The 57,671-nt window shown below is 70.4% G+C and carries 46 protein-coding genes and 2 tRNA genes (2 of these 48 running past the window's edge); 18 read left to right on the top strand and 30 right to left on the bottom strand.

The genetic code is table 11. From position 1 onward, the window contains the following. From IEY79_RS10760 to IEY79_RS10750, 3 genes are all read right to left on the bottom strand, one after another. A protein-coding gene (locus IEY79_RS10760; RefSeq protein WP_189107140.1) for an Rne/Rng family ribonuclease crosses the window boundary here: on the bottom strand, positions 1-3,636 show its 5' portion. Its footprint begins 477 nt before the window's first position; 3,636 of the gene's 4,113 nt are visible here — the first part of the coding sequence; the start codon lies at positions 3,634-3,636; the stop codon falls past the left edge of the window. A gap of 237 nt (positions 3,637-3,873) precedes the next feature. Continuing rightward, positions 3,874-4,656, bottom strand: a complete 783-nt coding sequence (locus IEY79_RS10755; protein ID WP_189107139.1) for a TIGR03936 family radical SAM-associated protein — start codon at positions 4,654-4,656, stop codon at positions 3,874-3,876. A 129-nt stretch (positions 4,657-4,785) separates the two neighbouring features. Further along, a complete protein-coding gene (locus tag IEY79_RS10750; RefSeq protein ID WP_189107138.1) occupies positions 4,786-5,952 on the bottom strand; it encodes a hypothetical protein in 1,167 nt (388 codons plus the stop codon). 349 nt (positions 5,953-6,301) lie between these two features. Between IEY79_RS10750 and IEY79_RS10745 the strand changes: the two genes are divergently transcribed. After that, on the top strand, positions 6,302-7,276 hold the full coding sequence (locus IEY79_RS10745; RefSeq protein WP_189107137.1) for an SGNH/GDSL hydrolase family protein: 975 nt from the start codon (positions 6,302-6,304) through the stop codon (positions 7,274-7,276). Between the two features lie 77 nt (positions 7,277-7,353). Here the strand turns inward: IEY79_RS10745 and IEY79_RS10740 are convergent, their stop codons facing one another. The 11 genes from IEY79_RS10740 to IEY79_RS10690 all read right to left on the bottom strand — a co-directional run bounded on the left by IEY79_RS10740 (position 7,354) and on the right by IEY79_RS10690 (position 22,990). Further along, on the bottom strand, positions 7,354-9,300 hold the full coding sequence (locus tag IEY79_RS10740) for a TIGR03960 family B12-binding radical SAM protein (RefSeq protein WP_189107136.1): 1,947 nt from the start codon (positions 9,298-9,300) through the stop codon (positions 7,354-7,356). Positions 9,301-9,406: 106 nt separating this feature from the next. Then, a complete protein-coding gene (locus IEY79_RS10735; RefSeq protein WP_189107135.1) occupies positions 9,407-11,020 on the bottom strand; it encodes a CYTH and CHAD domain-containing protein in 1,614 nt (537 codons plus the stop codon). A gap of 61 nt (positions 11,021-11,081) precedes the next feature. Next, on the bottom strand, positions 11,082-12,281 hold the full coding sequence (gene rodA, locus IEY79_RS10730; protein ID WP_189107134.1) for a rod shape-determining protein RodA: 1,200 nt from the start codon (positions 12,279-12,281) through the stop codon (positions 11,082-11,084). Positions 12,282-12,284: 3 nt separating this feature from the next. Then, positions 12,285-14,642 (bottom strand): penicillin-binding protein 2, encoded by a 2,358-nt coding sequence (gene mrdA, locus IEY79_RS10725; RefSeq protein ID WP_189107133.1) that lies wholly within the window; start codon positions 14,640-14,642, stop codon positions 12,285-12,287. Continuing rightward, a complete protein-coding gene (mreD, locus tag IEY79_RS10720; RefSeq protein WP_189107132.1) occupies positions 14,639-15,304 on the bottom strand; it encodes a rod shape-determining protein MreD in 666 nt (221 codons plus the stop codon). The genes mrdA and mreD overlap by 4 nt, the downstream gene beginning before the upstream one ends. An 11-nt stretch (positions 15,305-15,315) precedes the next feature. Next, complete coding sequence (gene mreC, locus IEY79_RS10715; protein WP_189107131.1) at positions 15,316-16,275, bottom strand: rod shape-determining protein MreC; 960 nt, start codon at positions 16,273-16,275, stop codon at positions 15,316-15,318. Between the two features lie 290 nt (positions 16,276-16,565). Beyond that, complete coding sequence (locus IEY79_RS10710; RefSeq protein WP_031231655.1) at positions 16,566-17,585, bottom strand: rod shape-determining protein; 1,020 nt, start codon at positions 17,583-17,585, stop codon at positions 16,566-16,568. Positions 17,586-17,882: 297 nt separating this feature from the next. Further along, positions 17,883-18,293: a nucleoside-diphosphate kinase gene (ndk, locus tag IEY79_RS10705; RefSeq protein ID WP_078077347.1), complete on the bottom strand. Its 411-nt coding sequence runs from the start codon at positions 18,291-18,293 to the stop codon at positions 17,883-17,885. A gap of 106 nt (positions 18,294-18,399) precedes the next feature. Continuing rightward, a complete protein-coding gene (locus tag IEY79_RS10700; protein WP_189107130.1) occupies positions 18,400-18,762 on the bottom strand; it encodes a DUF4233 domain-containing protein in 363 nt (120 codons plus the stop codon). A gap of 4 nt (positions 18,763-18,766) precedes the next feature. Beyond that, positions 18,767-20,290, bottom strand: coding sequence for a bifunctional tetrahydrofolate synthase/dihydrofolate synthase (gene folC, locus IEY79_RS10695; RefSeq protein WP_189107129.1), 1,524 nt, complete (start codon positions 20,288-20,290; stop codon positions 18,767-18,769). Positions 20,291-20,368: 78 nt separating this feature from the next. Beyond that, positions 20,369-22,990 carry a valine--tRNA ligase gene (locus IEY79_RS10690; RefSeq protein ID WP_189107128.1) on the bottom strand — a complete coding sequence of 874 codons (2,622 nt, stop codon included), beginning with the start codon at positions 22,988-22,990 and terminating at the stop codon, positions 20,369-20,371. Positions 22,991-23,126: 136 nt separating this feature from the next. Between IEY79_RS10690 and IEY79_RS10685 the strand changes: the two genes are divergently transcribed. Beyond that, positions 23,127-24,074, top strand: a complete 948-nt coding sequence (locus IEY79_RS10685; protein WP_189107127.1) for a flagellar basal body-associated FliL family protein — start codon at positions 23,127-23,129, stop codon at positions 24,072-24,074. Between the two features lie 83 nt (positions 24,075-24,157). Here IEY79_RS10685 and clpX read toward each other — a convergent pair whose 3' ends face one another. The 5 genes from clpX to IEY79_RS10660 form a co-directional block, all read right to left on the bottom strand. Then, positions 24,158-25,450: an ATP-dependent Clp protease ATP-binding subunit ClpX gene (gene clpX / locus IEY79_RS10680; protein ID WP_189107126.1), complete on the bottom strand. Its 1,293-nt coding sequence runs from the start codon at positions 25,448-25,450 to the stop codon at positions 24,158-24,160. Positions 25,451-25,594: 144 nt separating this feature from the next. Further along, positions 25,595-26,278, bottom strand: coding sequence for an ATP-dependent Clp protease proteolytic subunit (locus IEY79_RS10675; protein WP_308426659.1), 684 nt, complete (start codon positions 26,276-26,278; stop codon positions 25,595-25,597). 53 nt (positions 26,279-26,331) lie between these two features. Then, positions 26,332-26,937, bottom strand: a complete 606-nt coding sequence (locus IEY79_RS10670; RefSeq protein ID WP_031231653.1) for an ATP-dependent Clp protease proteolytic subunit — start codon at positions 26,935-26,937, stop codon at positions 26,332-26,334. Between the two features lie 254 nt (positions 26,938-27,191). Beyond that, positions 27,192-28,619 carry a trigger factor gene (gene tig, locus IEY79_RS10665; protein ID WP_189107124.1) on the bottom strand — a complete coding sequence of 476 codons (1,428 nt, stop codon included), beginning with the start codon at positions 28,617-28,619 and terminating at the stop codon, positions 27,192-27,194. Between the two features lie 178 nt (positions 28,620-28,797). Then, a tRNA-Pro gene (locus IEY79_RS10660) sits at positions 28,798-28,874 on the bottom strand. 146 nt (positions 28,875-29,020) lie between these two features. Between IEY79_RS10660 and IEY79_RS10655 the strand changes: the two genes are divergently transcribed. After that, positions 29,021-29,094 (top strand) — tRNA-Gly (locus tag IEY79_RS10655). 116 nt (positions 29,095-29,210) lie between these two features. On the opposite strand, the gene IEY79_RS10650 is transcribed toward IEY79_RS10655, so the two are convergent. Continuing rightward, positions 29,211-29,405, bottom strand: coding sequence for a hypothetical protein (locus IEY79_RS10650; protein ID WP_189107123.1), 195 nt, complete (start codon positions 29,403-29,405; stop codon positions 29,211-29,213). 447 nt (positions 29,406-29,852) lie between these two features. On the opposite strand from IEY79_RS10650, the gene IEY79_RS10645 reads away from it, so the two are divergent. Then, entirely contained in the window at positions 29,853-31,073 is a 1,221-nt protein-coding gene (locus tag IEY79_RS10645; protein ID WP_189107122.1) for an acyltransferase family protein, read from the top strand. Here the strand turns inward: IEY79_RS10645 and IEY79_RS10640 are convergent. After that, on the bottom strand, positions 31,053-31,499 hold the full coding sequence (locus IEY79_RS10640) for an HD domain-containing protein (RefSeq protein ID WP_189107121.1): 447 nt from the start codon (positions 31,497-31,499) through the stop codon (positions 31,053-31,055). The two genes, IEY79_RS10645 and IEY79_RS10640, sit on opposite strands and share 21 nt — an antisense overlap. A gap of 142 nt (positions 31,500-31,641) precedes the next feature. Between IEY79_RS10640 and IEY79_RS10635 the strand changes: the two genes are divergently transcribed. Beyond that, on the top strand, positions 31,642-32,856 hold the full coding sequence (locus IEY79_RS10635; protein WP_189107120.1) for a cation:proton antiporter: 1,215 nt from the start codon (positions 31,642-31,644) through the stop codon (positions 32,854-32,856). 51 nt (positions 32,857-32,907) lie between these two features. On the opposite strand, the gene IEY79_RS10630 is transcribed toward IEY79_RS10635, so the two are convergent. Then, complete coding sequence (locus IEY79_RS10630; protein ID WP_189107119.1) at positions 32,908-34,053, bottom strand: PP2C family protein-serine/threonine phosphatase; 1,146 nt, start codon at positions 34,051-34,053, stop codon at positions 32,908-32,910. A gap of 108 nt (positions 34,054-34,161) precedes the next feature. Between IEY79_RS10630 and IEY79_RS10625 the strand changes: the two genes are divergently transcribed. Beyond that, the gene (locus IEY79_RS10625) at positions 34,162-35,415 is read left to right on the top strand and encodes a GNAT family N-acetyltransferase (protein ID WP_189107118.1); all 1,254 of its coding nucleotides are present in this window, start codon (positions 34,162-34,164) and stop codon (positions 35,413-35,415) included. A gap of 32 nt (positions 35,416-35,447) precedes the next feature. On the opposite strand, the gene IEY79_RS10620 is transcribed toward IEY79_RS10625, so the two are convergent. The 6 genes from IEY79_RS10620 to IEY79_RS10595 all read right to left on the bottom strand — a co-directional run bounded on the left by IEY79_RS10620 (position 35,448) and on the right by IEY79_RS10595 (position 40,943). After that, positions 35,448-36,269 carry an Fpg/Nei family DNA glycosylase gene (locus tag IEY79_RS10620; RefSeq protein ID WP_189107117.1) on the bottom strand — a complete coding sequence of 274 codons (822 nt, stop codon included), beginning with the start codon at positions 36,267-36,269 and terminating at the stop codon, positions 35,448-35,450. Between the two features lie 61 nt (positions 36,270-36,330). Then, positions 36,331-36,819, bottom strand: coding sequence for a ribose-5-phosphate isomerase (locus tag IEY79_RS10615; protein WP_189107116.1), 489 nt, complete (start codon positions 36,817-36,819; stop codon positions 36,331-36,333). A 61-nt stretch (positions 36,820-36,880) separates the two neighbouring features. Further along, positions 36,881-37,474 carry a biotin transporter BioY gene (locus tag IEY79_RS10610; protein ID WP_189107115.1) on the bottom strand — a complete coding sequence of 198 codons (594 nt, stop codon included), beginning with the start codon at positions 37,472-37,474 and terminating at the stop codon, positions 36,881-36,883. Positions 37,475-37,744: 270 nt separating this feature from the next. Next, a complete protein-coding gene (locus IEY79_RS10605; RefSeq protein ID WP_189107114.1) occupies positions 37,745-38,719 on the bottom strand; it encodes an erythromycin esterase family protein in 975 nt (324 codons plus the stop codon). Positions 38,720-38,883: 164 nt separating this feature from the next. Beyond that, the gene (locus tag IEY79_RS10600) at positions 38,884-39,501 is read right to left on the bottom strand and encodes a histidine phosphatase family protein (protein WP_189107113.1); all 618 of its coding nucleotides are present in this window, start codon (positions 39,499-39,501) and stop codon (positions 38,884-38,886) included. Further along, positions 39,498-40,943, bottom strand: a complete 1,446-nt coding sequence (locus IEY79_RS10595) for an FGGY-family carbohydrate kinase (RefSeq protein ID WP_373292514.1) — start codon at positions 40,941-40,943, stop codon at positions 39,498-39,500. Before IEY79_RS10595 ends, IEY79_RS10600 begins: the two co-directional genes overlap by 4 nt. Before the next feature lie 173 nt (positions 40,944-41,116). On the opposite strand from IEY79_RS10595, the gene IEY79_RS10590 reads away from it, so the two are divergent. The 10 genes from IEY79_RS10590 (at position 41,117) to IEY79_RS10545 (ending at position 52,354) form a co-directional block, all read left to right on the top strand. Further along, positions 41,117-42,547 carry an ABC transporter substrate-binding protein gene (locus IEY79_RS10590; protein ID WP_189107111.1) on the top strand — a complete coding sequence of 477 codons (1,431 nt, stop codon included), beginning with the start codon at positions 41,117-41,119 and terminating at the stop codon, positions 42,545-42,547. A 6-nt stretch (positions 42,548-42,553) separates the two neighbouring features. Next, positions 42,554-43,612, top strand: a complete 1,059-nt coding sequence (locus IEY79_RS10585; protein ID WP_268240586.1) for a carbohydrate ABC transporter permease — start codon at positions 42,554-42,556, stop codon at positions 43,610-43,612. Beyond that, on the top strand, positions 43,609-44,490 hold the full coding sequence (locus IEY79_RS10580; protein WP_229700788.1) for a carbohydrate ABC transporter permease: 882 nt from the start codon (positions 43,609-43,611) through the stop codon (positions 44,488-44,490). Before IEY79_RS10585 ends, IEY79_RS10580 begins: the two co-directional genes overlap by 4 nt. Beyond that, on the top strand, positions 44,487-45,602 hold the full coding sequence (locus IEY79_RS10575) for an ABC transporter ATP-binding protein (RefSeq protein ID WP_189107110.1): 1,116 nt from the start codon (positions 44,487-44,489) through the stop codon (positions 45,600-45,602). The genes IEY79_RS10580 and IEY79_RS10575 overlap by 4 nt, the downstream gene beginning before the upstream one ends. Continuing rightward, positions 45,599-46,390, top strand: a complete 792-nt coding sequence (locus IEY79_RS10570; protein ID WP_189107109.1) for a DeoR/GlpR family DNA-binding transcription regulator — start codon at positions 45,599-45,601, stop codon at positions 46,388-46,390. The genes IEY79_RS10575 and IEY79_RS10570 overlap by 4 nt, the downstream gene beginning before the upstream one ends. Further along, positions 46,383-47,585, top strand: coding sequence for an ABC transporter ATP-binding protein (locus tag IEY79_RS10565; RefSeq protein ID WP_189107108.1), 1,203 nt, complete (start codon positions 46,383-46,385; stop codon positions 47,583-47,585). The genes IEY79_RS10570 and IEY79_RS10565 overlap by 8 nt, the downstream gene beginning before the upstream one ends. Next, positions 47,582-48,592: a 2-hydroxyacid dehydrogenase gene (locus IEY79_RS10560; protein WP_189107107.1), complete on the top strand. Its 1,011-nt coding sequence runs from the start codon at positions 47,582-47,584 to the stop codon at positions 48,590-48,592. Before IEY79_RS10565 ends, IEY79_RS10560 begins: the two co-directional genes overlap by 4 nt. Positions 48,593-48,619: 27 nt before the next feature. Then, complete coding sequence (locus IEY79_RS10555) at positions 48,620-50,026, top strand: FGGY-family carbohydrate kinase (RefSeq protein WP_189107106.1); 1,407 nt, start codon at positions 48,620-48,622, stop codon at positions 50,024-50,026. A 503-nt stretch (positions 50,027-50,529) separates the two neighbouring features. Beyond that, entirely contained in the window at positions 50,530-51,609 is a 1,080-nt protein-coding gene (locus tag IEY79_RS10550) for a glycerophosphodiester phosphodiesterase family protein (RefSeq protein WP_189107105.1), read from the top strand. A 100-nt stretch (positions 51,610-51,709) separates the two neighbouring features. Further along, positions 51,710-52,354 carry a superoxide dismutase gene (locus IEY79_RS10545; RefSeq protein WP_189107104.1) on the top strand — a complete coding sequence of 215 codons (645 nt, stop codon included), beginning with the start codon at positions 51,710-51,712 and terminating at the stop codon, positions 52,352-52,354. Between the two features lie 374 nt (positions 52,355-52,728). Here IEY79_RS10545 and IEY79_RS10540 read toward each other — a convergent pair whose 3' ends face one another. Beyond that, complete coding sequence (locus tag IEY79_RS10540) at positions 52,729-53,367, bottom strand: mycothiol-dependent nitroreductase Rv2466c family protein (protein WP_189107103.1); 639 nt, start codon at positions 53,365-53,367, stop codon at positions 52,729-52,731. A 159-nt stretch (positions 53,368-53,526) separates the two neighbouring features. On the opposite strand from IEY79_RS10540, the gene pepN reads away from it, so the two are divergent. Further along, complete coding sequence (pepN, locus tag IEY79_RS10535) at positions 53,527-56,169, top strand: aminopeptidase N (RefSeq protein ID WP_189107102.1); 2,643 nt, start codon at positions 53,527-53,529, stop codon at positions 56,167-56,169. 426 nt (positions 56,170-56,595) lie between these two features. Here pepN and IEY79_RS10530 read toward each other — a convergent pair whose 3' ends face one another. Beyond that, a complete protein-coding gene (locus IEY79_RS10530; protein WP_189107101.1) occupies positions 56,596-56,751 on the bottom strand; it encodes a hypothetical protein in 156 nt (51 codons plus the stop codon). A 220-nt stretch (positions 56,752-56,971) separates the two neighbouring features. On the opposite strand from IEY79_RS10530, the gene IEY79_RS10525 reads away from it, so the two are divergent. After that, a protein-coding gene (locus IEY79_RS10525) for a hypothetical protein (RefSeq protein WP_189107100.1) crosses the window boundary here: on the top strand, positions 56,972-57,671 show its 5' portion. Its footprint extends 395 nt past the window's final position; the window shows 700 of its 1,095 coding nt (coding positions 1-700); the start codon lies at positions 56,972-56,974; its stop codon lies off the right edge, out of view.

The raw sequence follows: 57,671 nt of genomic DNA, 5'->3' as shown, positions 1-57,671 counted from the left end.
CGGCGCCGACGGCTCGACGACGACCTCGGCCGTCTGCTCCGACGCCTCGTCCGGTCCGGCCGTCCGCGGCGAACCGGCCGGAGCCGACGCCTTCCGGGTGGCCCTGCGACGGGTACGGCCCTGCGGAGCGGCCTCCTCCACGACGGGCTCGGGCTCGGCCACCGGCACGGACGACGCGACCGGGGCCGGCACCTCCGCCGGCTCCTCGGCCCTGGCCTTCGGCTCGGGCTCCGTCGACCTCGGCGAACCGGCCGGAGCCGACGCCTTGCGCGACGCCCGGCGTCGCGAACGCCCGCCACGCGCGGCCGTCTCGGCCTCCGCGACGCTGCTGTACAGCTCCTCGTCGGGCACGAACTCCGGCGCGGGCAGCGCGACCGGGGCGGCGACCTCCGCCGCCACCTCGGCCTCGGACTCGGTCTCCGCATCCGTCAGGACATCGGCCGCCGTCTCGTGCTCGTGGTCATGGCTCTGGTCGTGGTCCGCGCCGGACCCGCCGCGGCGCTTCTTCGCGCGCTTGCCGTTGCCGCCACCGCCCGCGTTGCCACCGCCACCGGAGCTGGTCGGCTGCTCCATGTGGACGATCACGCCACGCCCGTTGCAGTGGACGCAGGTCTCGGAGAACGACTCCAGCAGGCCCTGGCCCACCCGCTTACGGGTCATCTGGACCAGGCCGAGCGAGGTGACCTCGGCGACCTGGTGCTTCGTACGGTCCCGGCCCAGGCACTCCAGCAGCCGCCGCAGCACCAGGTCCCGGTTCGATTCGAGGACCATGTCGATGAAGTCGATGACGACGATGCCGCCGAGGTCGCGCAGCCGCAGCTGACGCACGATCTCCTCGGCCGCCTCCAGGTTGTTCCTGGTGACGGTCTCTTCGAGATTGCCGCCCTGGCCGGTGAACTTCCCGGTGTTGACGTCGACCACGATCATGGCCTCGGTCTTGTCGATCACCAGCGACCCGCCGCTCGGCAGCCAGACCTTGCGGTCCAGTGCCTTCATCAGCTGCTCGTCGATCCGGTACGAGGCGAAGACGTCGACCTCGCTGGTCCACCGGTTCAGCCGGTCGGCCAGGTCGGGCGCCACATGCTCCACGTAACCGTGGATGGTCTGCCACGCCTCGTCGCCGCTGACGATGACCTTGGTGAAGTCCTCGTTGAAGATGTCGCGCACGACCCGGACGGTCATGTCCGGCTCACCGTAGAGAAGGGTCGGGGCGTTGCCGCTCTTCGCCTTCTTCTGGATGGACTCCCACTGCGACTGGAGGCGCTCGACGTCGCGGCGCAGCTCGTCCTCGCTCGCGCCCTCGGCGGCGGTACGGACGATGACGCCCGCGTCCTCGGGGACGATCTTCTTCAGGATGGTCTTCAGCCGCGCCCGCTCGGTGTCGGGGAGCTTGCGGCTGATGCCGGTCATCGAGCCCTCGGGGACGTACACGAGGTAACGGCCGGGGAGCGAGACCTGGCTGGTGAGGCGCGCGCCCTTGTGGCCGATCGGGTCCTTCGTCACCTGGACGAGGACCGACTGGCCGGACTTGAGCGCGGTCTCGATCCGGCGGGGGCCGTTGGCCATGCCCAGCGCCTCGAAGTTGACCTCACCGGCGTACAGGACGGCGTTGCGGCCCTTGCCGATGTCGACGAACGCGGCCTCCATGGACGGCAGTACGTTCTGCACCTTGCCCAGGTAGACGTTGCCGACGTAGCTGGTGGCCTGCTCCTTGTTGACGTAGTGCTCGACGAGCACGTTGTCCTCAAGAACGCCGATCTGGGTGCGCTCACCGTTCTGCCGGACGACCATCACGCGCTCGACGGCCTCGCGGCGCGCCAGGAACTCCGCCTCGGTGATGATCGGCACGCGGCGGCGGCCCTGCTCGCGGCCCTCGCGGCGGCGCTGCTTCTTCGCTTCGAGACGGGTCGAGCCCTTGATGGACTGGACCTCGTCCACGCCCGTACCGGGCTCGGTCTCCTTCGTACGGCGCTCGCGCGGCTCGCGGACCTTGACGACCGTGCGCTCCGGGTCGTCCACACCGTTGTTCTCGGTGTCGGAACCACCGTCGGCGCTGCGACGGCGCCTGCGGCGACGCCGCCGGCTGCTGCTGCTTCCGCCGCCCGACTGGCCGGCGGAGTCGTCGTCGCCGTCGTGCTCGTCGGAGTCGGCGGTGCCGGCGGTGTCCGCGGTGTCGCCGGTGCTCGCCTCGGAGCCGTCCTCGTCGTCGGTGTGCTCGTCCGACTGCTCGTCGGCCTCGGCGGACTCGCCGCGGCGACGGCGACGGCCGCCCCTGCGGCGGCGCCGCGAGGGACGGTCGAACTCGTCGGAGTCCTCGGCCTCGGAGTCGGCCTCGTCACCCTCGGCGGACTGCTCGGTGTCGCGCTCGTCGTCGGTGTCCCGCTCGGGGGCGGAGGCCGGGGCGGGCGCGTGCTCGGCCGGCTCCGCGGACTCGCCGCGGCGACGGCGACGGCGACGGCCCGAGGGCTCGGGGGCGGGCGCGGGCGCCTCGGCCACCGTCTCTTCCTCGATCTCGTCGAGATCGTCGTCGTCCTCGATGTCGATGGCGGCGGCCATCGCGGCTGCCGTCTCGGGGGTCTGGAACATCGGCTCGGCGAAGACAGGCGCCTGGAAGACCGCCACGGCGGGCCGGGTGGCGCGCCGACGCGACCGGTCGGGCGCCTCGGTCTCGGTGTCCTTCGCGGCGGACGGCCCGGAGCCGTTGCGCTGCTCGGCCTTCCTGGCTGCCCTGGACTCGGCCTTCGGCTCCGCCTTGGGCTCGGCCGCGGCCTCCTGCGAACCGCCGGACCTGCGGCGCGAACGGCCACGGGTGGCGGCCTTCTCGGCGGCCGCGACCTGTGCCTCGTCGGCGGTGATCTGGGTGACGGCGTTCGCGGGGAGCGTCTCGCCCTGCGTGATCCCGTCGTCCTCGGCGTCCGCGTCGGCGACCGTCTCGGCGGGAGCGGCGACCTTACGGGTCGCACGGCGGCGGGTGCGCGGCGGCGCCGCTTCCTCGGCGACCGGCTCGGCGACGGGCGCGGGCTCGGCGGCCACCTCGGCCACGGGCTCGACAACCGGCTCGGGAGCGGTCTCGGCGGGAGCCGCGACCTTACGGGTCGCACGACGCCGGGCACGCGGCGGAGCAGGCTCGTCGGCGACGGCGACAGGCTCGGCGACGGCCTCCGCGGCAGCGGGCTCGACAACAGGTTCGATCACCGGCTCGGCGACCGTCTCGGCGGGAGCGGCGACCTTGCGGGTGGCGCGACGGCGCGTACGGGGCGGAGCGGGCTCCTCGGCGACCGGCTCGGCGACGGGCGCGGGCTCGGCGGCCACCTCGGCCACGGGCTCGACAACCGGCTCGGGAGCGGTCTCGGCGGGAGCCGCGACCTTACGGGTCGCACGACGCCGGGCACGCGGCGGAGCAGGCTCGTCGGCTACGGCCTTGACCGCGTCCGTGCCGCTGTCGGCTCCGGCGGCCGACGGGTCGTCCGTCACGTTCGCCGTGGCCTTCGCCCCCTCGGCGGCCTCGGCCGCCGAGGACGGCGGCCCCGCCGGACGCGACGCGGCGCGGCGCCTGCGGCGCGGCGGCAGTGTGTCGCTGGGGCTGTTCAGTTCTTCTTCGGTCTCCCGGGTCGTACCCGGTTCGTTCTGGGACATGCGGGCGGTTCTCCCGTCACGCTCCCGGGCGCCACGCCTGATCCGGTCCGGCCGCGGCCCGCGCAAAGGCGCGATTGCCGCCGTCCGGGGCGCGGGCGCCGCACAGGAGCTGTTATGTCTGGGTCGCCGGTTCCGTACGTACGCGTTGCACGTACGGCCTGGCGAAAGTCTTCGTGGTCGGCACGCCGCCCGACCCAGGTGGCTCCCGAGTCCAAGGGCTGCGCTACAACAACCGTCCTAGGCGGAAACTGCACCTTCAGGCGCCTTCGCGGCGGCGGGTCCGGCGGCCGTGGATGGGCCTGCCGTGACTGCCTCGCGGTCGGGCGCGAGCGGGTCGGTCACCGTTCCGGACTCCTCGTCGAAGAGCCCCTGCGCCAGCCTGGTCACCGCTGCGGGGACCGGCGGCGCCAGGTCGGCCACAGCTCGGAGACCGGAAAGGACGTCGTCGGGTCGAACGGCGGGTGTCACGTGCCGAACAACCAGCCGCAGTATCGCACAGCGCTCGCCCTGCGGCCTATCGGCCTGTGGAGGAAGTGTCCGCAGGCCGACGACGGGCTCCCGGGCGTCGAAGGTCCGCATGCCGTTCTTCGCACGCCGTTCGACCTCCACCACCTCGGCGGCCAGGAAGGCGGCCACCGCGCGCTCGGCCTCTTCGTACTCCACCCCGTCGAGCCGCAGCTCCCACTCGGAGGCGGTGAGCCGGTCGGCGAGTCCCGAGGTACGGGCCTCGACGGCGTCGATGATGTCGAGCCCGGTGGGCAGTGAGTCGTCGAGCAGATCGCGCAGTGTGTGGGGGTCGCGCGGCGCCGCGAGGGCGATCTCCAGATATTCGGCCTCGCTGCCCGTGCCGGTGGGTGCGGCATTGGCGTAGGAGACCTTGGGGTGCGGGGTGAAGCCCGCCGAGTACGCCATGGGGACGTCGGCGCGGCGCAGTGCCCGCTCGAAGGCGCGCTGGAAATCGCGGTGGCTGGTGAACCGGAGGCGGCCACGCTTGGTGTAACGCAGTCGGATGCGCTGCACCGCCGGCGCGGGCGGGGGGCCTTCGGGCTGTCGCTTGCCCAGTGGTTCTTCTCCTCGGTGCGGGGTGCGCGCTGTGGCGCACACCCTCGGACGCGCGGCCGACCGGGCGGTCGGCCCCGGAAACCCGGCTCACACCTGCTTGCGCAGGGAGATCTCGGGTGCGGGTACCGCGCCGGGGACGGTTGTTGTACTTCCCAGCGTACGCGCCCCGTCGAGCGACGCCTCCACAGGCTCGGCCGGGCGCGGAGACCCGACCAGAGCGCGCCAGGCGTCGCGGCGGGCCTGCCTGACCGTCTGCCCCGCGGAGCGCAGCGCACTCCTGACCGCCCGGCCGGTCTCGACGGCGGCCTTCTTGGCCGGCGCCCAGACGTAGTCGCGCACCGCGTGCCCGACGGGCGTGCAGGCGGCGCGGTAGAACCAGCCGGCCGGCTGCCCGACCAGGACCCAGGCCAGCCATCTCAGCCCCCGGCCGATCGCGCGCGAGATCTGTCCGGCGATCCGCCAGGCGACGCCGATGGCGTCGACGATCTCGCGGCCGACGGGGGTGAGGACCGCGCGGTAGAACCAGCTGACCGGGGTGACCAGCAGGGTGACGACGAGCCACACGAGCGCCGTCCAGACACCGACGGCGGCCAGCGCGATGCCCTTGCCGATGCCGGTGAGCAGCCAGACGGTGCCGTGGCCGATCGGGGTGAGAACCGTCCGGTAGAGCCACCCCACGGGCACCACGAGGCCGTAGCGCACCACCGGCACCAGCACATACCGCCACAGCGCCACCCACGGCCAGACGAACAACGCCTTGCCCAGGAACACCAGCACGGCGCCCAGCACATGCCCGGTCGGCGTGAGCAACGTCTCGTACACCCAGGAGCAGACGAAGGCGATGCCATGCCCGATGGGGGTGAGGACGCTCTCGTACAGCCACACCACCGGCACCACGAGGCCGTACCGCCCCACGGGCGCCAGTACATACCGCCACAGCGCCACCCACGGCCAGACGAACAACGCCTTGCCGAGCCACACCAGCGCCACGGCCAGGGCCCGTCCGACCGGGGCGAGCAACGTCTCGTACACCCACGAGCAGGCCACCGCGATCCCCCGCCCGAGCGGCCTCAGCACCGAGCGGTGGACGGCCCTCGCGCCGACGGCGAGCAGATCCCAGACCAGCCGCACCGGGACGACGAGAACGAGCACCACGATCCGGACCGGAATCCGGATCGCCGTGGTCAGACAGCCCTCACCCGGCTCGAATCGCTCGGGTGTCCGCGGCCCGTCCGGTGTCTTGTCCAGATCCATGCCTCAGATGACGCGACCGGCGCCTGCCCGGATCCCGGATCGGCGGCACGGGCCGCGTTCGTACCCGATTCGAGATCCGGACGGGGGACCTCAAGATCGAGAACAGGACAGTGGCCCAGAGCCGCGCACCGAGCCGGGACCGGCACAGTTGATCAAGGGTCTGCCTCGTGTCGCGCACATACCGCCAGGCGCCTGTCAGTTGCCGCATGCGAATCATCAGCACACCGAAACAAACCGCTCGAAAGTAGCTTCTCGCGATCACGCGTGACTGTCCGTAATGGATCTAGTGCTGTGGGTCACGGACTCCGTACGTTCATGGCGGCACCAACGCCGTACACATGGAGGATTCGTGATCCGTATCCGCAAGCGCCTGACACTGCTGGGCTCGACCGCCGCTCTCGTCGCGGGTGCCCTCGTGCCCACGCAACTCGCGGGAGCCGCCCCGGCGACAGCGGCGGCGGCGTACGAGTGGGTAGCCCTGGGAGACTCGTACACCGCCGGGGTGATTCAGGCCGCGGGCGAGACCTTCGAAGTCCCCCGTGACGGCTGCGAGCGCACCGACCAGTCCTACCCGCAGGTCATCGACCGCGATCTCGGGCCGCTCATCGAGCTGACCAACGTCAGCTGCGGGGCCGCCACGATCGACGACATCACCTTCAACGCCCAGGAACCGATCGGGCGCCATCTGCCGCCCTTCTCCGAGGACCCGGACTACCCGTTCCCCCCGGTGCCGCCCCAGTCCGAGGCAGTCAGTCCCGGGACCGATGTGATCACCGTCGGCGTGGGCGGGAACAGCCTCGGCTTCGGCGACATTCTCTTCACCTGTCTCCAACTGGGCTCGGGCACCGGTGGCGTGGGCACACCGTGCCGGGACGACCTCGCCGACAACGTCCCCGAACGGCTGACCCAGGTGAGTCAGAAGTACGACGAGATGCTCGCCACCCTCCAGGAGAGGGCCCCGCACGCCAGGATCGTGACCGTCGGCTATCCGACGATCGTCCCCGACGACACGTCCAAGTGCCGGTACAACGACTGGGAGCAGTTCGCCTCGATCACCCCGGGCGACCTGGACTGGCTCCGCGACGACGTGCTGGAGCCCCTCAACAAGGTCGTGGAGAAGTCCGCCGGCGACCACGACGCGTCCTTCGTCAACCTCTACGACTCCTCGCGGAACCACAGCGTCTGCGACGCGGGCAGGTGGGTGGAGGGCATCTTCACGCGGTTCCCGGACCAGACGGCCTTCGTCCACCCAAACGCCAAGGGCCACCGGAACGCGGCCGACCACGTCACGTCGGCCCTGCTGAACGCACTGAACGTCGGCTGACCCCCCAGCCGTAGGCCCCCCCGGGCCACCCCCAGCCAGCTGCCTCCGGTCCGACAGCCGGAGGCAGCTTCGGGCGTCTACTTCCCCTGAGCGGCCGGCTGCGCCACCGACAGCGGCAGCAGCTTCTTGCCCGTCGGGCCGATCTGGATGTCGAGGTCGAGCTGGGGGCACACCCCGCAGTCGAAGCACGGCGTCCAGCGGCAGTCCTCGACCTCGGTCTCGTCGAGCGCGTCCTGCCAGTCCTCCCAGAGCCAGTCCTTGTCGAGACCGGAGTCCAGGTGGTCCCAGGGCAGGACCTCCTCGTAGGTGCGCTCGCGGGTGGTGTACCAGTCGACGTCCAGGCCGAACTCGGGCAGCGTCTTCTCGGCGCTCGCCATCCAGCGGTCGTAGCTGAAGTGCTCGCGCCAGCCGTCGAACCGGCCGCCGTCCTCGTAGACCGCGCGGATCACCGCGCCCACCCGGCGGTCGCCGCGCGAGAGCAGGCCCTCGACGATGCCCGGCTTGCCGTCGTGGTAGCGGAAGCCGATCGAGCGGCCGTACTTCTTGTCCGCGCGGATCTTGTCGCGGAGCTTCAGCAGCCGCTCGTCGGTCTCCTCGACGCTCAGCTGCGGCGCCCACTGGAACGGGGTGTGCGGCTTGGGCACGAACCCGCCGATGGAGACGGTGCAGCGGATGTCGTTCTGGCCGGAGACCTTGCGGCCCTCGGCGATGACCTTGACCGCCATGTCGCCGATCTGCAGGACGTCCTCGTCGGTCTCGGTCGGCAGCCCGCACATGAAGTAGAGCTTCACCTGGCGCCAGCCGTTGCCGTACGCGGTGGAGACCGTACGGATCAGGTCCTCCTCCGAGACCATCTTGTTGATGACCTTGCGCAGCCGCTCGGAGCCGCCCTCGGGGGCGAAGGTGAGGCCGGAGCGGCGGCCGTTGCGGGTGAGTTCGTTGGCGAGGTCGACGTTGAAGGCGTCGACGCGGGTGGACGGGAGGGAGAGGCCGATCTTCTCCTCCTCGTACCGGTCGGCGAGGCCCTTGGCGACGTCCGCGATCTCGCTGTGGTCGGCGGAGGAGAGCGACAGCAGCCCGACCTCCTCGAAGCCCGTCGCCTTGAGGCCCTTCTCGACCATCTCGCCGATGCCGGTGATGCTGCGCTCCCGGACGGGCCGGGTGATCATGCCGGCCTGGCAGAAGCGGCAGCCGCGCGTACAGCCGCGGAAGATCTCGACGGACATCCGCTCGTGCACGGTCTCGGCCAGCGGCACCAGGGGCTGCTTCGGGTACGGCCACTCGTCCAGGTCCATCACGGTGTGCTTGGAGACCCGCCACGGGACTCCGGACCTGTTGGGGACGGTACGTGCGATACGGCCGTCCGGCAGGTACTCGACGTCGTAGAAGCCGGGGACGTACACCCCGCCGGTCTTCGCAAGCCGCAGCAGCAGTTCCTCGCGCCCACCGGTCCGGCCCTCGGCCTTCCAGGCCCGGATGATCTCGGTGATCTGCAGGACGGCCTGCTCGCCGTCGCCGATGACGGCGCAGTCGATGAACTCGGCGATCGGCTCGGGGTTGAACGCCGCGTGCCCGCCCGCCAGCACGATCGGGTGGTCGACGGTGCGGTCCGCCGCGTTGAGCGGGATCCCGGCCAGGTCGAGCGCCGTGAGCATGTTGGTGTAGCCGAGCTCGGTGGAGAAGGAGAGCCCGAACACGTCGAAGGCGGAGACGGGGCGGTGCGCGTCCACGGTGAACTGCGGGACGTGGTGCTCACGCATCAGCGCTTCGAGGTCGGGCCAGACGCTGTACGTACGCTCCGCGAGCACGCCCTCGCGCTCGTTGAGGACCTCGTAGAGGATCATGACGCCCTGGTTGGGCAGTCCGACCTCGTACGCGTCGGGGTACATCAGCGCCCAGCGGACGTCGCACTCGTCCCAGTCCTTGACGGTGGAGTTGAGTTCACCGCCGACGTATTGGATCGGCTTCTGCACATGCGGGAGCAGAGCTTCGAGCTGTGGGAAGACCGACTCAACAGCAGACATCACGGCGACTTTCGTGGGCTGACGGGGTGACCATTCAGGCTACCCCGAGCGCCACCCGCCCCTCACCGCCCGAGTGCCCGCTCCGGCCCGAGCGGTGGCCCCGCGCTCAGTTCGTCAGTGCCGTCCGCAGCTTCCGCTTCGCCGACTTCCGCCAGATCCGCGGCAGTTCGCGCTCCCGGTCGGCCGCCCGTGCCTCCTCCTCGCCGTACAGCAGTCCCCAGGTGAAGGCGGACTCCCCGGCCGTGTGGGCCTGGATCGCGAGGTCGCGCAGGGCGTCGCGGGCCACCACGCTGTCCTGGTGGTCGCCGAGCACGCTCTGCACGGCCTTCATCCGCTTGGAGAAGCGCTTGGCGGGCTTGCCGAGGGCGGGCTCGGCCGCGTCGGCGGCGTACCGCGCGCGCTTGGCGGCCTTACGGGCGTCGTGCAGCGCCAGGTCGCGCTCCTCCCCCGGTGTGAGCGCGAGCGCGTGCTCGACGCGGCCCGCGAGCCGTTCGTAGTCCTTGACGATCGCCCGGGGCAGTACCTTGACGGGTTTCCTCTCCGCGCGGTTCGCGAGCAGCGGCGGGTCGGCGAGCAGTGCCTCCACGGAGTCCAGCAGGCGCAGGTAGCGCGCGCTGTCGAGTACGCCGAGGGTCTTGGCCCGTGCGTCGGTGCGGCCCTCGGCGTCCCAGATCTGGAGCCGGGCGTGCACAGGGCCGAGCAGCAGGGTCGTGTCGTGGGCGTCCACGCGTTCGATGAGCCGCTCGGCGAGGACCTCCTGGTCGCGGTCGACGCCCAGCTCGCCCGCGAGCCACTTCAGCTCGGCGCCGATGGGCCGGGTGGCGTCCCGGTCGAGCACCTTCTTGTACGTACGGAACGCGGAGCGCATCCGGCGGGTGGCCACCCGCAGCTGGTGCACCGAGTCCGGCAGGTCACGGCGGACGGCGGGGTCGTACGAGATGATCGCGTCGGCCTGCTCGCGCAGATAGGCCAGGACGTGGTCCCCGGCGGTGACCGGCGTGCGCACGGTCGCGCGGGCGGGCCTGCCCGGCCTCCGGTCCGCCTTCCCCCGGGGCGCGGTGCCGGCGGGCGCGGTGTCGAGGGGCGCGGTGTCGGCGAGGGCCCTGGCGAGCTTCGACTTGGCCGACGCCGGGCGCACTCCCGCCTTGCGGAAGACCTTCGCCACGGCGTCGAGCAGCGCCGGATCGCCGTCGTCGGCCAGCTCCACCTCGACCTCGGTCCAGTCGGCGCTGCCGCCCCCGGCGGACAGGCGTTCGGCGCGGACGGTGTCCACGGCCACTTCGGCGAGTGTCCGGCCGGCCTCGTCGACCAGCAGGCTGATGTCGCGCGAGGTCCGCAGCCGTACGACGGGGGCCAGCTCCGCGCCGCGCACCCGCGAGCGCACCAGCGAGGCGAGCTCGTCGGGGAGGGTGTCGGAGAGCGGCGCCTGGAGCTCGTCGCGGACACCGTCGCCGACGGGGAACTTCAGGTGCCATCCCGCGTCGTCGCCGCCGGTGCGGCGACGGAGCGTCAGGGTGTCGGCGATCAGCCGCAGGTCAGGGGTGTCGTAGTAGACGGCGTCCAGCTCGGTGACGCCCCGCACGGTGACGGCTGAGACCGCCGGCACCTTGGTGAGATCCGGCAGGAGCGAACGGCCACGTGGTTCCGAGCCGCTGCCGCCGGCCTCCGGCGGCGTCGGGAGTTCGTACTTACGCTCGATCTCTCGCTTTGTGTCCACCATCTTCACAAACGTAGTCGCAGGGGCCGCCGAGTGGCAGCCCCTGCGACACCGACCCGCCGGATCAAGCCGTTATCGGCCGCTGGACCCTGATCGACTCAAGCAGGCCGACCGCGATCCAGACCGCGAACATCGACGTGCCTCCGTACGACACGAAGGGCAGCGGCAGACCCGCCACGGGCATGATCCCGAGCGTCATCCCGACGTTCTCGAAGGACTGGAAGGCGAACCAGGCGATGATCCCGGCCGCCACGACCGTCCCGTACAGCTCGGTCGTCTCCCGGGCGATCCGGCAGGCGCGCCACAGCACCACACCGAGCAGCAGCAGGATCAGCCCGGCGCCGACGAAGCCCAGTTCCTCGCCGGCGACCGTGAAGACGAAGTCGGTCTGCTGCTCGGGGACGAACTGCCCGGTGGTCTGGGACCCCTTGAAGAGCCCGGTGCCGGTGAGCCCGCCCGAACCGATCGCGATCCGCGCCTGGTTGGTGTTGTAACCGACGCCGGCCGGATCGAGCTCCGGGTTGGCGAAGGCGGCGAAGCGGTTGATCTGGTACTCGTCGAGCACGCCGAGTGCGGCGACCGCGACGGCGCCCACGACACCGGCGCCGACGAGCCCGAAGATCCACCGGTTGGACGCCCCGGAGGCGAGCAGGACGCCGAGCACTATCACCGCCATGACCATGACCGAGCCGAGGTCCGGCATCATCATGACGATCACGATCGGGACGACCGCGAGCCCGAGGGACTTGGCGACCGTCCGGTGGTCCGGATGGACCTGATCACCGGCGTCGACTCTGGCCGCGAGCATCATCGCCATCCCCAGGATGATCGTGATCTTCACGAATTCCGAGGGCTGGAGGGTGAAGCCGCCGCCGAGCACGATCCAGGCGTGCGCGCCGTTGATGGTGGCGCCGAGCGGGGTGAGGACCAGCAGCACGAGGACGACGGAGATGCCGTAGAGCACCGGCACCGCGCCGCGCAGGGTGCGGTGGCCGAGCCAGATCGTGCCGATCATCAGGGCCAGCCCGATGCTCGTGTTCAGTATGTGGCGGAAGAGGAAGTGGTACGGGTCGCCCGAGTTGAGATCCGTACGGTTGCGGGTCGCCGACCAGACGAGCACCGACCCGACCGCCGAGAGCGCGAGCGCGGAGAACAGCAGCGGCCAGTCCAGCCTGCGCGCCAGGGAGTCGCGGGCCGCGATCGTGGCCCACAGCCCGCGCTCGGGACCGTATCCGGAGACGGAGAAGCCGCTCGTGCCGGCCATGCGTCAGTCCCTCCGCGCGGGTGCGCCCGCGAGCTGTCCGTTGTCGTTCGGTGACCGCCCGGGACCCGCCGGTGGCTGCCCGGCGTCGGGCTCCTGGCCGTTGTCCGGTGCCTGGCCCGCGTCGGGCGCCTGCCCGGTGTCGCCGGGGGCCTGTCCGGTGCCCGGTGCCTGGCCCGTGTCGCCCGGGGCCTGCGGCACCAGGCCGTTGTTGTCCCCGGCCGGCGCGATCTCGTTGCCGTCCAGCGGCCTCTTGTCCGGTACGAACGGCTTGATGGTCGGCGCGTCGATCGTGCCGTCAGGCTCGATCCTGGGCAGTGCCTTGCGCGGCTTGGGCATCAGGGCCTTCTTGAGGTTCTGGCCGCCCTTGGCGTCGAGGCCGTACATCGCCTCGTAGATCTTGCGCACGGCGGGACCCGAGGCTCCGGAGCCCGTACCACCCTGGGAGATCGTCATGACGATCGTGTAGTCCTTGGTGTACGAGGCGAACCAGGAGGTCGTCTGCTTGCCGTAGACCTCGGCCGTACCCGTCTTGGCGTGCATCGGGATCTTGTCCTGCGGCCAGCCGCCGAACCGCCAGGCGGCCGAACCGGTGGTCGCCACTCCCGCGAGGGCCTTGTCCAGCTGGTCGCGGAGCTTGTCGTCGACCGGCAGCTTGCCGTGCGACTTGGGCTTGATCTCCGTGACCTTCTTGCCGTCGGGGCTGACGATCGCCTTGCCGACGCTCGGGTCGTACATCGTGCCGCCGTTGGCGATCGCCGCGTAGATCGTGGCCATCTGGATCGGGGTGACGAGCGTGTCGCCCTGGCCGATCGAGTAGTTGACCGCGTCACCGGCGCGCATCTGGTTGCCTTCGAGGCAGCCCTCGTACGCGAGTTGCTCGACGTACGTGCCGCCCTTCTTGCCCTGCTTGCACCAGCCGGCCTTGTTGGCCTCCCAGAAGTTCTGCTTCCACTGGCGGTCCGGGATACGGCCGGCGACCTCGTTGGGGAGGTCGATGCCGGTCTCCTTGGCGAGGCCGAACTCCTTGGCGGTCTTGTAGAAGTAGTCGTTGGCGCCCTTCTTGGGCTTGTTGCCGCCGTCCTTCTGCCACTCCTTGTGCGCGAGACCGTAGAAGACGGTGTCGCAGGAGACCTCCAGCGCGCGCCCGAGGTCGATGCTGCCGTAGCCCTGGGACTCGAAGTTCTTGAAGACCTGGCTGCCGATGGAGTACGAACTGGGGCACGGGTAGCTGCCGTCGAAGTCGTAACCGGCCTTGACCGCCGCCGTCGAGGAGATGACCTTGAAGATCGAGCCGGGGGCCGCCTGCGACTGGATCCCCCGGTTCAGCAGCGGGAAGTTGGACTTCTTGCTGGTGAGCTTGGCGTAGTCCTTCGCGGAGATCCCGCCGACCCAGGCGTTGGGGTCGTACGTCGGCTGGGACGCCATGGAGACGACCCGGCCGGTCTTGGACTCCAGCACCACCACGGCGCCCGCGTCGGCCTTGTAGTTCTGGTTGGTGTTGCGGTCGTGCTCCTTGCGCGCGGCCTTCATCGCCTCGCTGAGCTCGTACTCCGCGACCGCCTGCACGCGCGCGTCGATGGAGGTGATGATGTTGGAGCCCGGCTCGGCCTGGTCGCTCTTGGCCTGACCGATGACCCGGCCGAGGTTGTCGACCTCGTAGCGGGTGACACCCGCGTCTCCGCGCAGGTACTTGTCGTACGTGCGCTCCAGACCGGAGCGGCCGACCTGGTCGGAGCGGAGGAACGGCGAGTCGGTGTCCTGCGCCTCGGTGATCTCCTCGTCGGTGACCGGCGAGAGATAGCCGAGCACCTGGGCCGTGTTGGCCTTGCCCGGCGCGGCGTAGCGGCGCACGGCGGTCGGTTCGGCGGTGATGCCGGGGAAGTCCTCGGCGCGCTCGCGGATCTGGAGGGCCTGCTGGGTGTTGGCCTCGTCGGTGACGGGGATGGGCTGGTACGGCGAACCGTTCCAGCAGGGCTGCGGCGTCTTGTTGTCGCAGAGCCTGACCTTGTCCCCGACCTCCTTGGGCGTCATGCCGAGGACGCCGGCGAGGCGGATGAGGACGGCCTTCCCCTTGTCCTGCATCTTCATCAGTTCGGTGCGGCTGGCGGAGACGACGAGCCGGGTCTCGTTGTCGGCGAGCGGCACGCCCTGCGAGTCGAGGATCGAGCCGCGGACGGCGGGCTGGACGACCTGCTGCACATGGTTGTTCTTGGCCTCGTCCGTGTACTCCGCGCCGTTGCGGACCTGGAGGTACCAGAGCCGTCCGCCGAGGGTGAGCAGGAGCGAGAAGACAAGGATCTGGATGACGACGAGCCGGATCTGGACCCTGGGCGTCCGTCCGGTCTCCGGAATGTTGCTCACAGTCGTTTGACCCCCTTGATCCGTCCGGCACGGGCCGCGCGCGACCTCGCCGTCTTCATGCGCAGCCCCCCGCGCTGGTTCCCGATCTTCAGTCCGGTCCCCGCCGCCAGCCAGCCGGAGGCGACGTCACTGCCGCCGCTCGACTTGTCGGCGAGCGGGTCGTTCTCCGCGCGTCTGGCCAGTGCCATGATCAGCGGAACGGTGAACGGTGCGAGCAGCAGGTCGTAGATGGCCGACGTGACGACCAGGTTGGTGAGGCCGACATGGCGGGCGGCGGTGTCACCGACGAGGGCGCCGACCCCCGCGTACAGCAGCGTGGTGGTGACGGCGGCGCCGACCACCACGACCATCGGGCCCAGCGCGGTGCGCGGTTGGCCGTGGTCGGGCTTGGCGAGTCCGGCGAGATAGCCGATCACGCAGAGCACCAGTGCGTACCGTCCCGCGGCGTGGTCGGCGGGCGGGGCGATGTCGGCGAGGAGTCCGGCGCCGAAGCCGATGAGCGCGCCGCTGGTGTGGCCGTAGACCAGGGCGAGCGCGACGACGACGAGGAGCAGCAGATCGGGTACGGCTCCGGGGAGTTGGAGCCGGGCGAGTACGGACACCTGGACGACCAGCGCGACCACGACCAGGGTGACGGAGAGCAGCATCCGGTTGAAGCGCATGGGGATCAGCTCTACTCCTGCTCGTTGACCTGACCGTCGCCCGGCACTTGCTGGCCGTTGGGCGACGGGGTGGCCGTGACAGTGACGGTCGGGGTGGGCTTGGGCTTGGCGGGCTTCTTCGGCAGGACCATGTCGCGCGGGTCCTCGCGGGGTGCCTGGACGACGACGCCGACGATGTCGAGCTTGGTGAAGCCGACGTACGGGCGGACGAAGATGTCGCGCGTGAGGTCGCCGCCGGAGGGGTCGACGCGTACGACCTGACCGACCGGCACTCCGGGGACGAAGGGCCGGTCCTTGCTGGATCCGAAGGTGACCAGCCGGTCGCCGCTCTTCACCTTGGCCTTGCCGTTGAGGAGCTGCACGTTGAAGGGCTGGTCGCCCTGACCGGTGGCGAAGCCGAGCTCGTCGGAGTTCTCCATCCGGGTGCCGACGGTGAAGTCCGGGTCGTTGGCGAGGAGTACGGTCGCGGTGCCGGGGCCCACGGTGGTGATACGGCCGACGAGCCCGTCCCCGTTCAGTACGGTCATGTCGCGCTTGAGGCCGTCGGCGGCGCCCGCGTCGATGGTCACGGTCCAGGAGAAGCCCTGGGCCGCTCCTATGGCGATGACCTCGGCGGCCTTGATGCCGTACTGGCCGGCGCCGGCGGTCTTCAGGAGCTTGTCCAGCTCCTTCACGCGGCTGCGGTTGCGGTCGTCGCTGCCGAGCCGCTGCTTGAGTGCCGCGTTCTCCCGCTCCAGAAGACTGACGCGGTCGTGCCGCTCACCGGAGTCCCGTACGGCCCCGATGGCGTTGCCGACCGGGTCGACGGCCTTGGAGACCCCCTCCTGGACGGGTCCGAAGACCGAGGCCGCGGCTCCCCGGGCACCGTCGACGGGTGACGCCTCTCCCCCGCGGATATCCACCGTGATCAGTGCGAACGCGATGGCGATCAGCAGCACCAGGAGCAGCCGGCTCTCTCGTGTGTCCCTCACGTGCGGCGGCCGTGCCTTCCTCGTTGGAATGCCTCGTCGGATATTTTCGTGCGAATCGACGGAATCCCCCGTAAGGGATTCGTCTCAATTGGCGCATCGGATTGGTCTTGTCTGTATATCAACGATCCACCGGCGAGGACGTCAGCGTTCCATATGGGGTGTCCCCCGGGCCTGTTGGGCCCGGGGGGTATTCGCCCTTTTCATGATCTGCGCGGAGTCGGATGTATCCCGGCGGCGCGGTCGGGCGGGTCGTTCGTCGGTCGGTCAGTGGGCGGTCGGTCGGCGATACGTCATCTGCGCGGCGAGGCGTCGAGCACCTGCTGAAGGGCTTCGAACTCCTCGACGCACTTGCCGGAGCCGAGAGCCACCGAATCCAGCGGGTCCTCGGCGATGTGGATGGGCATGCCGGTCTCACGGCGCAGCCGCTCGTCGAGGCCGCGCAGCAGGGCGCCGCCGCCGGTGAGGACGATGCCGCGGTCCATCACGTCGCCGGAGAGCTCCGGCGGGCACTTGTCGAGCGTGGTCTTCACCGCGTCGACGATGGCGTTGACCGGCTCCTCGATGGCCTTGCGGACCTCGGCGGCCGAGATGACGACGGTCTTCGGCAGCCCCGACACCAGGTCGCGGCCGCGGATCTCGGTGTGCTCGTCCTTGTCGAGGTCGTAGGCCGAACCGATGGTGATCTTGATCTGTTCGGCGGTGCGCTCACCGAGGAGGAGCGAGTACTCCTTCTTGATGTGCTGGATGATCGCGTTGTCCAACTCGTCGCCGGCGACCCGGATCGACTGAGCCGTAACGATTCCGCCGAGCGAGATCACCGCGACCTCTGTGGTGCCGCCGCCGATGTCCACGACCATGTTGCCGGTCGCCTCATGGACGGGAAGACCCGAGCCGATGGCGGCGGCCATGGGCTCTTCGATGATGTGCACCTGACGGGCGCCCGCCTGGGTGGACGCCTCGATGACGGCGCGTCGCTCGACTCCCGTGATGCCGGAGGGCACACAGACGACGACCCGCGGGCGGGCCAGATAGCGACGCTTGTGGATCTTGAGAATGAAGTAGCGCAACATGCGTTCGGTGATCTCGAAGTCGGCGATCACGCCGTCCTTCAGTGGCCGGACGGCAACGATGTTGCCCGGTGTCCGGCCGATCATCTTCTTCGCTTCGGCGCCGACCGCGAGGATGCCGCCCGTGTTGGTGTTGATGGCGACGACGGACGGCTCGTTGAGCACGATCCCCCGACCCCTGACGTACACCAGCGTGTTGGCGGTCCCGAGGTCGACAGCCATGTCACGGCCGATGAACGACATCTTGTTCCCCATGAGGATGCGTCTGGCCTTCCCAAATCGAGCATTGACGGCTTTTCAGGATGGCGAGGTGGATGCTGTGGCGTGGAGGCTTCCATCGTAGTGCCGCCCGTACTGAAGCGGCGCGGTAGATCTACCTGTTGATCCACCTCTAATAGAGGTGACGAGGTGTCGCAGCCATGCGTTCCCGATCTGGCTCCGCATATGCCGGGGGTGGCCGAATTCCGTCGGTCGCCGCAGGCGCCCTCAGCGCTGTCTGGCTGACATCTGATCAGAAAAGACCAGGGTAAGGGGTGTCTTTCAGTGCTCGGGAAAGAAAAGTTTCAGTTCCCGAATGGCGGACTCCTCGGAGTCCGAGGCGTGGATGAGGTTCTCCCGGACAATCGTGCCGAAGTCCCCCCGAATGGACCCCGGTGCTGCGGCGATCGGGTCAGTGGGACCCGCCAGGGCGCGTACGCCCTCGATGACGCGCTCGCCCTCGACGACCAGCGCGACGACCGGACCCGACGCCATGAACTCGATCAGCGGCTCGTAGAACGGACGGCCCTTGTGCTCCCCGTAGTGCTGCTCCAGCGTGCCCTCGTCGAGCGTACGCAGCTCCAGCGCGGTGATGCTCCAGCCGGCCTTGCGCTCGATGCGGCCGATGATCTCTCCCACCAAAGCGCGACGGACGGCGTCCGGCTTGAGGAGGACGAGAGTGCGCTGGGTCATGGTGTGCGGCTCCTTGTGGGCATTCGCTGCTGGCAAACGGGTGAAGTGGTGTGAGGCTACAGGTGCGCGTGGGGCGAGCCGTACCCGGTCCGGGTACGGCACGCCCCTAGGTCCCCGGCTCCGCCGACGTCTGCGCGGCGGCCTGCTCGGCCCATCGCGCCTTCGCCGTGTCGATCTTGCGTCCGAAGTGCACCGAGGCCCACCACAGCGCGCCGAAGAGCACCCCGAGGAAGAACATCACCGGCACGATGAAACCGCCCGCGACCAGCGCGACCTGGAACGCCCAGCCGAGCTGGACCCCGCCCGGCCTGGTGATCACTCCGCACAGCAGCAGGGACAGCAGCATCGCGATGCCGCAGACCGTCCACACGGTGGCCATCGACAGGTCGTCGGACTTCATGGCGACGAGCCCGGCGAAGCCGATCACGAAGAACTCGCCGATCAGCGTCGACGCGCAGAGCGTACGCATGCGATTAGCCCCTTCCCAGAAGCAGCCGGGCCTCGCCGACCGTGATCACCGAACCGGTCACCAGCACCCCGGCGCCCGCGTACTCCTCTTCCTCCTCGGCGAGCGTGATCGCCGCCTCCAGCGCGTCGTCGAGCCGCGGCTCGACCTGCACACGGTCGTCGCCGAACAGTTCCACCGCGACGGTCGCCAGATCGTCCGCGCTCATCGCCCGGTCGCTGGAGTTCTCCGTGACGACGATCTCCGCGAAGACCGGCTCCAGGGCTTCGAGGAACCCCCGGACATCCTTGCCGGCGCTGGCACCGACGACCCCGATCAGTCTGCTGAAGCCGAACGACTCACCGACGGCCGACGCCACGGCCCGCGCGCCCGCCGGATTGTGCGCCGCGTCCAGGACCACCGTCGGCGAGCGCCGTACGACCTCCAGCCGGCCCGGCGAGACCACGGAGGCGAACGCCGAGCGCACCGTGTCCAGGTCCATGGGCCGGGCCTGTTCCGCGCCGATCCCGAAGAACGCCTCGACCGCCGCCAGGGCCACCGCGGCGTTGTGCGCCTGATGCGCGCCGTACAGCGGGAGGAAGATCTGCTCGTACTCGCCGCCCAGGCCCCGCAGCGTCAGCATCTGGCCGCCGACCGCGACCTCGCGGGAGACGACGCCGAACTCGATGCCCTCGCGGGCCACCGTCGCGTCCACGTCGACGGACCTCTTCAGCATCACCTGAGACGCGTCCACCGGCTGCTGCGCCAGGACGACCGTGGCGCCCTGCTTGATGATCCCGGCCTTCTCCACGGCGATCTCGCCCGGCGTGGAGCCCAGCCTGTCGGTGTGGTCCAGGTCGATGGGGGTGACGACGGCGACGGAGGCGTCGATGACGTTCGTCGCGTCCCAGCTCCCGCCCATGCCGACCTCGACGACCGCCGCGTCCACCGGGGCGTCCGCGAAGGCCGCGTACGCCATACCGGTGAGCACCTCGAAGAAGGAGAGCCGGTAGTCCTGCGAGCCGTCCACCATGTCGACGTACGGCTTGATGTCCTCGTACGTCTCGATGAACCGCTCCGCGGAGATCGGCTCGCCGTCGAGGCTGATCCGCTCGGTGACGGAGGAGACGTGCGGGCTGGTGTAGCGGCCGGTGCGCAGGTCGAAGGCGCCGAGCAGCGCCTCGATCATGCGGGCCGTGGACGTCTTGCCGTTGGTGCCGGTGATGTGGATCGACGGATACGCCCGCTGGGGGTCGCCGAGCACGTTCATCAGCGCCTCGATGCGGGTGACCGAAGGCTCCAGCTTGGTCTCGCCCCAGCGGCCGGCCAGCTCCTGCTCGACGGCGCGCAGCGCCTTGTCGACCTCCGGGTCGGCGGGCCGGGACGGGACGCCGTCGCTCTGCGGGGCGCCCGTCCGGGCGCGCAGCGTACGGCTTCCGGCCTCGATCACGGCCAGGTCGGGGTCGCGGGTGGTCTCGGCGTGGACGATGTCGTCGAAGTCGTCGTCGTACTCGCCGGGCTGGTCAGGCTGGTCGGGCTGGTGCTCGCTCACGGGACCAGTCTACGGAGCGGGTACGGCACAGACGCCGCCCCGCCCCGTCAACCGGTTCCGGTGCTTCTCCGGCCGCCGTCAGCTCTCCGGGAGAGCCGCCAGCTGCGCGGTGATCCGCTCGATGTCGGACTCGGCCTTGACCAGCCGGCCGCGGATCTTGTCGACCACGTTGTCCGGGGCCTTCGCGAGGAACGCCTCGTTGCCGAGCTTGGCCGTGGCCTGCTGCTTCTCCTTCTCGGCCGCGTCCCGGTCCTTCGTCAGGCGCTTGCGCTCCGCCTCGACGTCGATCGTCCCGGACAGGTCCAGCTCCACCGTGGCACCCGCGACGGGCAGGGTCGCGGTCGGATGGAAGCCGTCGCCCGCCGCCTGGAGCCGCAGCACCTGCCTGATCGCCGCCTCGTGCGGGGCGAGCGGGGTCGCGGACAGGTCGAGCCGGCCGGGGACCTTCTGGGCCGACTGCAGACCCTGGTCGGCACGGAACCGGCGGACCTCGGTGACGACCTGCTGGACCTGCTCGATCTCCCGCTCGGCGGCCGGGTCGCGGAAGCCCGAGTCGGCCGGCCAGTCGGCGATGACCACCGACTCCTTGCCGGTCAGGGTGGTCCACAGCGTCTCGGTGACGAATGGGACGACCGGGTGCAGCAGACGCAGGGTGACGTCCAGGACCTCACCGAGGACGCGCCCGGAGACCTTGGCCTGGTCGCCGCCCGCGAAGAACGTCGTCTTGGACAGCTCGACGTACCAGTCGAAGACCTCGTCCCACGCGAAGTGGAAGAGGGCGTCGCTGAGTTTCGCGAACTGGTAGTCCTCGTAGTACGCGTCGACCTGCGCGACGGTCTGGTTCAGCCGGGAGAGGATCCACCGGTCGGTGGCGGACGTCTCCGACGCGTCGGGCAGCGGGCCCTCGACCGTGGCGCCGTTCATCATGGCGAAACGGGTCGCGTTCCAGATCTTGTTGGCGAAGTTGCGGGAGCCCTGGACCCAGTCCTCGCCGATGGGGACGTCGACCCCGGGGTTGGCGCCCCGGGCGAGCGTGAAGCGGACGGCGTCGGATCCGTACGTGTCCATCCAGTCCAGCGGGTTGACCGCGTTGCCGAAGGACTTCGACATCTTCTTGCCGAACTGGTCACGGACCATGCCGTGCAGCGCGATGGTGTGGAACGGCGGGGTGCCGTCCATCGCGTACAGGCCGAACATCATCATCCGGGCGACCCAGAAGAAGAGGATGTCGTAGCCGGTGACCAGGACCGAGTTCGGATAGAACTTCTCCAGGCTCGGGGTCTGTTCGGGCCAGCCCAGCGTGGAGAACGGCCACAGCCCGGACGAGAACCAGGTGTCCAGGACGTCGGTGTCCTGGCTCCAGCCCTCGCCGGTCGGCGGCTCGTCGTTCGGACCGACACAGACGGTCTCGCCGTCCGGGCCGTGCCAGACGGGAATGCGGTGCCCCCACCACAACTGCCGTGAGATGCACCAGTCGTTGAGGTTGTCGACCCACGCGAAGTAGCGGGACTCCATCTCCTTGGGGTGGATCGCGACCCGGCCGTCCCGGACCGCGTCGCCCGCCGCCTTGGCGAGCGGGCCGACCTTGACCCACCACTGGAGAGAGAGACGGGGCTCGACGGTCGTCTTGCAGCGCGAGCAGTGGCCCACGGAGTGGACGTACGGCCGCTTCTCGGCGACGATCCGGCCGTCCGCACGGAGCGCCGCGACGATGGCTGAGCGGGCCTCGTAGCGGTCGAGCCCTTGGAAGGGGCCGGGGACCGTGATGACCGCCCGCTCGTCCATGACCGTGATGTTGGGCAGGTCGTGGCGACGGCCGATCTCGAAGTCGTTCGGGTCATGGGCGGGTGTCACCTTGACCGCGCCCGTGCCGAACTCGGGGTCGACGTGCTCGTCCGCGACGACCGGGATCGTACGGTCGGTGAGCGGCAGCTTGATCCGCCTGCCGACCAGGTGTGTGTAGCGCGCGTCGTCGGGGTGGACGGCGACGGCGGTGTCACCCAGCATCGTCTCGGCGCGGGTGGTGGCGACGACGAGCGTCTCGTCCCCGTCGCCGTACTTGATGGAGACCAGTTCGCCGTCGTCGTCCTGGTACTCGACCTCGATGTCGGAGATCGCGGTGAGACAGCGCGGGCACCAGTTGATGATGCGCTCGGCGCGGTAGATCAGTTCGTCGTCGTAGAGCCGCTTGAAGATGGTCTGGACGGCCGCGGACAGCCCCTCGTCCATCGTGAACCGCTCACGGGACCAGGCGACGCCGTCACCGAGACGGCGCATCTGGCCGGAGATCTGGCCGCCGGACTCTTCCTTCCACTGCCAGACCCGCTCGACGAAGGCCGCACGCCCCAGGTCCTGCCGGGACTTGCCCTCCTTGGCCAGCTCGCGCTCGACGACGTTCTGCGTGGCGATACCGGCGTGGTCCATGCCGGGCTGCCACAGCGTCTCGTAGCCCTGCATACGCTTGCGGCGGGTCAGGGCGTCGATGATCGTGTGCTCGAAGGCGTGCCCGAGGTGCAGGCTGCCGGTGACGTTCGGCGGCGGGATGACGATGGTGTACGGCGGCTTCCCGCTCTTCTCGTCAGCCTCGAAGTAGCCGCGTTCTACCCAGCGCTCGTACAGCTTCCCCTCCACCTCGGCCGGCGCGTACTGGGTCGGCAGTTCAGGGTTGGCTGCGGGCTGCGCTTGAGAGTTCTCGGTCACGCACACAGTTTAGGCGCGTACCAGCTCCGCACTGAAACGAGATAGTTCGGTAACGGTGCGCCCCCCGATGGCCCATGTCACGGCTCCTTCAGTCAGGATGTCGGAAACGCATAAGCATCTGGAGGGGACAGAGCACATGAGCTACAACCAGCCGGGCCCGTACGGTGGGCAGCAGCCGCAGGGCCAGCCCGGACCGTACGGACAGCAGCCGCCGCAGGGCCAGCCCGGCTACGGGTATCCCCAGCAGCCGCCGCAAGGGCAGCCCGGTTACGGGTACCCGCAGCAGCCGCCGCAGGGAGTCCCCCAGCAGGGCTACGGCCAGCCGCAGCAGCCGGGCCCGTACGGCCAGCCGCCGCAGCAGCCCCCGTACGGCGGGGCACCGAGCTTCCCGCCGCCGCAGGGAGCCCCCAAGAAGAAGACGGGCCTGATCATCGCCTCGGTCGTCGTGGCACTCGCGGTGATCGGTGGTGGGGCGTACTTCCTGGTGGGCGGAGGCAGCAGTGAGGTCGCCGACGACGGCCCGCACAAGCTGATCACGCCGGCGACGGTGATAGACGGCGAGTACAAGAAGGGCGAGGGCACGGGCGACACCGGGGGCATGACCAAGAACGACCTCAAGGACGCCGAGAAGTGGGGCGTGAAGAACCCCAAGGACGTGAACGCCGGGTACCAGTCCGGGTCGGAGGACAACCCGCTGGCCGGGAAGCTGATCCAGTTCGGCGGCGTGTACGGCGAGGTCGAGGACCCCGAGAAGGCCGTCGACGCCATGTTCAACTACCTCAAGTCGGAGTCCGCGAAGGAGGAGGGCGAGGACGTCCCGAAGTTCGAGGGGGACGCCAAGTCCTTCGAGCCCGAGGGTCTCGACGGCGCCGTCCTGAAGTGCCAGGAGGCCAAGATGGCGACGGGCGAGACGGAGGGCCCCTCAGAGGTGGCCTTCTCCATCTGCATCTGGGGCGACTACTCCACCCTGGGCTTCGCCATGCCGATCGACATGGCGAGCGCCCTCACGGGCAAGGCCGGCTCCCTCGAGGACGCCGCCGCCACAACCGCCAAGCTGCGCAACGACGTTCGCGTGAAGCTCTGACGGCACGCACCACCCACGAAGAGGGGCGCCCGGCCGGATGATCCGGCCGGGCGCCCCTCTTTCCGTGCGTACGGGTGGTGCCGTTACGCGGACTTCTCGTGGCGGCCGTCGTTCTTCACGATCCGCGGCTCGCGCGGGACCAGTGTCGGGTTCACGTTGTTGCGGACGACGTCCGCCGTGATGACGACGCGGGCCACGTCCTTGCGGGACGGGACCTCGTACATCACCGACTGGAGGACCTCCTCCAGGATCGCGCGCAGACCGCGCGCGCCCGTGCCGCGCAGGATCGCCTGGTCGGCGATGGCTTCGAGGGCCGGGAGGTCGAAGTCCAGCTCCACGCCGTCGAGTTCGAACAGGCGCTGGTACTGCTTCACCAGCGCGTTGCGCGGCTCGACCAGGATCTTGAGGAGCGCCTCGCGGTCCAGGTTGTGCACCGAGGTCAGGACCGGGAGGCGGCCGATGAACTCGGGGATCATCCCGAACTTCACCAGGTCCTCCGGCATGACCTCCTGGAACTGGTCGCTCTCCTCGATCTCGCGCTTGGAGCGGATCGTCGCGCCGAAGCCGATGCCCTTGGCACCGGCCCGTGACTCGATGATCTTCTCCAGACCCGCGAAGGCGCCGCCCACGATGAACAGCACGTTCGTCGTGTCGATCTGGATGAACTCCTGGTGCGGGTGTTTACGGCCGCCCTGCGGCGGGACCGAGGCCGTGGTGCCCTCAAGGATCTTCAGCAGGGCCTGCTGGACGCCCTCGCCGGAGACATCGCGGGTGATCGACGGGTTCTCGCTCTTGCGGGCGACCTTGTCGATCTCGTCGATGTAGATGATCCCGGTCTCGGCCTTCTTGACGTCGTAGTCGGCCGCCTGGATCAGCTTCAGCAGAATGTTCTCGACGTCCTCGCCGACATAGCCGGCCTCCGTCAGCGCCGTGGCGTCCGCGATCGCGAACGGTACGTTCAGCATTCGGGCCAGTGTCTGCGCGAGGAGCGTCTTGCCCGAGCCCGTGGGGCCCAGCAGCAGGATGTTGGACTTGGCGAGCTCGATCGCGTCGTCGCGGCCCGCGCCGCCGCCGTTCTCACCGGCCTGCACGCGCTTGTAGTGGTTGTACACCGCCACCGAGAGCGCCTTCTTCGCGGGCGCCTGCCCGACGACGTACCCCTCGAGGAACTCGTAGATCTCGCGCGGCTTTGGCAGTTCCTCCCACCGCACCTCGGAGGTCTCGGCGAGCTCCTCCTCGATGATCTCGTTGCAGAGGTCGATGCACTCGTCGCAGATATAGACCCCGGGGCCTGCGATGAGCTTCTTCACCTGCTTCTGGCTCTTCCCGCAGAACGAGCACTTGAGCAGGTCGCCGCCATCACCGATGCGTGCCACGAGGTGCTTCCCCTTCGCCTGGGAGCAGCCTGGTTCAGCGGCTCCTGTGCCTCATACCCGACGGTACCTTGCCTGGCCCCCCGTACGGGCCCCCCTTGGCACGGTTCACGAGGACGTGAGACCGCGCCAAGGGCACCGGACGGGTCAGGCCGCTGCCGCCGCCGTGGTCTTACGGGTCGAGACGATCTGGTCGACCAGACCGTACGCCAGAGCGTCCTCGGCGGTCAGGATCTTGTCGCGCTCGATGTCGTCGCGGACCTTCTCGATCGGCGTCGTGGAGTGCTTGGCGAGCATGTCCTCGAGCTGTGCGCGCATGCGCAGGATCTCGTTGGCCGCGATCTCCAGGTCGGAGAGCTGCTCACGGCCGGTCTGGCTGGACGGCTGGTGGATCAGGACGCGCGCGTTCGGCAGGGCCAGGCGCTTGCCCGCCGTGCCGGCCGCGAGCAGGACCGCCGCCGCGGAGGCGGCCTGGCCCATGCAGACCGTCTGGATGTCCGGCTTCACGAACTGCATCGTGTCGTAGATGGCCGTGAGGGCCGTCATCGAGCCGCCGGGGCTGTTGATGTAGATGGAGATGTCACGGTCGGGGTCCATGGACTCCAGGCACAGCAGCTGCGCCATGACGTCGTTGGCCGACGCGTCGTCGATCTGGACACCGAGGAAGATCACGCGCTCCTCGAAGAGCTTCGCGTACGGGTCGTACTCCCGTACGCCCTGCGAGGTGCGCTCCACGAAGCGCGGGATGACATAGCGGTTGTCCACCTGAGGGCCGGTGTACAGGCCGCTCGGGGAGGCGCCGGGGAAGTTGTTCATAGGGGTGTTCACCATCCTGGTGGCGTTCGATGGGGTGACGTGGCCGGTCCGGGGCGTACTGATGGCCCTCAGGCGCCGGTGCCGCCGCCGCCCGGAACACCCGAAGCAGCGGAGATGATCTCGTCGATGATGCCGTAGGACACGGCCTCCTCGGCGGTGAACCAGCGGTCGCGGTCACCGTCGCGGATGATGGTCTCTTCGGTCTGGCCCGTGTGACGGGCGGTGATCTCGGCCATGCGCTTCTTCGTACGGAGCAGCTGCTCGGCCTGGATCTTGATGTCGGAGGCGGTGCCGCCGAGGCCCGCGGAGCCCTGGTGCATGAGGATGTCGGTGTTGGGCAGCGCGAAGCGCTTGCCGGCGGTGCCGCCGGTCAGCAGGAACTGGCCCATGGAGGCCGCCATGCCCATTCCGATGGTCACCACGTCGTTCGGGATGTACTGCATGGTGTCGTAGACCGCCATGCCCGCCGTGACCGAACCACCGGGGCTGTTGATGTAGAGGTAGATGTCCTTCTCGGGCTCGGCCGCGAGAAGAAGGAGCTGCGCGGTGATCTTGTTGGCGATGTCGTCGTCGACCTGCTGGCCGAGGAAGATGATCCGCTCACCGAGCAGTCGGCTGTAGACCTGGTCGCCGAGGCCACCACCGAGGGACGGCTCGCCGGCGGCGTAAGGCATCAGATTCGTCACGTGTCCACCTGCTCGTCTCTGACGGCTCCGGCCGTCTCAGCGTCTTTCGTTCCGGGGGACGGGGCGCTCCCCAGCCCTCGTATTCATGGACCCTAACGCGCTGGTCGGCGGGCGCCATCCCGCTTCCTGGACTGTTCGCTGGCAGCGCAAGGTAGTTGGGTCGTGGCAGGGGCGGGGCTACGGAGCGGGCCCCGGGCGCGAGTAGCGTCCCGGGGCCCGGAGATCCGGTCGAGCGAGGACGCTCAGCCCTCGTTCTTCGCCTCGGGCTTGTCGTCGTCCGCGGCGGCCTCGGTGGCCGCGCCGGACGCGGCCTCGGTGTCGTCGGAGGACGCCTCGACGGTCTCGGCGGTCTCGTCCTCGTCGTCCTGGAGGTCGACGACCTCACCGTTCGTGTCCGTCACCTTGGCGGCCTCGACCACCACGGCGAGCGCCTTGCCGCGGGCGACCTCGCCGACGAGCATCGGCACCTGGCCGCCTTCGACGACCGCCTGCGCGAACTGGTCGGGCGACATGCCGGAGGACTGCGCGCGACGCATGAGGTGCTCGGTGAGCTCCTCCTGGTTCACGTTCAGCTTCTCCTTGTTGACCAGCTCGTCGAGGATGAACTGGGTCTTGATGCCCTTGACCGCCTGCTCCTTGGTCTCCTCGTCGAACTCCTCCTCCGTCTTGCCCTGGATCTCCAGGTACTTCGGAAGGTCGAGGCCCATCTGACCGAGCTGGTGGTGCTCCAGGTTGTGCTTACGGGTCTTGATCTCGTCCTCGAGGAGCTTCTCGGGGATCGGGACCTCCGCCAGCTTCAGCAGCTCGTCGAGGACGCGCTCCTGGGCCTGGGTGGCCTGGTCGTACTGCTTCATGTTCCCGAGGCGCTTGCGGCTGTCCGCCTTGAGCTCCTCAAGGGTGTCGAACTCGCTCGCCATCTGCGCGAAGTCGTCGTCCAGGTCGGGCAGCTCGCGGGAGGCGACCTGGGAGACCTTGACGGAGACCTCGGCGTCCTTGCCCTCGGCGGTGCCGCCCTTGAGCTGGGAGGTGAAGGTGGCTTCGCCGCCGGCCTCCAGGCCGGTCACGGCCTCGTCGATGCCTTCGAGCAGCTCGCCGGAGCCGATGGTGTACTGCACGTCACTCGCGACGCCGTCCTCCAGGACCTCGCCGTCGACCTTGGCCTCCAGGTCGATCGTCACGACGTCGCCCTCGGCGGCGGCACGCTCGACGGGGTTGGTGGAGGCGAAGCGCTCACGGAGCTCGTCGACGGACTTGTCGACGTCCTCGTCGGAGACGTCGACCGCGTCGACGGTGACCTCGATGCCGGTGTAGTCCGGGATCTCGATGACCGGACGGATGTCGACCTCGGCGGTGAAGGAGAGCAGCTCGCCGTCCTTCAGCTCCTTGATGTCGACCTCGGGCTGCCCGAGGACATTGAGCTCGCCCTCGTTGACGGCCTCCGTGTAGAACTTCGGAAGGGCGTCGTTGACGGCCTCCTCCAGCACAGCTCCACGGCCGAACCGCTGGTCGATGACGCGGGCCGGGATCTTGCCCTTACGGAAGCCCTTCACCGTGACCTGGTCGTTGATCTTCTTGTACGCCGCGTCGAGGCTGTCCTTGAGCTCCTCGAAGGGCACCTCGACAGTGAGCCGAACCCGGGTCGGGTTCAGGGTCTCCACGGCGCTCTTCACGGTTCGGTCTCCTTGGTGGCTGATTCTGGGGTTCTGCTACGCCCGCCGTGACTCCGGCGGACCAGCGGATTCGGCCCGGTTCTTCACAGTCTCTTCAGACACACGGGCACGCAGCTTGCATAGTAGCCGCAAGCAGGATGACGCCCACAACGCGATCATGAACAGGCACGTGTACTGATGGTCGGGGTGGCCGGATTCGAACCGACGACCTTCCGCTCCCAAAGCGGACGCGCTACCAAGCTGCGCCACACCCCGTCGGTGCGACACGTAGGGTACATGCCCGCGGACAGTGCGCCGGACGTATTTACCGGTACGGAGGCGACGGCGAAGCGGTGTGCGTCGAGGGCCGCGGACCCGCTACGATGTTTTCCGTGCCGCGGTCCTCGTGACCTGCGGCGCGTGCGGGCGTAGCTCAATGGTAGAGCCCTAGTCTTCCAAACTAGCTACGCGGGTTCGATTCCCGTCGCCCGCTCCACATGACTCAGGGCCAGGTCGGAGGGTGACCCTCCGGACTGGCCCTGATGCGTTGGCACTCCGGTGGCGGACGGGCGGGGTCGGGGGCGGTGCCGGGTCGGGTCCGAACAGCGGGTCCTAGAAGTTGATCTGGTTGATCGTCTCCGCCAGCGAGTTCAGGAACCTGTTCACCGACGGAGCCATGTCCGTGGATGCCAGGAAGAAGCCGAACAGGATCGCGACCGTCGCGGGGCCGCCCTTCAGGGAGCCGCCGCGGATCAGCACCACGAGGACGATCGCCAACAGCAGCACCACAGACAGTGAAATAGCCACAACTGATCACACCCTCGGTCGGTCCGCCTTGCCGGCCGCGGGAGCTCACGGCCTCGCACATTCCCGCTCCCACCATCGTGCCACCAACCTCCGCCCAGTTGGCGTCCCGTGACGAATCATCGAGGTAAGGATCACGCCAATCGCCCCGGCGGGCGCGCCGGGTGTGACGCCGGTCGCGCGGGGGCGGGGGAAATGAATGGCACGTCAATTCGATGCGATCATTTCCTCGCGTTCACAGCGGACTCACAGCCAATTCCCGGCGCGTCCACGAGAGTTCGGCGGATGAATTCACGCGGAGTCATATCGAGGGCCACACCCTGATGATATGCCCTATTTAAGGGGGATTAACAGGGGCATATCTACCGGTGAGAGGCTGTTTCGGTGTCGAACACCCCAGTTGCCCAGGAGGTTTTACTCATCGCATTGTGCGGCGCTAGGGTTAATGAGATGTCCCCAGCTCCGCACAGATATGAGAGGGCTCCACTCCCCCGCTCGCGGGAGTTGGATCCCGTCCCCCCAACTGCACGGACCGCGTCGGCCGCAGTGGCCGAAACCCCTGTACGGACCCGTCAGGACTCCGCGAAGTCGTCACCCCCCGTCGCCAGGACGTCCACGAAGCGAGACGCGTTCTTCGACAACGCGAAGTACCTGGCCATCGTGCTGGTGGCCATGGGCCACGCGTGGGAGCCCGTCATGGAGGGCAGCAGGGCGACGAAGGCGATCTACATGGTCGTCTACTCGTTCCACATGCCGGCCTTCATCATCATCTCCGGCTACTTCTCCCGGAGTTACACCGGCCGCCCCCACCAGATCAGACGCCTGCTGACCGGGATCGCCGTCCCGTACGTCGTCTTCGAGGTCGCGTACTCGCTGTTCAAGCGGGCCACCAACGACCCGGGGCACCCGATCAGTCTGCTCGACCCCTGGTATCTCACCTGGTTCCTGGCCGCGTTGTTCATCTGGCGACTGACCACCCCCCTCTGGCTGTCGCTGCGCCATCCCCTGCCGGTCGCCCTCGGTATCGCCGCGCTCGCCTCCTTCACACCGAACATCGGCGAGGACCTCAACCTCCAGCGCGTACTGCAGTTCCTGCCCCTCTTCGTCCTGGGGCTCGTGCTCAAGCCCGAGCACTTCCAGCTGGTGCGGCGGCGTGAGGTCAGGCTGCTGGCCGTGCCCGTCTTCGTGGGCGCGCTCGCCTTCGCGTACTGGGCGGCGGTCCGGATGCAGAACGCGTGGTTCTACCACAACAGCGCGGCCCAGGACCAAGGGGCGCCGTGGTGGACGGGCGTCGTCATGACCTTCGCGATGTTCGGCTGTTCGGTCGTGCTGACGGCCGCGTTCCTGTCGTGGGTGCCGCGCCGCGAGATGTGGTTCACCGCACTCGGCGCGGGCACCATCTGCGGCTATCTGCTGCACGGTTTCCTGGTCAAGGGCGCCGTGTACAGCGGGATCTTCGCCACCAACGCCTGGCTCAACGAGCCGGCGGGCAAGGTCTTCCTGACCCTGCTCGCGGGCGTCGCGATGACGCTGCTCTGCACGCCGCCGGTCCGCCGGCTCTTCCGCTGCGCGACGGAACCGGAGATGAAGTGGGCCTTCCGCCAGGACGCGGTGTCCGGTGCCGGGCCGCATCGGACGGGCGCCGGCCGGTCAGCGGGGCAGGCCAAGTAGCCGCCGTACTTCCGCGTACTTCTCGGTGAGCCTGATCCGGGCCGCCTCGTCCAGCACGGCGAGGCGGCCCGGATCCGCGTTGTGGGCCAGGTCCGACTCCTTGACGAGCAGCGCGCCGGGGGTGGCCAGAATGCGACTGGTGTACGTGGCGGTGGACTCGCCCTTCACCTTCGTCACCGCCAGGACCATGTCCTTGACTCGGGCGGGCAGCGCGGCCGCATCGAGCCATTCGCGGGAGAGGGCGTCGTCCTCGACGGAGTCGTGCAGCCAGGCCGCCGCGATCTGCTCGTCCGAGCCGCCGCGCGCCCTGACCCCGTCGGCGACGGCCTGAAGGTGCTCCGTGTACGGCCGGCCGGCCTTGTCGGTCTGGGCGGCGTGGGCCTCGCGCGCGATGAACTCCACCTCGGCCAGGCTGAGATACGTCATTTGTCCGACTCCATGGGGTGCGGCAGAAGGGGCAGAAGTTGCAGGATAAATCGTTTGGTAAACTAATTACTGACGATTCCTTGACGCGCCTTTGACTTGATGGAGGAACGGTCCCATCGGACACGCAGACACCCTCATAGCCATGGGCGGCGCCTTCCTCGCCGCCGCTTTCCTCGCCCGCCTCGGCAGCCGGATCGAGCTGCCGACGATCCCGCTGTTCATCCTGGCCGGAATCCTGCTGGGACCGCACACCCCCGGCATCGTGCTCGTCTCCGATCCGCACGACCTGGAGATGCTGTCGGCCCTCGGCCTCGTCCTGCTGCTCTTCTACCTCGGCCTGGAATTCCATCTGGACGATCTCAAGGCGGGCGGCCGCAGGATGGCCCTCGCCGGTGGCGCCTATCTCGCGCTGAACGTGGGCGCCGGGCTCGGCTTCGGCTTCGCGCTGGGCTGGGGCACGTCCGAGGCGCTGGTCCTGGCCGGTGTGCTCGGTATCTCCTCGTCCGCGATCGTCACGAAGATCCTGGTCGACCTGGGCCGTATCGGGAATCCCGAGACGAAGCCGATCCTCGGGATCATCGTCGTCGAGGACATCTTCCTGGCGCTCTACCTGGCCGCGCTCCAGCCGATCCTGTCCGGCGCCGACAGCCTTTCCGCCGCGCTCGTCGACGGCGGGAAGGCGTTCGGATTCCTGCTGTTGCTGGCCCTGGCCGCGCGCTTCGGCAAGAAGGTCATCGGCCGGCTCATCAACACGAAGGACGACGAACTGCTCGTCATCTCCTTCCTGGGCGCGGCGGTCTTCATGGCCGGGGTCTCCGAGTGGTTCGGGGTCGCGGACGCGATCGGCGCGTTCATGGTCGGTCTGATGCTGGGCAGTACAGCCTCCGGCGACCGGATCCGTACGCTGGTGCACCCGCTGCGGGACGCGTTCGGCGCCATCTTCTTCTTCGCCTTCGGACTGTCCATCAACCCGGGCGACCTGCCGACGGTGCTCTGGCCCGTCGTGGCGGCCGTCACCGTGACGCTGACGATGAACGTGCTGGCCGGGCTGGTGGCCTCGCGCGTCTACCGTTTCGGCTCCGGCCCGGCGGCGAACATCGCGACGACGCTGGTGGCACGCGGCGAGTTCGCCCTGATCCTCGCGACGATGGCGGCGGGCGCGGCGCTGGACGGGCGGCTGGCCCCCTTCATCGCGGGCTACGTCCTGATCCTCGCGGTCCTCGGCCCGCTGGCCGCGGCCAAGTCGTACTGGCTGGCGCGGGTGTTGCCGGGCGGACGAGGTGGCGGCGACGGTGGTGGTGACGGCGAGGCCGTCGGCGGCGGTGAGCTGTCGCCGGCGAAGACGTCGGGCGCCTGACCGGCGACGGGGGCCGGTGCGGACGGTGCCGGCCCCCGGGCCCGGTCGGGCTCAGCTCTCGCGGCAGATCAGCAGCAGCGCCCGGTCGTCGTTCACATGCTTCGCCACCGATTCGATCAAGTGCCAGGCCGCTCCCACGAAGCCCGCAGCGACATACCGGTCCGCCTCGCCCGACAGCCTGTCTATGCCCTCGCTGAGGTCGCGGCCCGACGCCTCGACCAGGCCGTCCGTGAACAGCATCAGTACGTCGCCCGGCAGCAGGACGCCCTTCACCGGGTCGAACTCCGCCCGGTCGTAGACGCCGAGGAGCGGGCCCTCCGCCGCCATCTCCTCCCAGCGCCCGCTGCCGGCGTGGAGCTGGAGCGCGGGCAGATGGCCCGCCGACAGCAGCTCGTATTCCCCCGATTCCAGGTCCAGGACCAGGTGGATGGAGGTCGCGAAGCCCTCGTCCCAGTCCTGGCGGAGCAGATAGCCGTTGGCGGCGGGCAGGAAGCCCTCCGGCGGGAGCGACCCGAGCAGGCCGCCGAACGCACCGGACAGCAGGAGGGCGCGCGAGCCCGCGTCCATGCCCTTGCCGGAGACGTCCGTGAGGACGACTTCGAGCGTGCGGCCTCCGTTGGTGCGGGCGGCCACGACGAAGTCGCCGGAGAAGGACTGACCGCCGGCCGGCCGCAGCGACATCTCGCGGTGCCAGCCCTTCGGCAGTTGCGGCAGGGCGCTCTGGACCCGGATGCGTTCGCGCAGGTCGAAGAGCATCGTGCCGCCGCGCCGCCACGGCACACCCACGCGGGCCCTGAACTGGGCGATCAGCAGCCCGAAGAGCCCGCAGGCGGCCACCACCAGGACGGTGCCGGGCGTCACCGTGGCGGGCCCCTGGTCGTACGGGCCGAGGACGAGCGATTCGACGATCAGCGCGGTGGCGGCGGCCGCGTACAGACTCAGCAAACTGGAGGGCCGCAGCAGCAGTCCCCCGGCGACGATCGGCAGGACCAGCGCGGACGGCGCGAACCAGACGGGGACCGCCATCGTGGCGATCGCGATGCCGGGGACGGTCAGGAGCAGTCCGACGAGTGCGATCCAGTCAGAGCCGTCGCCGCGGAAGTAGTCGACTCCGGATTTGCGCACGCCTATGCGGACCCGGTGCAGCGACCTGCGCATCCGGGCCGTGTACGAGTCCGTCTTCGCGCCACCGGCCATTGTCGTTGGACCTTATCCATCAGCGGGCCCCACGTGCAGGGGGACCCCTGTGACATTGCGTTCGATACCGGGTCGCCTCGACCGCCCGCGCCCTGGTACTGATGGCATATGACCACAGACTTGCGAGTACTCGAAGCCCCCGACTGGGACCGCTGGTTCGGGACGCTGGAACGAGCCTTCGGCGGGGCGCTCGTCAACTCCGTCGAGGAGCGCGAGGCATGGCGCTCCGTGACGGAGTGCGAACGCTCCGTCGGGGTCTGGGACGGCGACGAGTGCGTGGCGACCGCGGGCGCGTACACCTTCGGGCTCACGGTGCCCGGCGGGGGTGTGGTGTCCGCCGCGGGCGTCACGATGGTGAGCGTCGCGGCGACGCACCGGCGGCGCGGGATCCTCACCTCCATGATGCGGCGGCAGTTGGACGACGTCCGCTCATGGGGTCAGTCGGTGGCGCTGCTGACCGCGTCCGAGCCGGCGATCTACGGACGGTTCGGATACGGCGTCGGCACACGGCAGTTGAGCGCCGAGATCGACACCTCCCGTGTCTCGTTCCGGGTGCCCGCCGACGCGGACGGCGCCGACGCCGTGCGGCTGCGGTACGTCGCGCTGGACGACGCGCGCGAGTCCATCGAGTCGGTGTACGCGCGCCAGGTCCACGGCCGCCCGGGCATGCTGGAGCGGCGGCCCGGCTGGGAGCGGAAGCTGCTGATCGACCCGCCCGAGCGGCGCGAGGGCGCGACCGCGCTCCAGTGCGTGCTCGCGCGCCGGGGCGAGGGCGACGACGCCGAGACGGTCGGGTACGCGCTCTACCGCGTCAAGCCCGGATGGGAACCGGCCGGGCCGAAGGGCACGGTCGTGGTCGACCGGGTGTCCGCGCTGGACCCGGTGGCGTACGCGACCCTGTGGCGCTTCCTCGGCGAGATCGACCTGACGTCGGGGGTGAGTGTGTCGAACCTGCCGGTGGACGACGCGTTCCAGTTCCTGGTCTCCGACGTCCGGCGCTCCAACATCCGGGTGCGGGACTCGCTGTACGTACGGCTGGTGGAGGTGGGGGCGGCGCTCGCGGCGCGGACGTATCAGGCCCCGGTGGACGTGGTGTTCGAGGTCGAGGACGCCTTCTGCCCCTGGAACGAGGGACGTTGGCGGCTGACGGGTGACATCAAGGGCGCGTCCTGCGAACGGACGGCGGACGCGGCCGATCTGTCGCTCTCGGTACGGGAGTTGGGCTCGATGTATCTGGGCGACACCTCGCCCGTGGCGCTGGCGGCGGCGGGGCTGGTCCGTGAACTGCGGCCCGGCGCGCTGGCGGAGGCGTCGGTGGCCTTCGTGTCGCCGGTCGCGCCGTGGCTGCCGCACGGTTTCTGAGGGGGCCGGGGCCGGCTCATGTCCGGCCCGGTTCAGGCCTTCTGGCAGGCCGGGCACCAGAAGAGGTTGCGGGCGGCGAGTGACGCCGTCCGGATCTCGGTGCCGCACAGATGGCAGGGCATGGTCGCGCGACGGTAGACGTACACCTCGCCGCCGTGGTCGTCCACGCGCGGCGGGCGGCCCATGGCCTCGGGCAGATGCTCGGGCCGTACGGTGTCGATGCGGTTGTGGCGTACCCCCTCGCGCATCAGCGCCACCAGGTCGGTCCAGATCGCTTCCCACTCGGCGCGGGTGAGGTCCCGGCCGGACCGGTAGGGGTCGATGCCGTGCCGGAAGAGGACTTCGGCGCGGTAGACGTTGCCGACGCCCGCGATGATCTTCTGGTCCATCAGCAGGGCGGCGACGGTGGTACGGGAGCGGGAGATCCGGGCCCACGCGCGCTCCGGGTCGTTACCCGGTGCGTCGGGCGGGCGCAGCGGGTCGGGGCCGAGCCGGTCGTGTATCGCGCGCTTCTCGGGTGCGGTGATCAGCGCGCAGGTGGTGGGGCCGCGCAGCTCCATGTAATACGAGTCGTTGAGCAGCCGCAGCCGGACGGTGTCGGTGGGTGGCGGGGCGGGGGTCCCGCCGAGCGCCACCTTCCCGAAGAGGCCGAGGTGGACATGGATCCAGCCCCGGTCCTCGAAGCCGACGAAGAGATGCTTCCCGTGGGCGCTCGCGCCGTCCAGCACCCGTCCGTCGAGGAGCGCCGCGCTCTCGGTGAACCGGCCCTGCGGGCTGCTCACGCGGACCTGATCCGCGTAGAAGCGGTCGGTCAGGTCCTCGGCGAGGCGGTGGATCGTATGCCCCTCGGGCACGGGTTCTCCTTGGTGCGTGATGCGTGGTGCGTGGTGCGTGCCCGCCGACGAGGAACGAGTGCTAGTCCTGCTTGGGGTGGTGCGCCGGGATCGGAGGGAGTTCGCCCTTCGTCTCGTACGTCGCGAGCATCTGGATCCGGCGGGCGTGCCGCTCCTCGCCCGTGTACTCGGTGCCGAGGAAGATCTCCACGAACGTGGTCGACTCGGCCTGGGTGTGCATCCGGGCGCCGATGGAGATCACGTTCGCGTCGTTGTGCTCGCGGCTGAGCCCGGCGGTCTGCTCGTTCCACACGAGCGCCGCGCGCACGCCCTTCACCTTGTTGGCGGCCATCTGCTCGCCGTTGCCGGAGCCGCCGATCACGATGCCGAGGGCCGTCGGGTCGGCCGCGGTCCGCTCCGCGGCGCGGAGGCAGAACGGCGGATAGTCGTCCTGGGCGTCGTAGATGTGCGGACCGCAGTCGACGGGCTCGTGGCCGTGGGCCTTGAGCCACTCGACGAGGTGGTTCTTGAGTTCGAAGCCGGCATGGTCGGAGCCGAGATACACGCGCATGGGCGAAGTGTGGCACGTCGGGCACGGCGCGCGGTGTTCCGGGGTGGGGGTGGCGTCCGGGTCAGCCCTGGCGGCCGACGAGCTTCCAGGCTGCGGGCAGCAGGCCCATCGCCAGCGCGGCCTTGAGTGCGTCACCGAGCAGGAAGGGGGTGAGTCCGGCCGCGACGGCGGCGCTGGGCGACAGGTCGGCGGCGAGGGCGAGATACGGCACGCCGACCGCGTAGATGATCACGGAGCCGAGCACCATGGTCCCGGCGGTGCGCGCCACGGAACGGTCGCCGCCGCGCCGGGCCAGCGAGCCGACGACCGTCGCGGCGAGCAGCATCCCGAGTACGTAGCCGAGGGAGACGATGCCGGGGCCCGACTCGCCCTCGGAGAACCACGGCATGCCCGCCAGGCCGACGAGGGTGTAGACGGCGAGCGCGAGGAACCCGCGGCGGGCGCCGAGCGCGGTGCCGACGAGCAGCGCGGCGAAGGTCTGCCCGGTGACCGGGACCGGGGAGCCGGGGACCGGGACGGAGAGCTGGGCCGCGATGCCGGTGAGTGCGGCGCCGCCGAGCACGAGCGCGGTGTCGACCGCGTACCGGTTCCGTGCGACGGGGAGGAGATCGGCGAGGACCGCTCCGGTACGGGTGGTGACGGCAGCAGTGCTCATCGGGACTCCGCGAGGTGAGGACAGACATATGGGCTGGGGACAGGCTGACGGTAGCCCAACAGGACACCTCCGGACACGGGTGACCGAGCACAACGCGGCTGCCCGGCGGTTGGTGGACTTCCAACAACTGGGGCTCTCCATGCCGCCGATGGGCGTGACGCTTGTCACGGAATCGGCTGAGGTGAGGGTCGCGCCGGCTCGACGGAGATCGTTTCGCGCCGCGGGGCGGCTGCCGGACCGACTGTGACTTTCCCCCAAAGGGGTGTTCGGTCAGTCCCGCCTACGACTCCGGTCGTGGCGGGGAACCTGTCGCCCACGCCCGGTGCTGTCCGGTCGTGCGAGGACGCCCACGGGGGTCACCACCTGGGTGTGGATGACGGCGTCGAACCAGTCCGCCAGTGATCCGCCCGAGATGCGGTAGGCGTCGTTGTCCTCGGGGTCGTAGGCGGGACCGATCACGCGGGTCTTGGCCGGAGCGTCGAGCCATGCGCGTACCGGGGCGGGGCCTTCCGTACGCAGGTCCAGGAGATAGGCGTCCAGCTCGGTGCGCCCCAACGTGGCGTCCGCGAAATCCGCCGGTGGAGGGGTGATCGGGTAGGGCGCGGTGCCGTGGTGGAACGTCAGGCCGACCGATACGTAACGACTTCCGAAGCGCTCCCGCAGATAGCTGCCGGCCGTGGCCCGCGAGCCGCCGGCGACCGTGTGGGCGAGGCCGCCCCAGTAGACGATCTTGTCACCGGTCCGTTCCTGCCAGCGGATCGTGCTCTCGCCCAGGCCCTGTTCGATACCGGCGAGGCCTTCTGGTTGGGTTTCCGGGGTCCGGGGGCGACCGAGGTCTTCGACGAAGCGGACGGGGTCGTCCTGGTGGGTGCGGTTGTACGCGCGCATCCACCGGACGACGTCGAGGATCTCCTCGGTCCGCCAGAACGACCGGGCGTCGGCGAGCAGTTCCTCCGGGTCCCCCGCGCCGGTGCCGACGTACTCGCCGAGCCCGAGCCTCACCGCGTCGTCGCCTTCGAGGGCCACCGAACGGAATCCGTGGCGCTCGACCAGGAACCGCAGCGCCCTGTGCGCGACGGTGGACAGTTCATGGGCCTGACGCGTCGAGGCGCCGAGAGCCACGACGGCGGCGTCTCGTACGAGACCGGCCAGCGGCAGGAGATCCGCCAAGGGCGCCTGTGGGTCCAGGGTGGTGAGTGGGTGGGCGTGCCGCCCGATCCATCGGGCCACGGTCTCTGTCGTCACGAGTGCTCGCTCCTTGGTCGGCACGACCCGTCACCGAGGCGGGTCGGTGTCCCGGGGATCGAGCGTCGTACGTGAACCGTGGTTGAGGTCAAGGCCACGGATTCGTACTCCCCCGAACTCACCGTCCCGCACGCCGCCTTCCACAGGCGGTGGGCGCCCCAGAGCTACGGCTCGCACGGCACGTTCAACGACAGCAGCGCCACACGCCTGCCGTCCGTCCGGATCTCGCTCACCGCCGCGTTCCGGAGCCCCGGGAACACCCGCCGGTAGTCGCTCAGCTCGATGCCCAGCAGTTCGCAGAGCACCAGCCGCAGCAGGGTGTTGTGCGCGACCACCAGGACCCGGGCGCCCTGGTGTGCCGTCGCGATCCGGCGCAGTGCGTCCGCGCCGCGGGTGGCCGCCGCGCGGGGGTCCTCCGCGTTCGGGAAGGGGTTGACCACCGGGTCGGCGCGGAACGCCGCCGCGCCGGTCGGGTCGAGCGCGTCGAACTCGGCGAGCGTGCGGCCCTCCATCACCCCGAAGTCGCATTCGCGCAGGTCGTGTTCGCGTTCCGGTACGAGGCCGAGTGCCCGGCAGGCGGGCTCCGCCGTGACGATCGCGCGCGACACCGTCGAGGTGACCACCGCGTCGATCGCCGCCGTCTGCCGCCCCGCCCACTCCCCCAGCCGCGCCGCCTGGGCGCGGCCCTCGTCGGTGAGGCCGACGTCGCTCACGCCCGCGTAGCGGTTCTCGGCGTGCCAGAGGGTCTGGCCGTGGCGGGCCAGCAGCAGGGTCGTACTCACGAGGTCTCCAGAGAATCGGCGCGGGTGCGGGCGTGGGTGGCGACGGGCGACGGGAGCCAGCCGCGCCGTTCCAGTTCGCCGACCACTTTCAGGTACGGCTCCAGGAAGCGCGCCGTACGGGCCGGGTCGGGGCTCAGGACGTGGCTGAGGCCGACCATGCGCTTGGCCGCGTCCGCGAGGGTGGGGGCGGCGCCGGCGCCGTACGCGGCGAGGACCGCCATCCCGAGGGCGGGTTCGCTGTGCCGGGGGATGTGCACGGTCCGGCCCAGGATGTCGGTGCGCAGCTGGTTCCAGTACGCGCTGCGTGAGCCGCCGCCGGTGAAGGTGAGCGGGCCGTCCTGGGGGGCGCCGAGATGGTCCAGGTAGTCCAGGCAGAGCCGCTCGGTGTGGCCGACGCCCTGGAGGAGCGCCGCCCAGTGGTCGGCGGCTGACCCGGGATCGCCGAGCAGGAAGGGCGTGGCCTCGGGGGCGAGGAAGGGGAACCGCTCGCCGCGCGAGACCAGTGGGTAGGCGAGCGCGGTCGACGGTTCGTGTGCGGGGGCGAGGCCGTCGAGCCGCGCCGGGTCCGCGTCGGGGAAGGCGCGGGCCAGCGCGCCCGCGCCGACGCCGGACGCGCCGCCGGGCAGCCAGCCGCCGTCCGGGGCACGGTGGTTGTAGACCACCCCGGTGCTGTCGTGGACGGGTTCGGCGGTGACGCCCTTCAGGACGAGTGTGGTGCCGAGGACCGAGTTCCACGACCCGAGGCTCAGTGAGCCGGACGCGATCTGGGCGGCGCAGCCGTCGGTCATCCCGGCGATCACGGGGGTACCGGCGGGGACACCGGTGGCCGCCTCCCCGTCGGCGCCGACCTCGCCGAGCCGCGCGCCGGGGCGTACGACATCCGGGAAGAGCTCCTCCGCCAGCCCGAGCCCGGCCAGTTTCTCGTGCGGCCAGGCGTCGGCCGTCAGGTCGTAGCCCGTCTTCAGGGCGTGGCTGGAGTCCGTGGGGGTACGGCGGCCGACCAGGCGGGAGACGATGTGGTCGGGCTGGTGGGTGAGGCGTACGCCCGCGCTCGCCGGGTGCCGGCTCAGCAGCCACATCGCCTTCGGCAGTGCCCACGTCGGCTGGACGCGCAGTCCTCGCTCGCGCGCCAGCGCGGCCTCGGCGGTCGCGCGCCCGTCGTCGTACATCAGACCGGGGGTGAGCGGCCGGCCCTCGCCGTCGGTGAGCAGGACCGTGCCGGAGGTGCCGCACACCGCGAGCGCGCCGACCGGACCGGGCGGCCGGTCCCGCAGGGCTCCACCGATCGCCGTGCGCACCGCTTCCCACCACTCGTCCGGCGACTGCTCATGGCGTACCCCGTCGCGTCCGCCGCCCAGCGGGGCCGCGCCGCTGCCGAGCATGGCCCCGTCGTCGTCGACGAGCACCGCACGGACGCTCTGTGTACCGAGATCGACACCCATCCACATATCGGCTCCCTCTGTGAAGTTCTCACTCTGCACCGAGATTTTCCGGCGCGCGCGGGATTGACGCGCAACTACCGGTGTTCCAAGCTCTGTTAACCACTCGAAGGAACGCGTTATCCACGAGTGGGAACGTGGGAACAGCGTCTCCTGCCGGACCGTGGAGGTCATGGATGGACATGCACGGGAAGCTCGGGCACGACCGGCGGCGGTTCCTCGCTCTGACGGCGGCGGCCTCGTCCGCCCCGCTGCTGAGCGCCTGCGGCGCCGGCTTCGGCGGCGGCGACAGCAAGAGCGACGGTTCGGCGGCCGACGACGTCACCGGATCCTTCGACTGGCGGCGGCACAAGGGCACGACCATCAAGGCGCTGCTCAACAAGCACCCGTACACGGACGCCCTGATCGCCGAGCTGGGGACCTTCACCGAGAAGACCGGCATCAAGGTCGAGTACGACGTGTTCCCCGAGGACAACTACTTCGACAAGCTGACCGTGGACCTCTCCAGCGGCCGGGCGTCGTACGACATCTTCATGCTCGGCGCCTACATGGTGTGGCAGTACGGCCCGCCGGGCTGGCTGGAGGACCTCGGTCCGTGGATGCGCAACGAGTCCGCCACCGGCGCGGAATGGGACCAGAGCGACTTCCTGCCGAGTCTCCTCGAAGGCACCCGATGGTCCCTGAAGGCGGGTGAGCCGCTGGGCCGGGGCGGGCAGTACGCGCTGCCGTGGGGCTGGGAGGCCAACGTCGTGGCGTACAACACGGAGGTCTTCGACAAGCTGGGGCTGAGGCCGGCCGAGTCCTTCGACGAGCTGCGTGAACTCGCGGGCACCATCAAGCGCAAGGCGCCGGGCGCCGGTTTCGACGGGATGTACGGGGTCGCGGTACGTGGCTCGCGGAGCTGGGCGACGATCCATCCCGGCTTCATGACGATGTTCTCCCGCTACAAGCTGAAGGACTTCACGGTCGAGGGGGAGGGCCTGAAGCCCGCCATGAACTCGCCCGAGGCCATCACGTTCACCCGCGACTGGGCGGACATGGTCAAGAAGGGCGGGCCGCCCTCCTGGACCTCGTACACCTGGTACCAGTGCTCCAGCGACCTGGGCGCGAAGAAGGCGGGCATGCTCTTCGACGCGGACACCGCCGCGTACTTCCAGGCGGTGAAGGGTGCCTCGCCCGCCGCCGGGAACATCGCCTTCCACCCGGGGCCGAAGGGGCCCGACGGGTCGCTGGCGACCAACATGTGGATCTGGTCGCTCGGGATGAACGCCAAGAGCGGGAAGAAGAGCGCGGCGTGGCTGTTCCTCCAGTGGGCCACCGGCAAGGAGCATCTGCGCAAGGGCGCGATCGAGTACAACCACATCGATCCGGTGCGGAAGTCCGTGAGCGACGACGCGGCGTACCGGAACAAGATGAAGGAACTCCCCGGCTTCATCGAGACGTTCGAGGCCGTCCAGGACCAGACACGGATCCAGTTCACCCCGCAGGAGCAGTTCTTCGACGCGACCACCAGCTGGGCGTCGGCGCTCCAGGAGATCTACGGCGGCAAGAGCGCGGGGCCGGTGCTGAACGGTCTGGCGGACGATCTGGCCCCGAAGGTCGGGTGACGCCCCATGGACTCGTCGACGGAGGCCGATCACGGGGCGGCCTCGTCCGACGACGCGGCCGTGGCCGGCGCCCCTGAGAAGGCGTCGGCCGCGGGACCGGGCCCCGGAGCGGAATCGGAACCGGGCGCCGGACCGGGCTCGGGCGCTCCCCCGCCCGGGCTTGGCGCCGCGCGGAGCGTGCCGAGGTGGCGGCGCACCCTGCGGCCGTATCTGCTCATCGTCCCCGCCCTGCTGCTGACCGGCGGGATCCTCTATCCCTTCGGACTCGGCCTCTACTACACCGTGTTCGACTTCGCGGCGAGCAAACCGCAGCCGGATCCGGTGGGCCTGGAGAACTACCGGCGGATCTTCACCGACTCCTCCTTCTGGGACTCGGCGTGGGTGACGGTGCTGTACGCCGTCGGCGCCGCCGCCGTCGAGACGGTCCTCGGCGTCGCCGTCGCACTGCTCCTGCACCGCTCGACCCTGGTGGGCCGGGTGCTGGAGAAGGTCCTCATCCTGCCGCTGATGATCGCTCCCGTGATCGCCGCGATCATCTGGAAGCTGATGCTCCAGCCGTCGGTCGGTGTCGTCAACCACCTGCTGCGGCCGTTCGGTCTCGGCGGTGTGCAGTGGACGGACACCCCGACGGGCGCGCTGCTGTCGTCGATCGCCGTGGACGTGTGGGTCTACACACCGTTCGTCGCGATCCTCGCGCTGGCCGGGCTGCGCTCGCTGCCCACCTCCCCGTTCGAGGCGGCGGCGGTCGACGGTGGGAGCTGGTGGTTCACCTTCCGCAAGCTGACGATGCCGATGCTCTGGCCGTACGTCCTGGTCGCGGTGATCTTCCGGTTCATGGACTCGCTGAAGGTCTTCGACATCATCTACGCCCTGACGGAGGGCGGTCCCGGCGACTCCACGGTGGTGCTCCAGATCCGCGCGTATCTGGAGGCGATCCGCTTCCAGCGCTACTCGTTCGGGCTGAGCTACATGATCGTGCTCTGGGCGGTGGTCTATCTCGCGGCCATGGTGCTGGTGCGCTATCTGGGCCGGATACAGAACCGGGCCGCGGAGGTGCCGAAATGACCGAGGTCCGGAAAGGCCGCACGGCGAAACGGGCAGCGAGCCGGGCCGTGAAGCGGCGGGCACTGGCGATCGCCGCCGACGGCGCGCTGATCCTCTACTTCCTCTTCGCGCTCTTCCCCGTCGTGTGGATGGTGATCCTCTCCCTGAAACCGGCGAACGAGCTGTTCAGCACCTACTTCTCGTTCACTCCGACCCTCGACTCCTACCGGACGGTCCTCGGCGCGGGCGAGGACGAGGGCGTGCCGTTCGTACGGTTCTTCGTCAACAGCCTGGTGGTGTCGCTGGGGGCGGTCGGGCTCTCCCTGGTGATCGGGCTGCCCGCCGCGTACGCCGCCGCGCGGTGGCGGTTCCGGGGCTCGGAGAACCTGATGTTCACGCTGCTGTCGTTCCGGTTCGCGCCCGAACTGACCGTGATCATCCCGCTGTTCGTGCTCTACCAGCAGCTCGGGCTCTTCGACACGTACGTCGGCATGATCTGGGTGCTGCAACTGGTCACGCTGCCACTGATCGTCTGGATCATGCGGTCGTACTTCGCCGATCTGTCACCGGAGCTGGAGCAGGCGGCTCTGCTCGACGGCTACACCCGCAAGCAGGCGTTCTTCCGGGTCGCGCTGCCGCTGGTGAAGCCGGGCATCGCCGCCGTGTCCCTGCTGGCCTTCATCTTCGCGTGGAACAACTTCGTCTTCCCGCTGATCCTCACCTCCTCGGAGGCGCAGACGGTGACCGTGGGCGCGCTGTCGTTCCTCGGCGGCGACCGGCCCAAGTACAACCTGACGGCCGCCGCCGCGCTGGTGTCGGTGATCCCGCCGCTGCTCCTCGCGCTGACGATCCAGCGGTACCTGGTGCGGGGGCTGTCGTTCGGGGCGGTGAAGTCATGACCCCCGCGTCGGCCTCGGCCTCGGTCGCGCTGCGCGGCGTCCACAAGTCGTACGGGCGTACCACCGCGCTCGACGGCATCGAACTGGACGTCGCCGAGGGCGAGTTCTTCTGTCTGCTCGGCCCGTCGGGCGCGGGCAAGACGACCACGCTCAAGACGATCGCCGGGCTGGAGGAGCCCGACGCGGGGACCGTCGAGCTGGGGGGCCGGGAGATGACCGGTGTGGAGCCGTACGACCGGGGCGTGGCCATGTGCTTCGAGTCGTACGCGCTCTATCCGCACCGTTCCGCCTACGACAACCTCGCCTCGCCGCTGCGTTCGCCCAAGTACCGGCTGCCGGGCGCCGAGGCCCGGACACGGATCCACGAGGTCGCCGAACTCCTCGGAATCGAGCGGCTGCTGGAGCGTCCGGTCGGAGCGCTGTCGAACGGGCAGCGGCAGCGGGTGGCGCTCGGCCGGGTGCTCGTCCGGCCCGCCCGCGCCTTCCTCCTCGACGAACCGCTCTCCCACCTCGACGCCAAACTCCGTCAGGCGATGCGCGCCGAGCTGAAGGCTATCGGCGACGTCCGGCACACCACCACGCTGTATGTGACGCACGACTCGGTGGAGGCGCTGGCGCTCGGCGACCGGATCGGGGTGATCAGGGACGGGCGGATCACACAGACCGGGACGCGCGAGGAGATCTGGCACCGGCCGTACGACACGTTCGTCGCGCGTGCCTTCGGGCGTCCGCTGATCAATCTGCTGCCGGGGACGGTCACCGCCGAGGGGCACTTCGGATCGGCGGAGGGCGGCTTCGAACTGCCGGTGGACGTACCGGCGGCGCCGGGCACCGCCGTACAGCTGGGGGTACGGCCGAGGGACATCACCCTCGGCGAGGCTGTCGGCGGCGCGCTGGAGCTGACCGGCACCGTCTATGTCACCGAGGTCCTCGGCCGTGCCACCGAGGTCACCGTCCGGCTCGGCTCCCGGCACCTGTCGCTCGTCGCGCCGCGCGCCGCCGCGGCCGGCCTGCGCGTGGACGATCCTGTGCGGCTCTCCGTACGGCCTGAGAGCCTGCTCCTGTTCGAGGCCGACCGGCCGGAGCGTCCAGGACGAAGGATCACCCCATGAGCACCCAGCAGCAGCGCGGCCCCGCCTCGCGCCAGGCGGCGATAGCCGAGTACGTCCTCGCGCAGGGCGAGGGCACCGCCGCCGAGCTGGCAGCACGCTTCGACGTCAGTCTGATGACCATTCACCGCGATCTGGACGAGCTCGAACGGCAGGGAATCGTAAGGAAGTTCAGGGGCGGGGTGACCGCCCAGCCGTCCGGTGTCTTCGAGTCGAACGTCGCCTTCCGGCTCAAGGCCATGCACGAGGAGAAGGCGGCGGTCGCCCGGCACGCGCTGACCCTGGTCGAGCCCGGCATGGCGGTGATGCTCGACGACTCGACCTCCACCCTGGAGATGGCGCGGCGGCTCGGCTCCATCACCCCGCTCACCGTCGTCACCAACTTCCTTGAGGCGATCAATCTGCTGTCCGGTGAGCGCGGCATCCATCTGATGGCGCTCGGCGGCGACTACGACCCGCTGCACTCCTCCTTCCTCGGCGTCAGTTGCGTCGAGGCCGTGCAGTCGCTCCAGGTCGACATCTGCTTCACCTCGACCTCCGCGGTCTCCGGGGGCTTCGCCTACCACCAGGAGCAGCACATCGTCTCCGTGAAACGCGCGATGCTCGGCTCGGCGGCGAAGAACGTCCTGCTGCTGGACCACTCCAAACTCGGCCGGGTCGCGCTGCACCGGCTGTCCCCGCTCTCCGCCTTCGATCTGGTGCTCGTCGACGCGGGCGCCTCCGCCGAGGCACTGCGCGACCTCGACGAGCACAAGGTCCCCTACCAAGTCTGCGAGGTGGGCGATGACTGAACCAGCCCCGGCCCGGCGGATCTTCGCGGGCCCGAGGAGCCCGGCCGATCCGCCGGCATCCGCCGGCCAGGCCCTGGCGCTCCGTGCCCTGCGCAAGACCTATGTGTCGCGCGGCCGGCCCCCCGTCGAGGCGGTGCGCGGCATCGACATCGAGCTGCGCTCCGGCGAACTCCTCGGCCTGCTCGGCCCGTCCGGCTGCGGCAAGTCCACCACGCTGCGGATGATCGCCGGGCTGGAGTCCGTGACCGGCGGCGACATCCTGGTCGGCGGGGACTCCGTCGTCTCCCTGCCCGCGCGGGAACGCAACATCGGTGTCGCCTTCGAGAACTACGCTCTCTACCCGCCGCTCACCGTCGCGGAGAATCTCGGCTTCGGGCTCGCGGCCCGCCGGCTGCACGGGGCCGGGGAACGGGCCCGGCGAGTCGCCGACATGGCCGAGCGGATCGGCATCACCGATCTCCTCGCCGCCCGGCCCGCCGGTCTGTCCAGCGGCCAGAAGCAGCGCGTCGCGCTGGCCAGGGCGCTGATCCGGGAGCCCGACGTACTGCTCCTGGACGAGCCGCTGTCCCATCTGGACGCCGCCCAGCGCGACACGACGCGCCGCGAACTCAAGCGGATCCAGCGGGACTTGGGTCATACGACGATCCTCGTCACACACGACCAGGAGGAGGCGCTCTCGCTCTCCGACCGGATCGCCGTCATGCGGGACGGCGTGATCCAGCAGGTCGGCACGGCGTACGAGATCTACGACGCCCCGGCGAATGTGTTCGTCGCCGACTTCGTGGGGGAGCCGGCGATCAATCTGCTGCCGGGCGTCGTGGCGGCCGGCGGGTGGGTACGGCTCGCCGGGGCGGTGCGGTTCCCGTGCCCCGCCGGCGCACCCGTCGGCCGCCGGGTGGTGCTCGGCATCCGTCCGGAGGATCTGCGGCTGACCCGGGAGGGTGAGCCGGGAGCCGGGACGGGGGACACCGGGCCGGGCGGGGCGGAGGACGGCGCCGTACGGGCTACGGTCAGCGCCCATGAGCCGCTCCTGGAGTCCGGAATCGCCACGCTCACGCTCGACGGCGTCACGGAACCCCTCGTCGTGGAGACCGGCCCGGAGATCCGCCTGGACCGGGGCGACACCGTGCGCGTCACCGCCGACCCGCAGCACACGCACGTGTTCGACGCCGAGACAGGAGATGCGCTGACGTGAAGATCCTCGCCGCGGGTGACCACTTCGTCCTCAACTCCCTGATCACCGAGGCCCTGCGGCGCGACGTCGCGGGACCGGCCGAGATCACCGAGCTCACCCTCCCCTGGCCGCTCACCCCGTTCGGGGACGTCGCCGAGGTCCATGAGGCCAACGACTCCGAGGACGCGCTGATCGAGGCGCTGGAGGGGGTCGAGGTCTGTGTGACCCAGATGGGTCCCTTCACCGAGCGGGTGCTGGCCGCGTCGCCGGCGCTGCGGATGGTCGCGGTGTGCCGGGGCGGTCCGGTCAACGTCAACGTCGAGGCGGCCCGGGCGCGCGGCGTGAAGGTCTGCTTCGCGCCGGGGCGCAACGCGGCGGCCACCGCCGAGTTCACCGTCGGGATGATGCTGGCGGCCCTGCGGCGGATCCCGCAGGCGCACAACTCCCTCGCCCTGGACGGGGAGTGGGACGCCTCGCACTACACGTACACGCGCTGCGGCCCGGAGCTGGAGGACACCCCGGTGGGGCTGATCGGTTACGGCGCGGTCGGCAGCCGGGTCGCCCGGGTGCTGACCGCGTTCGGCGCGGAGGTGGAGGTGTACGACCCGTACGTACGCGGGGATGTGCACGGGATGCGGGCCAAGTCCCTCCAGGCGCTGCTGTCCCGGTCGAGTGTCGTCACGCTGCACGCCAGGCTCACCCCGGAGACCCGGAGGCTGATCGGCGCGCCCGAACTCGCCCTGCTGCCAAGGGGGTCGGCCCTGGTGAACGTGGCGCGCGGCGGGCTGCTCGACACCGACGCGCTCTGCGACGCGCTCGACAGCGGGCAGCTCGCGACGGCGGCGCTCGACACGTACGAGCAGGAGCCGCTGCCGGCCGGCTCCCGGCTCCGGCGCACACCGAATCTGCTGCTGACCCCGCATCTGGGCGGGGCGAGCAGGGCCGTGGCCCGGAAGGCGGCGCGGATCGCCGCGGCGGAGGTGGCGCGCCATGCCAGGGGCGAGCCGCCGGCGCACTGCCTGACCTGAGCCCGGGACCCACCTGAGGAGAGCGTGATGTACGTCGGTATCGATGTCGGCACATCCACGGTGAAGGCCGCGGCCTTCGACGACGGGGGCAACGCGCTGGCCGTCGAGTCACGCCCGGTGCGTCTGGACATCCACGGCGGCCATGTCGAGCAGGACATGGAGGAGTTGTACGGCGCGGTCGTCGACGCCCTCGATACGCTCACCGCCGCCCTGCCCGGGCCGGTCGAGCTGGCCGGGCTCACCGGCCAGGGCGACGGGGTCTGGCTGGTCGACGCGGAGGGGCGCCCGGTGCGGCCCGCGATCTCCTGGATGGACGGCAGGGCCCATGAGTTCGTGGACGCGTGGCTGGCTTCGGGGGTCTTCGATTCGGTGTTCCGGCGCAGCGGCAGCGCGATGTTCCCCGGCTGCCCGGGGCCGGTGCTGGCCTGGCTCGACCGTCACGAGCCGGCGGCGCTGGAGGCGGCGGAGACGGCGCTGTACTGCAAGGACATGGTTTTCCAGCGGCTGACCGGGGTGCGGGCGACGGATGTCTCGGACGCGTCGATGCCGTTCCTGGACCCGAGGACGCGCGCGTACTCCGCCGACGTTCTGGCCGAGTTGGGGCTCACGCACCGGGCGCCGCTGCTGGCGCCGGTCAGCGATCCGGTCGCCATCGGTGAACTGCCGTCGGGCGTGCGGATCGCCAACGGGCCCTACGACCTGCCGGCGAGCGCGCTGGGTGCGGGGGTCACCGAGCCGGGCGACGGGCTGCTCATCATCGGCACGTGTCTGGCCTCGCTCGTCGCGACGGACCGGCTCGACCTGGACGGCGAACCGGGCGGGCTGCACATCTCGACGGACCGGCCCGGGCACTGGCTGCGCGCGATGCCCGCGATGGTCGGGACGGCCGCGCTCGACTGGGTCCTGACGACGACCGGCACGGACCACGCGGAGGTGGACGCGCTGCTCGACGCGGTGGAGCCGGGCGCGGGAGGCGTCCGGGTGCTGCCGTACTTCGCGCCGTCGGGCGAACGCGCGCCGTTCGTGGACCCGGCGCTGCGCGCCGAACTGACGGGCGTCTCACTGGAGTCGACGCCGGCCGATCTGATCCGGGCCACCTGCGAGGGCATCGCCTACGCCGCCCGCCACTGCCTGGAGGCGGCGGGCCTGACGGGCACCCTGGCGGTCTGCGGCGGCGGCACCCGGAGCCCCGCGTGGATGCGGCTGTTCGCCGATGTGCTGGGCAGGCCGCTGCGGATCGTGGAGGGCGAGGTGGGCGCGCGCGGCGCGGTGATCGCCTCGGCGGCGCGGCACGGGGTGCCGCTGGACGTGACCCGGTGGACGGCCCCGACAGCGGTGATCGAACCGGACCCGGCGCGGGCGGCGTACTACGCCAAGGGCTACGAGGACCACCTGTCCCGCCTGACGGCGGCGCGCGGGCGGCAGGGCAGGTAGTGGGGCGGGGGCCGGCGCGCCTCCTGCCCGAAGCCGAGGACCGAGGGCCGGACCGGGGCCGAGTCCGGGCCGGGACCGGAGACCGGGGCCGGAGGCGGGACCGGGCCCCGAGGCGCGGCTGCGGGCGCGTGCCTGCGGCCGGAGCCGCGGCCAGAGGCCGAGGACCGGACCGGAGGCAAGTCCAGGCCGGGGCCCGAGCCGGGACCGGGGTCCCGAGGCGCGGCTGCGGCCGGAGGCCACCGCCGTACCACGCGACGCGCCGCCCGTCGGCATGGGCCCAGCGGTACGGCCGGGGCCGGAGGCCATCGCCGTACACGCGGCCCGCCGCCCGGCGATGTCCTCGCCCCGCCCCCGGTGAACCTCCGGCGGCCGCCCGCCGTACAGGCGGTGAATCCGACGCGTATCGCGTCAGCTCGGCCTCGGTGGGCGCCTATCGTGCTGCCGCCGCCCCCCGTGTCCCATCGACCGTCCGCCGATTCACGAGCCTTACGAGGGAGACCCGTATGTCCGCACAGCCCAGACGCCGCTCCATACTGCTCGCGGCCGGCGCCGCGACCGCCGTCACCGCGCTGCCCGCCGCCGCGGCCGGTGCCACCGGGCCCGGTCGGCGGCCAGTGGTCATCGGGCACCGGGGGGCCGCCGGGTGGCGGCCCGAGCACACCGCCGCCGCGTACACCTACGCCGTGCGGACAGGTGCCGACTGGATCGAGCCCGATCTCGTACCGACCAAAGACCACGTCCTGGTCGTGCGGCACGAGAACGAGATCTCGCAGACGACGGACATCGCGAAGCACCCCGAGTTCGCGGACCGGCGTACCACGAAGACCGTCGACGGGCGGCCGGTGACCGGCTGGTTCACCGAGGACTTCACTCTGGCCGAGCTGAAGACCCTGCGGGCGGTCGAGCGGCTGCCGCTGATCCGTAACCGCAACACCGTCTTCGACGGCCGCGAGCCGGTGATGACCTTCGAGGAGGTCGTGAAGCTGGCCCGTGAGCTGTCCCGGCGCCACCGCCGCCGGATCGCCGTCTTCCCGGAGACCAAGCACCCCACGTACTTCCGCTCCATCGGACTGCCCCTGGAGCCGGCGCTGGCGCGGATCGTACGGCGCTACCGGCTGGACGCCGACGAGTGCGTGGTCCAGTCGTTCGAGCCCAGCAGCCTCGCCGCGTTCGCCGAAGAGCGGCTGCGGCTGCCGCTCTGGCAGGCGCTGGGCACGACGGGCGCGCCGTACGACCTGGTCGCGGCGGGTGACCCCACGACGTACAAGGACATGATGACGCCGGAGGGGCTGCGGAGGATCGCGCGGTACGCGGACTGGATCGGCCCGGACAAGTCGTCCGTCGTGGAGCCGTTCACCCTGTTGGCGGATGCGCACCGGGCGGGTCTGAAGGTGGGTGCGTACACCTTCCGCGCGGAGAACCAGTACCTGCCAGCGCAGTTCCGGCGCGGTACGAATCCCAACGAGTTCGGTGACGCCTTCGCGGAGTACGCGCTGCACTTCGGGCGTGGTGTGGACGCGGTGGTGACGGACTACCCGGACATCGCGGCGATGGCGCGCGACGCCTCGGAGGCGAAGGACTGACACCGGGGGACCCAGGCCCGGAGCCTGATCAGCACCGAGCCCTCTTGCTGTTAGCGTGCAGTTGCATAAGATGTGCAATAAGCAGCAGGAGGGCTCGCCCATGGCCATCTACACACTCCCCGAACTCCCCTACGACTACGCGGCGCTCGAACCGGTCATCAATCCGCAGATCATCGAGCTGCACCACGACAAGCACCACGCCGCGTACGTGAAGGGCGCCAACGACACCCTGGAGCAGCTGGACGAGGCACGCGACAAGGGGGCCTGGGGCGCGATCAACGGCCTCCACAAGAGCCTCGCGTTCCATCTCTCCGGCCATGTCCTGCACTCGATCTACTGGCACAACATGACGGGCGACAACGGCGGCGGCGAGCCATTGGCGGCCGACGGTGCCGGCGACCTCGCCGACGCGATCACCGAGTCGTTCGGCTCCTTCGCCGGCTTCAAGGCCCAGTTGACGAAGGCCGCGGCGACGACGCAGGGCTCCGGCTGGGGCGTGCTGGCGTACGAGCCGCTCAGCGGCCGGCTGATCGTCGAGCAGGTCTACGACCACCAGGGCAACGTCGGGCAGGGATCCGTGCCGATCCTCGTCTTCGACGCCTGGGAGCACGCCTTCTACCTCCAGTACAAGAACCAGAAGGTGGACTTCATCGAGGCGATGTGGCGCGTCGTGAACTGGCAGGACGTGGCACGGCGTTACGCGGCGGCGAAGGAGCGGGACGACGTCCTGCTGCTCGCCCCCTGACGGGACCGGCCACCCGGCCACCCCCAAGGCGTCCTGCTCGTGATCGTCTTCTCAGCCTTCACCTGCGGACGGATTGACGAAGGACCCTCGCGAGGACATGGCTCGCGGGGGTCTTTCCACAGGTCAGTCACCTGGCGGGTCAGTCACCGGGCGCCGCGAGCGTGGCCCGCCGGAGCGCCGGGAACGCCGCGGCGACGGCGAGCGCGGCGGGCCGGCGGCGGACTCGCCGGACACCCTTTTCGAGTTCTTCCTGGACGTGTTCGTCGAGGGCATCGCGGCCCGCGCACGACGGCGCGGGCCGTAATCCTTCGGAGCCGTGAACCTCGCAGTCCTCAGCCTTCCGACTCCGGCGGAAGTCCGGCCGGGAGGCCGGCTCAGTCGAAGATGGGGCCCTGCGTACGGGTGCGCTTGATCTCGTAGAAGCCGGGGATCGAGGCGACCATCAGCGTCCCGTCCCACAGCTTCGCGGCCTCCTCGCCCTTGGGGGCGGGGGTGACGACCGGGCCGAAGAAGGCGATCTGCTCGCCGTCCGAGCCGGGCACCGCGATCACCGGGGTGCCGACCTCCTGGCCGACCTTGTCGATGCCCTCCTTGTGGGAGGCGCGCAGCTCGGTGTCGTAGGTGTCCTTGTCCATGTACTCGATGAGGTCGGCCGGGAGACCGACGTCCGCCAGCGCCCCGGCGACCGTCTCGCGGCTGTTGCCCTCACCGGCGTTGTGGATGCGGGTGCCGAGCGCGGTGTAGAGCTTGCCGACCACCTCGTCCCCGTGCAGCTGCTGGGCGGCTATCACCACGCGCACCGGGCCCCAGGCGGCCTTCAGGCCCTCCCGGTACTGCTCGGGAAGCTCGTCGAGCTTCTGCTCGTTCAGTACGGCCAGGCTCATCACATGCCAGCTGACCTCGACGTTCCTGACCTTCTCCACCTCAAGCATCCAGCGGGAGGTCATCCAGGCCCACGGACAGATCGGGTCGAACCAGAAGTCGACCGGCGTCTTGGCCTTCGTTTCGCTCATGGGCGTGTCTCTCCTCGTAAAAACGGCTGCGGTACAGCGATGGGCAACGTACCCGCAACGCCACCGGCCGCCGCAGGCATTCCCAGAGCATGTTCGCTAGGTACCCCGTGGGAGAATTCAAGCCGTTGCAGACAAAAACACGCACACGAAGGAGTGCCCGTGCCCGGTGAGAATCTGTCCCGCGACGAGGCCCATGAGCGGGCCGAGCTGCTGTCCGTCGACCGGTACGAGGTCGCCCTCGACCTGCGCTCGGCGGTCGGTGAGGCGCCGGACGGAGTGCCGGGCGCCACGCCGGAGCACGGGGCGGGTGGCGACGGGGCGGGCGCGGAGCGCACCTTCCGCTCGGTGACGACGATCCATTTCCGCTCGGCGCAGCCGGGTATCGCCACCTTCGCCGATCTGGTGGCGCCGAGTGTGACCTCGGTGACGCTGAACGGGCGTCCCCTGGACCCGTCCGTCGTCTTCGACGGCTCGCGGATCGCGCTGTTCGGGACGGCCGCCGAGAACGTGCTGGTCGTGGACGCGCAGTGCGCCTACAGCCGTACGGGCGAGGGCATGCACCGCTTCGTCGATCCCGAGGACGGCGAGGTGTATCTGTACACGCAGTACGAACCCGCCGACGCGCGCCGGGTCTTCGCCACCTTCGAGCAGCCCGATCTCAAGGCGCCGTTCAGCTTCGAGGTGACCGCGCCCGAGGGCTGGACGGTCTGGAGCAACGGCGAGGCGACGGGGTCCGCCGGCGGTGTGTGGACGTTCGCCGAGACCAAGCCGATCTCGACGTACATCACGGCCGTCGTGGCGGGGCCGTACCACCATGTCACCGACGTCTACCGGCGTGCGCTCCCCGACGGCTCCACGCTGGAGATCCCGCTCGGCGCGCTCTGCCGCAAGGGCCTCGCCCGGCACTTCGACGCCGACGACATCTTCCTGGTGACCAAGCAGGGCCTGGACTTCTTCCACGACAACTTCGACTACCCGTACCCCTTCGGGAAGTACGACCAGGCGTTCGTGCCGGAGTACAACATCGGCGCGATGGAGAATCCGGGCTGTGTGACCTTTCGCGAGGACTATGTCTTCCGGGGCAAGGTCACCCAGGCGTCGTACGAGCGCCGCGCGAACGTCATCCTGCACGAGATGGCGCACATGTGGTTCGGCGATCTCGTGACCATGCGCTGGTGGGACGACCTGTGGCTCAAGGAGTCGTTCGCCGACTTCATGGGCGCGCTGTCGCTGGCGGAGGCGACGCGCTTCAGCAACGCGTGGGTCACCTTCGCCAACAACCGCAAGTCGTGGGCATACCGCGCCGACCAGCTGCCCTCCACGCATCCGATCACGGCCGACATCCGTGACCTGGAGGACGCGAAGCTCAACTTCGACGGCATCACCTACGCCAAGGGCGCGTCGGTGCTGAAGCAACTCGTCGCGTACGTCGGGCGCGAGGCGTTCCTGGAGGGCGCCCGGCGCTACTTCAAGCGGCACGCGTACGGCAACACCCGTCTCGGCGATCTGCTCTCCGTGCTGGAGGAGACATCGGGGCGGGACATGACGTCGTGGTCGCACTCCTGGCTGGAGACGGCGGGCGTCAACTCCCTGACCCCCGCGGTCACTTACGACGCCGCCGGCCATGTGACGGAGCTGGCCGTGCTCCAGGAGGCCGCCGCCTCGCACCCCGAACTGCGCCCGCACCGGGTGGCCGTGGGCCTGTACCGGCGCCAGAGCGTGGACGCGGAGCTGGTCAGGTACGCGCGCGCCGAGGTGGACGTCGACGGGCCGCGTACGGTCGTCCCCGAGCTGGCCGGGGCCGAGCGGCCCGATCTGATCCTGGTCAACGACGAGGACCTGACGTACTGCAAGATCCGTTTCGACGAGGGCTCGCTGGAGACTCTGCGCGAGCATCTCGGCGAGCTGACCGACCCGCTGGCGCGGGCGCTGTGCTGGTCGGCGCTGTGGAATCTGACGCGTGACGGGCTGATGCCCGCGCGGGACTTCATCGGTCTGGTGCTGCGGTTCGCCGGGCGCGAGTCCGACATCGGCGTGCTCCAGATGCTGCACGCCTGGGCGCAGGGCGCGCTGATCCACTACGCGGCGCCAGGGTGGCGCGAGGAGGGCGCGGGGGCGCTGGCGAAGGGCGCGCTGCGCGAGCTCCGGCAGGCCGAGCCGGGCAGTCAGCACCAGCTGACCTGGGCGCGGTTCTTCGCGTCGGCGGCCACCTCGGACGCCGATTTCCAGCTGCTCCAGAGCCTGTTGGGGGACAGCGCGAAGATCGACGGGCTCGACGTCGATCAGGAGCTGCGGTGGAGCCTGCTGCGTCCGCTGGCGGCGCACGGACTGGCCGACGAGTCCGTGATCGCCGCCGAACTGGCACGCGACGACACCGCTTCCGGCAGGCGCCACCAGGTGCGCTGTCTCGCCGCGCGGCCGTCGGAGGAGGTCAAGGCGACCGCGTGGGCGGATGTCGTGGACTCCGACGCCCTGTCGAACGCGCTGGTGGAGGCGACGATCGCGGGCTTCGCGCAGCCGGGGCAGCGGTGGCTGACGGCGCCGTACGCGGAGAAGTACTTCGAGGTGATCGAACGGGTGTGGGCCGAGCGCTCGATCCAGATCGGCATGGACGTGGTGCGGGGTCTTTACCCGAGTCTGCAGGACCGGGAGGAGACGGTGCGCGACACGGACGCCTGGCTCACCGCGCACCCGGACGCGCCACCGGCCCTGCGCCGTCTGGTACTTGAGGCCCGCGACGACCTGGCCCGCGCACTGACGGCCCAGGCCTGCGACGCGGCTGCGGGGCGCATCTCGGGCTGACCGGAGCCGGGGGCACCGAGCCGGTCGGGAGGCGGCGGGGTCGGCAGGCGATGGGGTGCGTCCCGGCGGGAGGCACGGCGGGAGGCGGTGCGGCGCGGTGCGGCGGGCGGCACGGTAGGGACGCGGCACGGCCGGGACGCGAAACGGCGCGGCAGGCGGTCAGGCTGCGCGGCGCGGCCGGGGCGCAGCGCGGCAGAGCCGGCTGGGGCGGGCACGGCAGATGCGCAGGCAGCGGGGCGCGGTCGAAACGCGGCCGGGGCCGAGTCGCGGCGTGGCCGACAGACGGCGCGGCGCGGTCAACGCGGCGCGGCCGACAGACGGCGCGGCGCGGTCAACGCGGCGCGGTCAACGCGGCGCGGCCGGGGCGGCGCGGCAGGGGCGGCGCGGCAGGGGCGGCGCGGCAGGGGCGGCAGGCGGGCCAGATGGCTACCGCCACTGGCCCTCGCCCGTCCTCGGCGGGGCGCGGTTCCCGGCCACGGGATGTGCTTCCTCGGCCCGCGGCGGCCGTCCCTCGTCGGGGCGTCCCGCGACGCGCTTCGCGCGCTCGCGCACCCGCACGGCGGGCATCGTGCCGCCGGGCACGAGGTAGCCGTACTCGCCGCCGAGGGCTTCGGCGAGTTGCCCCTCGTGCTGGGCTGTCTCGGCCGGTCCGGCCTGGACCGGCCGTGGGGCGGGGCGCGGTGGCGAGCGACCCGCCTGATCGGCATTCGAACGTCCGTACTTTAGGACGAGCTTGTCCGGTTTTGTCGACGGGCTCGTAACAGCGGTTAGCGGGCGGGCCGTTCGCGGGGAAGCCCCGGACATGAACAACTCCTCCACCTCCTTCGGCGGCGAAACCCCCTCCCCGCTCTTCCCCCGCCCCCTCAGCCACCTCACCGGCGCGCAGCGGCGTGTCCTGTCCGCCGCGCAGTTGCGCGAGCACGGCGTCAGCGCGGCCCGCGCCGCCGCGCGCTGCGGGCCCGGGGGCCCCTGGCAGCAGTTCCTGCCCGGGGTGTTCCTGCTCCACCAGGGCCCGCCGACGAGCGACGAGCGCCTGCGCGCGGCCCTGTTGTACGCGGAGCTCCGCCCGGCCCCCGGCTCGGCGGACGGGGACGTCCCGGCGCAGCCCACGGACCGGCCCGCCGGCGCCCGCCACTCCCGCGACACCGCGATGATCACCGGTCTGGCCGCCCTCACCCTGCACGGCTTCTCGTCGGCCCCCGCGCTGACCGCGCTGGACCATGTCGACGTACTCCTCCCGCGCACCCGCCGGCTGCGCTCCACGGGGTGCGTGCGGATCGTCCGCGCGCACGCGCTGCCCGCCGCCGAACAGGTCACCGGCCTCCCCGTGGCGCCCGTGGCCCGCGCCCTGGCCGACGCTGTCGCCGGGCTCACCGACCCGGCGGCCGTACGCCGGCTGCTCACCGAGGCGGTGCGGTGCGGGCACTGCGAACCCGCCTGCGCCGTGCGGGAGTTGACCCAGGCCCGGCTGCTGTCCCGGCCGCATGTCGTGGACGCCGTCG

It is taken from the genome of Streptomyces camponoticapitis, from assembly GCF_014646115.1.
Classification (GTDB): domain Bacteria; phylum Actinomycetota; class Actinomycetes; order Streptomycetales; family Streptomycetaceae; genus Streptomyces; species Streptomyces camponoticapitis.
This window is presented reverse-complemented; position numbering and strand designations above follow the sequence as displayed.

What these genes read in the sequence shown, in the direction of transcription:
- ndk (WP_078077347.1), bottom strand. Translation starts at nt 18,293, where the DNA reads ATGACCCAGCGCACTCTCGTCCTCCTCAAGCCGGACGCCGTCCGTCGC.
- IEY79_RS10685 (WP_189107127.1), top strand. Translation starts at nt 23,127, where the DNA reads ATGAGCTACAACCAGCCGGGCCCGTACGGTGGGCAGCAGCCGCAGGGC.
- IEY79_RS10565 (WP_189107108.1), top strand. Translation starts at nt 46,383, where the DNA reads ATGACTGAACCAGCCCCGGCCCGGCGGATCTTCGCGGGCCCGAGGAGC.
- IEY79_RS10645 (WP_189107122.1), top strand. Translation starts at nt 29,853, where the DNA reads ATGTCCCCAGCTCCGCACAGATATGAGAGGGCTCCACTCCCCCGCTCG.
- IEY79_RS10735 (WP_189107135.1), bottom strand. Translation starts at nt 11,020, where the DNA reads ATGGTGGACACAAAGCGAGAGATCGAGCGTAAGTACGAACTCCCGACG.
- IEY79_RS10670 (WP_031231653.1), bottom strand. Translation starts at nt 26,937, where the DNA reads ATGCCTTACGCCGCCGGCGAGCCGTCCCTCGGTGGTGGCCTCGGCGAC.
- IEY79_RS10570 (WP_189107109.1), top strand. Translation starts at nt 45,599, where the DNA reads ATGAGCACCCAGCAGCAGCGCGGCCCCGCCTCGCGCCAGGCGGCGATA.
- mreD (WP_189107132.1), bottom strand. Translation starts at nt 15,304, where the DNA reads ATGCGCTTCAACCGGATGCTGCTCTCCGTCACCCTGGTCGTGGTCGCG.
- IEY79_RS10625 (WP_189107118.1), top strand. Translation starts at nt 34,162, where the DNA reads ATGACCACAGACTTGCGAGTACTCGAAGCCCCCGACTGGGACCGCTGG.
- IEY79_RS10610 (WP_189107115.1), bottom strand. Translation starts at nt 37,474, where the DNA reads ATGAGCACTGCTGCCGTCACCACCCGTACCGGAGCGGTCCTCGCCGAT.
- IEY79_RS10575 (WP_189107110.1), top strand. Translation starts at nt 44,487, where the DNA reads ATGACCCCCGCGTCGGCCTCGGCCTCGGTCGCGCTGCGCGGCGTCCAC.
- IEY79_RS10595 (WP_373292514.1), bottom strand. Translation starts at nt 40,943, where the DNA reads ATGGGTGTCGATCTCGGTACACAGAGCGTCCGTGCGGTGCTCGTCGAC.
- IEY79_RS10675 (WP_308426659.1), bottom strand. Translation starts at nt 26,278, where the DNA reads ATGGTGAACACCCCTATGAACAACTTCCCCGGCGCCTCCCCGAGCGGC.
- IEY79_RS10580 (WP_229700788.1), top strand. Translation starts at nt 43,609, where the DNA reads ATGACCGAGGTCCGGAAAGGCCGCACGGCGAAACGGGCAGCGAGCCGG.
- IEY79_RS10630 (WP_189107119.1), bottom strand. Translation starts at nt 34,053, where the DNA reads ATGGCCGGTGGCGCGAAGACGGACTCGTACACGGCCCGGATGCGCAGG.
- IEY79_RS10550 (WP_189107105.1), top strand. Translation starts at nt 50,530, where the DNA reads ATGTCCGCACAGCCCAGACGCCGCTCCATACTGCTCGCGGCCGGCGCC.
- IEY79_RS10545 (WP_189107104.1), top strand. Translation starts at nt 51,710, where the DNA reads ATGGCCATCTACACACTCCCCGAACTCCCCTACGACTACGCGGCGCTC.
- IEY79_RS10710 (WP_031231655.1), bottom strand. Translation starts at nt 17,585, where the DNA reads ATGTCGTTCATCGGCCGTGACATGGCTGTCGACCTCGGGACCGCCAAC.
- IEY79_RS10700 (WP_189107130.1), bottom strand. Translation starts at nt 18,762, where the DNA reads ATGCGTACGCTCTGCGCGTCGACGCTGATCGGCGAGTTCTTCGTGATC.
- IEY79_RS10585 (WP_268240586.1), top strand. Translation starts at nt 42,554, where the DNA reads ATGGACTCGTCGACGGAGGCCGATCACGGGGCGGCCTCGTCCGACGAC.
- IEY79_RS10555 (WP_189107106.1), top strand. Translation starts at nt 48,620, where the DNA reads ATGTACGTCGGTATCGATGTCGGCACATCCACGGTGAAGGCCGCGGCC.
- IEY79_RS10590 (WP_189107111.1), top strand. Translation starts at nt 41,117, where the DNA reads ATGGACATGCACGGGAAGCTCGGGCACGACCGGCGGCGGTTCCTCGCT.
- rodA (WP_189107134.1), bottom strand. Translation starts at nt 12,281, where the DNA reads ATGGCCGGCACGAGCGGCTTCTCCGTCTCCGGATACGGTCCCGAGCGC.
- IEY79_RS10540 (WP_189107103.1), bottom strand. Translation starts at nt 53,367, where the DNA reads ATGAGCGAAACGAAGGCCAAGACGCCGGTCGACTTCTGGTTCGACCCG.
- IEY79_RS10635 (WP_189107120.1), top strand. Translation starts at nt 31,642, where the DNA reads ATGGGCGGCGCCTTCCTCGCCGCCGCTTTCCTCGCCCGCCTCGGCAGC.
- IEY79_RS10640 (WP_189107121.1), bottom strand. Translation starts at nt 31,499, where the DNA reads ATGACGTATCTCAGCCTGGCCGAGGTGGAGTTCATCGCGCGCGAGGCC.
- IEY79_RS10740 (WP_189107136.1), bottom strand. Translation starts at nt 9,300, where the DNA reads ATGTCTGCTGTTGAGTCGGTCTTCCCACAGCTCGAAGCTCTGCTCCCG.
- IEY79_RS10750 (WP_189107138.1), bottom strand. Translation starts at nt 5,952, where the DNA reads ATGGATCTGGACAAGACACCGGACGGGCCGCGGACACCCGAGCGATTC.
- IEY79_RS10615 (WP_189107116.1), bottom strand. Translation starts at nt 36,819, where the DNA reads ATGCGCGTGTATCTCGGCTCCGACCATGCCGGCTTCGAACTCAAGAAC.